The sequence below is a fragment of the Erwinia sp. SLM-02 genome (genome assembly GCF_037450285.1).
GTDB lineage: Bacteria > Pseudomonadota > Gammaproteobacteria > Enterobacterales > Enterobacteriaceae > Erwinia.
In genome coordinates this window covers 115,344-173,014 of sequence record NZ_JAQISN010000003.1, presented here as the reverse complement: position 1 = coordinate 173,014, position 57,671 = coordinate 115,344, and the positions used below count along the sequence as shown (strand labels likewise).

Here is a 57,671-nt window from a genome sequence, read left to right as displayed (position 1 = left end):
AGCACGTACTTTTCCACCAGAAAATTAACGGCATCGGCCAAAGATACACCGGCATCGATATGTTCCTGAATTACCGTTTCATCACTGAATGGCGTGTCGTTGAGTATCAGGCCATAATGTTGTTCCAGCAGGCGTGCAAGCAGCATTTGCCAGACAGCCACGGGCGACAGACATAGCTTCGCCGCCTGCGGATTTGTTGCAGGTAGAGTTTTCATATTTGCTCTTGTGAAAGTAGTTAACGATGGGTGGAGTAAACGGCGATGTATACGTAGCCGCAACTGCCAAGGGTATCGGCTTCGCAGGTGAAACCATTGTGGTACAGGGTGACACAGTGGGCATGGCGAGGATTCATTTCACCAGTAGTCAGCATCGATTCCATCTGGCTGATAAAATGCGGGAATGCCACATCCAGCTTAAGACATTCTGCTTCGCTGAACTTACCGGTGATACTGGCCCGGTCAGCAAGATAGTGCAGCCGGTTTCCCTCCTGTACCAGACGAGCGCCAAAGCAAGGTGTCACATTACGATTCAGACCCCACTTGAGAAATGAATCGTTCTCTGAGTCAGTAGATTTCATTGCAGTACCCTCATATCCAGCCTCGCTCTGCAAAAGACACAATTCCATCTGATCCGATAACCAGATGATCGAGAGTGTTCACATCAACCAGTGCCAGCGCTTCTTTAAGCCTGCCCGTAATGTTGCGGTCACATTGGCTGGGCTCCGGGTCACCGGATGGATGGTTATGCGCCAGCACGACAGCTGCAGCATTGAAGCGAAGCGCTGATTTCACTACCTCTCGAGGATGGACCTGGACATGGTTAATCGAACCGGCAAATAGTGTTTCACTCTCCAGTAAACGGTGCTGGTTATCGAGATAGAGCACCATAAACACTTCCCGCTCCTGTCCGGCCAGCTGTAGCCGAAGCCAGTCACGAGCAGCAGTACTGGAGGTAAAGGATTTGCCGGGCTGACGCAGATATTTATCCAGTAGATTGATAGCGCGGCGAATGGTGCGTTGGGCATAGGGGGTTAATCCGGATGTCGCGGGAAGCAGGCAACCATGCTGGGCCATAACCGTCAGTTGGAAAAGTTCAGGCTGTGATGACATCGGGGATAATGCGGTACTCATGTCGGGTATTCCTCAGTCGATTAGATGCATAATGGCGCTGCATTCCGGATGGTTTAGCGCAAAGTCACGTAAGCGATAATAGTGTTCAGTCGTCGCATCACACTCGGTGCGACAAGCGTGGTGGCTGTATGCCATCAGGCAGACAGCTATACCGGCAGCCTCTCCGCTCATCTCCGCATCGTTGCCATTCATCGGGTTGAACAACGTCCATTTCTCACCGTCAGGCTCCGGAGCCATAAATGCGCCGCTATTGCTGAGTGTGTAAAAGCTCCAGACGCCGCCGCTGTAATCAGCGCACAGGCGATCCATCCAGCCGAAGATTTGGGGCTCAAGGGTTATCCATTGTGGTATGGAGCCAAAGTGCTGCGGCCAGAAGCCGATGCGTAGCTCGTCAGGGACCACTGAGGCCGTGATTGCTGTCTGCTCAGCGAACTGAAGGTTTTGTGTATCCATCAAACTATCTCCTTATGCCGGAACGATTGTTTAACGCCCGAAAAATTCGAGCATGTTTTCTGCCATAACCCACAGGGCGCGATTGAGCTTCACATCGCCATCAATACCGGTAACAGCACGGGTGCGGCTGCTTTTCCCCTGAGCGGTTCGCCCTGACAATCCACCTTTCATCAGGTTCTCCTGCACGCGCTGGTAGACAGTCCACAGATCATCACTGTAGTCCTCCCGACGACGCGGGGTCAGCAACTGCGATACCGTGACCGGCTGGTGGTCCTCACCAAATCGATACTTCAGTGCGGCATTTGCCAGCGCGTGACGGACCGGGGCTGGCAGCGCCAGCGACTGCATTGCATCGCGTTTCTCATCCACACGGTCAAACACGCCGAGTACTTCGTAAGCCCCCTCAATTACCTTCTCGACGACATTGCCTTTATGCGGTACCCGCACTTCGCCGAATGACTGACCGCAGACCAGGCCGTTGGTACAGACGCCTCGAAACAGCCCTGGCAGCATCTGGTAGCTTGATGAGCCGTCATGGCTGTTAAGCAGAATGATTTCCGGTACCTGTTGCCCGGACAGTTGCCCGGCACGACGCAGGCGAAGCATGTGTTTGGTGTGCTCCCGCTTGCTCTGGTCCCGAACCTTTGTCTGGCAGGCAAAGAACGGCTCAAAGCCTTCACGCTGCAGGCTTTCGAGGATGGTGATGGTTGGGATGTAGGTGTAACGGTCTGAACGAGATTCATGCTTGTCACTCCCGAACACGCTGGGGACATGACTCATCAGCTCTTCGTGGGTCAGAGGCCGGTCACGGCGTATCTGGTTTATACGGCCAAAGCGGCTGGCTAATCGCATGGATAACTCCTTATACAGTGGGTAAAAATACAAAAGGCCACACTTCCCGAAGGAGGTGTGGCCTGACTTTGTTTATATCGGTGATGTGCTGGTGGTGGTTATGCAGGAAATTTGCGGATGCCATAACGAGTGATATACCGGTTCAGCCAGTAACCGGCATCCGGCTCAAAGTTCCAGGCTCGCCAGACCATGCAACGCTCATGACGGATAACCAGACGGAAATGTGTCCCCTGGTCGTCCTCTATAGCAACGTTGGAATATTGAGAGGCAACCGCCTCCGCCTGCTGGCGCGTAAACGGTCCATCAGGCAATTCAGTGAGTTCAGTCATACAGGCTCCTTAAAACAAAAAGCCCCTGTGGCATAAGCGACAGGGGCTGAATCAAGCGGGCAATCAAGCAGCTAGGATGCCTTACCACCGACAACCGTGACTTGTACCGGCCGGTAGTACTTCGGGTCGAAAACGGACAGTGGCAGGTCAATCTGATAACCATTACGCTCTTCCGTTGCCTTCATGATTTCGACGGAGCTGACGTTTTCCACGCATTCGTTCTCCAGCGAGGCCTCCTGAGAGCGAGTGGCATCGCTGTCGCCAAATGCAGCCACCGCCATATCCCCCATTGCCAGCGTGTTCCCCCCTTTATCTTTCAGACGCAGGGAAAGTGTCAAAGGCCCGACCCCTACACCACTTCCGCCGTTGTCCAGGCGAAACTGCCAGACGCAGACATTACCCGGCACCCAGACCATGTCGGTGTTGCGGATACTGATGTAACGCTGTTCTTCGGCCTGAGCAGGTGACAGCAGACAGAGGCTCAGAGCGAAAACTGAGATAACGCCTTTCAGCTTCATCATGGATTTTTCTCCTGATTCTCCGGCAGATAGAGTTTCCCCATTTCCTTGCCATCGTGCGAATACACCACTGATTTTTCACCCGTGTAGCTGTCGGTCTCAATCCTGAAGCTCAGAGTGATATTGTCGGCAAGGCACAGGGCTGCTATCAGCGGCTGCACCGTTTTCTGCTGCATGTCAGCAATGTAGTAATAATTACCTGACTCACAGCCTTCCGGCGACTGACGGGTTTTCATCACCGTGTATTGCGGTGTACCAAAGGCATCCTTTTTTACCCATTCCTGGGCAATATCGGATTTATGCGACACAATCTTGCTGAACGGTGGCGGAGCCAGGTCCTTAAACCGGGCTATCGTTTTCACGCCAGCATCTTCCTTGCTGTCGCAGCCAGAGACTCCCATGGCACCGATAACTGTCAGAGCGGCAAGCACAGGTGGATACAATTTCTTCATGGTGCAGATTCCTTTCAGCAGTTGCCGGTGCGTCGGCACAACTCTGCCAGACTCTGTTGGGCTACCCACTGCTGCAGTTTCTGCTCTGAGGCAGAACGCTTCGCCGCCAGGGCAGCCTGCTGCTGTTTGTTAACACAATTTTCCGGGAATGCAGCAAGCACCTGGTTGCTGTGAGGTTCGTCAGCCAGCTCCAGCTGATACTGGGTGTCGATGATAGTGAAGTAACACCCTTTCCCCTGGTCTTCGCCCTGGTAGACCGATGTCAGATCGGAGTAATAACCGCTGGCAGGTTTCAGATTCAGCCTGCGTACGGTATGCGTTTTCTTATCGGCGAGAAAATAAGCTCCACCTCCGCGCTGACGCAGCAGAAATTGTTTAGTCCAGGGGTAATTGCCAATGACACTGGCCTGGTAGAGCGTGTTGTTCAGCGTGTCATTGTCCATGCCATCGGCCGATTTCCAGCCATCCGCCTGCATGTACTGCCAGAATTTGACGGTACCCACGACAGTTTCGGCAGACGCCGGAAAGACAGCGCCAGCGCAGAGACTGACGGCCAGCGCCGTTGTGGTCAGTAATTTCTTCATCATGATTCCTTATGAGGTAAAAGACCGTCGCCGGTTCTGGCGAGCAGTGAGTGAAAAACGTGAAAATGGGGAAGGGCTCTGAGTAATTCCGGTTCGGCGAGAACGTTGCGAATCTGAAGGTCAGGCACGAACAGTTCCGGGTGCAAGGTAACCGCATGGATATCGTTCAGCGGAAACACCGCCACGCGATGATGATGCTCTCCAGTCAGATACCAGTGCCTGCCGCAGAGTACGAGGCGGTATGGTGCAAGCCCTGAACAGCGACAACCTTCAGCCAGCAGCGTCACACGGCGATGCTCTGATATGGCCCTGACAAGGCGTGTAAATATACCTGGCCTGGGTGGCGACAATGACTCTGCCCCTGCCCATATGAGGCAAGGAGACTCACCGGGCCCACTCAGCAGTGAGCTGACCATGTGGTTATCCATGTCAGGAAACAGGGCCTCCACACCTGACTGACGGGCAAAAGTCAGTACAGCCAGTTCACGCTGATGGCTACCTGAGAGCAGACGACAGGTGCCATCGCGATATTCCAGGTCCAGGTACATTAGTCGCTCACGAAAATCCCGGCGCAGGGTACGGATCGATACACCAAACTCAGCAGCAAGAAGGCCCATATCCAGTGTTTCGCCAGCAACAAGGCGGCTGATAATGAGGGACAGCCGAACCGCCAGCCGCTCATGGCGACGCTCAGTCTGGGACATTAGAGTTTCTCCATCCCGTTAACAGGCTGAAAATTAAGTGATTAGTGTAACGAAGGGGTCGGACAGGGTGTGGACATGGGAAGGCGTATTTTTTCAGTGCGAGAATTGCAGCTGTAATGCGCCTTTGCGCGTTGAAGGTGAATTAATCGCTCATTAATTGAGCGAGGAAAGGACAGGAAGTGTCCGTCATAAGTTGTTGTCAGAAGAAGATCCAGTCCCAGACGGCACGTGCAACGGTCACCACAGCTTCTCGCACCGTCCGAATCACAGCCCTTACAGGCGCTGGCAGAAAATATGATGACTCTACAGTGCCAATCATTTCATCCACGGCATGACCAAAGCGCTCGCGTGCCTGCTTTTTTACCGGCTCGGTGCAGAGCCTTCCGTGCAGTTGTGTTGTCAGTGGGCTGGTGGCCCGGTCAGGCAGGCTGCGCATCATCGTCTCTACCATCGCATCCAGCCCCCAACCCGTTCGGGCCGATACAACACAGACTGGATGGTGCGGCAGGAAGAGCTGCTGCACCGCGCTCCGCTTGGCCTCAATTGTCGATTGTTGGCTATGAGATGGTGTATTGCTGGTGGCATTCCACTGATGGCACGGTTCAGCCTTGTCAGCCTGATTAACCACGAACAGCACCCGATGCTGATACGCCAGCATCACCTTGCTATAGAAGTGTTCATCCACTGACAGTGCCCGGTCATCGGCTTTGATTACCCATAACACCAAATCCAGTTCGGGCAAGATCCGACGGTATAACGTGGTGTACTCCTCGTCACGTTCCTTACTTTCCCCCACTCCGGGTAAGTCGACCAATAACAGGCTGTGAGAGCCACTACTGATCCGGAAGCTCAGCACGTCGCGGGTGCAGGCTTCAACATTGCTCACAGGTGTTACCTCTCCCTGGAACAGCGCGTTACAGAGCGACGACTTACCCGCTCCGGTTTTACCCATGATGCCGATTACCGGCTCGTATTGAGTGAGACTGCGAAGACGTTCAAGGATAAGGTTGCGAAACGGGTGTGGCAGTGAAGCCAGAGGTTGCTCAAAGGCCTTAAGGCCGTCCAATTTTTGCATACGAAGATCTCAGCGTGAAAAATAACAAGCCCCGCAATCCGGTAAAGGATGCGGGTGATTCACTGAGATAATATCTGTCTGAAATTATTTGGAGTGTTCTTTAGTATTTTTACTTTTATATAGCCTAAGAATGGCACTCTCTATAATTGCGTTATTTGACATCGTATCTTTCATAGACATATCTCTCAGCATATCATGAGCTTGCTGAGAGATATTTAAACTCATTGTCACAAGCTTTTTCTCTTCTTTATTTTTATTCCTGTTTTTCTGTGTAGACCAGGCGCTCTTAAACTTCCTAATGAACAACTCGACAGAATCCGGAGAGTGCAGGCTGTTTTTTCTCCACATAAAGTAACTGGCATAGCACCACGACATTATTTCTTCAGGAGAATTACCACAAATACGTTTCAGTCCAATTGATGTATTCCCCTTTAAGTAATCCCTTAACCAGGAACAGACATCAACTTTACTGGATCTAACACCCCTAAATAAATCATGTTGATCAAGTAACCCTGCCCACTCAATACTTTTATCCTTCATAAAGTCAGACTGTGTTATATAAAATATAGGCCATTCGTCCATGCAGCGACGTATTGCATCAATTCTTACATCATGACTGGGTTGTAATGACGTAGGGGATAAAAAATCGCTATTGTATTCAGGAGTTTCTGATTTTAATTTTTCATATAATACACAAGCCAACCACAAACTTGCTCGTGGATCATTACGATACCAATCCAGTTCATTTTCTGATGGAAAGCCGCTTGTATAGCTATTATCTACTTCAGCAAGGAAATCACTAATTTTTTGCTCTGGAATATTTAATGAAATAAGATAATTGAAAACCCTCACCTGATATGCCCGGTAATCTTTATCTATTCCACCAGATTGAAAACGATAATTATTCGCAATAAGTTTATTTTCAAGATTGCGTATCTTACTACTCTCATTTCCCACTAGCTTAACCATACCGGCACCTTCCTTGATATCACTAAGTGATTTACAGTGAATCAATGACTTTTAGCATAACCCCGCGCTGTATATCAATAACTTTCATGTGTAAGATCTAGGGGGAAATGACAGTTATGTGATGTGGTTTACATATGCAAATGAGGATGATGATTTTCATTCTCTCTCCAAAGTTATACAGAAATTATTGCAGCCTTTATCAAGCCCACAATCATCTTGCATTTCTTCATTTATATTTTTAACCATTTTCACTATGCGTAACGGTTAATTTTATCTGGAGTGGAAAAATATGGCCCTAGAAATAACATCTCATTATCTTCTATCTTTGAAAAACTCCAGCATTGATACCAAGGCAGGAACAGAGGTAAACATAACTCGCTTTTTTTACGTATCTCCACATGGATATGTCCCGGAGCAGTCGTCGTTATCAAACTTCACTAATCCGGCTTACCTTTCAAAACCGGAGAGACAAATCATGAATACCCCTACCTTGCTTACCGAAGATCAACTCGTTGACATGGTATTTATCACAACGCTTCTTCAGATGACAGATAAGTGGATTTATAAGCTCATTAAAGATGGTTCCTTTCCCAAACCTATCAAACTAGGGCGAAGCTCCCGATGGCTGAAAAGTGGAGTGGAAGCCTGGCTCCAGGAACGCGTCGACCAGTCCCGTAAATAACCTCCACTCCGACTAAACCCTCAGCAGACTAATAATCTCCCGGTATATCCGGCGGTTTCTGCCACCTGTAATTTAAGCCATAAGGAATATAAACCATGAAAGACTACAAGCCACGCTACGAGGAGCTGTATAAATATTATCAAACCTGGTTGACAGATTTTACGAAGCTGGCGATCAGATCGGGTATGTGTCACCAGAATATATGTCACCATCATACCCTGACGGTTGGCAGCCTTAAGTTTCCAGAAGAAAAAGAGGTTATTGCCATCGTCCCACAATGCCTGCACCGGATTATTTATGGCAGAACCGAAGCATCGATAACCGTCAATGATGACCTGAGCGTTAGTTTATTAACTCAAGAGCATCTGCTGGCTCACCATCCCATGTTGGAGGGGATTTTGCTGTCTGAGTGCGTGCGTTTGAAACAGCGTCCTCTGGCAAATAAGCTCATCAGTTTGTTTCGGCAGTTTAGTGGTACTGAACTGCGTCTGAAGATGGTCAGGTTGTGCTGGTACGATTTGATGCTGGGAAATAGTCTTGATGACTGGACCGACAATCTGAAGCGCAAGTCCTATGAGGAGCTTTGCAACTGGATCATTGGGCGGCAGGAGGAAATTCTGATGATAACTAGCGTAATGGATGAATACGTTACTTTCGCGTATCGCACAGTTGTCGATCCACTGATTTAACCTTCTGTAGTATTAGTCGGAAACATCGTTGTTCCCTTGTAAATGCCTGTTATATGGGACAACTAACTTCGGAGTGATTATTGACGGTAAACCAATCAGTTAAGACTTATGCCAAAAGGATTCTCTGAATGATGATAATGTCGGATAGGTAATATATTACTTCAATATAATCAGTTACTACCACTTCTGGTGTGAATGATGCTGTGCATCCATGACAGTCGCTGATCTATCAACTAAGAACTTCAGCATCCCCCCTACTCCCCCAACCAAACCATTATGCCGGCCTGTCTTACGGGATAGCAGCACCATGCCTGCTGTCCCTCGGCAGGTGGAGGAAACCACTGTGTTCATATTCGATAATACTAACCCTATGAAGCTCGACCCAAGCCAGGCACCTTTCAATGTGGCTTATCTACAAAGAATCGCTGAAGTGCTCTGCCACGCACTGAAGGAGCATCCACAAACCACAGTTATCAGGGTGGATTTGCACTTACCGGAAAACGGAGATTTGGGAGACAGTATTACCAGCGATGCTGATTTGAGCCCGGGACTGATGTCCCGGTTTATCGACTCACTGAAAGCTCAGATAGTCGCTTATCGGCAGAGAAGAGCCAAGGAAGGGAAACGAAGCCACCGTACTTCAGTACGTTACGTCTGGGTGCTGGAGCAACCGGAACTGGGCGGCAAGAAGCATTATCACCTGGCTCTCCTCGTCAACACCGACACGTTCAATGCTCTGGGAAGCTACGATGAACAGGGGAAAGGTCTGGCATCCCTGATTCAAAACGCCTGGCTGAGTGCGATGAAGAAACGAGACTGGTATGAATATCTGACGTTAGTCCATTTCCCGGGTAACCCCCTGGCTTTTCTGGAAATCAATAAGCCGGATTTCAGAAAGAAAGTGGATGCACTGACTTTCCGTCTGAGCTACATGGCAAAGCATCGCACCAAGCGATACAGCAGTACCGAACGCTCATTCGGCTGCAGTCAGGGCTGATATTCCCTGCATCCTTTTTGCTGATGGCGATTTATTTACGCCACAATGCCACAGTGTGACAACCACACCGCAGGTCCCCTTTCAATCCCTTTAATCCATTCAACCGCATGGCGTCTGTCTACTCTTCAGGGACGGCTTACGCCTGCCTGCAGGAACATGACTATGTTTGCTAAATCCGTTACCGCTCTCGACGGTAACGGTCGCCTAGGCGGGGCTCGTACCGCGCAGACAGCGCCTTACGATCACTATACCAGCCGTCTCTGCAACAGAGTGCTGCAATACCACCCTGAGTTCGACACCGAATGTCCGTGGTTTGAGCACACCGAAACGGGTCTCACCAACAATGGTCGACAGCATTGTCCCTATGCCAATCCGGATGCTAGTGAACAGCAACTGGTCAGACGGTTACAGCGCCTCCTCCCCGATGCTACTCCCAGGGTCAGTAAAGCCGACTGGCAGTGCAGACAATGCAAGACCAGTTACTATGGTGAACGTTACTGCCTAACCTGTCGTACCGGAGACTTTAGCCAGTCAAAATGGGTGACATCATGATAATGTTGAAGTGTTTCTCGCCACCAACGCACTGGGTAATTATATCACCGCTGATAGGCTGTCAGTAAAGGAGCCAGGACCTGGAGCTGCATATCATACGGCTCTGGACTCATCCTTCATGTGGGCTCACAGTATGAAGCGCCGTGGTTTGAACTCGACCGGCGTAATACGACAAGCAAGCGGCTGTTGAACTGCGCACACTTGGAACCAGAGGTAAAAGTAAATTCGAAGGACAATAAACTGAGGACCATGTTGTTGTCACCAGCGGTAGTAGATTTGGCGAAATCGGCCACTGGCGCATCACAGGGAAAAAGAACTTTGCCGATGTGGAAATCTCGGGTGCCCCGAAACCGTAACGGTGCTGTGAGCACTGGGGGAAACGCACTGAAGTGAACACCTCAGCGTTAATAGCGACGAGTTGCAGGTCGCTATCCACTATCTGTCGTATTTTTTTCCTAAAAGACTCTTCGGCTTTGGGGCTTTGCCGCTAACCCTGCAGTTTAGGCAAACTTTTACGGCGGGTTTATTCAGCAGAACGCCTTCGTCAACATACCACTGCCAAAACTTATAATCGGGCATCACAGCCACTAATTTGAAATTTATAGCGCAGCAAGAAGCCAGCTGGAATCAGCTCTTATCAATTTTGTACATGGCTCGTAGCCTGTTGAAAGTAGGCTCCTTTTGACATAAGCAATCCTGTATGCGGGTCCTTTCCCCTTCCTGTTTAGTTCTGTTATGACTTTCAGGTAACGAACTTAGACCATGACAATGACCTGCCCCATTGATTTATTCGTCGGGCTGACAGCTATATCTAAACTTGATAGCGGTTCAAGAAGCCTGAATACTGATATAAATAGCGTTAAACAAATATCAAAGAATGACCTTATCTGGCGTGAATTTAGATTAAACATACGCAAGGAACAGTGGGAAGATGGCTACTATTCATTTAATAGCAGGTACTGAAGGGGCAAAACGCAATGTTGTTCTGATACATGGTCTCGGTGGCCATTACCGTAAAACCTGGACTGCCGGAAAGGATAAACGTCAGTTCTGGCCTGAATGGTTACAGCAGGATGATCCGGATCTGCGAATCTGGGCTGTCGAATATGAAACCAGTCTCCTGACCTGGTTGCAACCCGACATGGGCCTGAAGGATCGGGCTCAGAACATATTTAAATTGCTACTTCTGCAGAATGACATCACTCGCGGAGAAGTTATTTTCATCGGTCACAGTCAGGGCGGATTGCTGATTAAACAAATAATCCGGCTTGCTTGTGACCGAAAGGATGAGCCTGAGGTCAGCGTACTGCTGAATAGTATCACCGCCGTTGCCTTTCTTGGTACCCCCCATCAGGGTTCTGATGTCTCGAGTTTAGGTAATTCCTTACCCGCAAGATTGCTGGCATTTGCCTGCCTCGGAGGACGACCGTCAGCCATGACGGCCTATCTTTACCGCAACAACCCCGATTTGCGCGAACTCAATGTCTGGTATCGCAACTGGGACCGCACCTTTACCGGTAAGCGTCTGGTCCTCGGCGAAAGCCGAAAATTATACGGGCTTGCTAAGATTGTCAAACCAGACAGTGCAGACCCGGGAATCCAAGCAGAGATGGTTATGGTCGATGCTGATCATAACGGGATCTGCAAACCTGATTCGAGGCAGAATGAGGTGTATCAGCATGTGCTGAACTTTGTTAAGTCGGCGAAAATCACCCCACAGCACCTCTGGCTAATGAAGCATTTTGGCAGTCAGGTCAGTGGCTGGCGCGGATACCAGAACTGGTCAGGCGCTACGCAAGACGTTGACGGACGTTATATTATTGATGATAAGGTCAAGTTCAGCGATGCGACTATCGATGCTGGCAGGAAAATCACGGCTGAAGAGATGCTGGACGCGATCAGACAAAAGCTCGCTGTGCCCGGTGCGGTACTCCGCTTGGTCGGACTGTCTGGGGTCGGGAAGACCCGCTTTGTACAGGCCCTCTTTGAAACAAACATCGGTCGGGCAGCTCTCTCCCCCGACACTGTTTTTTATACCGATGCCGGAGGCCAAGCGTTTCCAGCTCCAGATGCTCTGCTGGAAAAACTCAAATCCACGGCCCAGGAGGCGGTGGTTGTCGTCGACAACTGTGCCCCGGCCTTGCATAACTCACTGAACAGTGTGTTAAACGCCGATCCTGGGCCTGCGCGTTCCCGTCTTCTGACCGTGGAGTATGATGTTCGGGATGATATTCCTGATAACACCGATGTTATCTCGATGGAGGCCAGCTCCGGAGAACTGATTGAGGCCTTAATATCTGGCTATTTCCCTGACATCAGCCAGGCTAGTCGAAGTACCATTGCAGAATTCTCGGGAGGGAATGCCCGTGTTGCACTGGCGCTAGCTGCCACCATCGGCCGGGGAGAGAATATTTCCAGACTGAGGAGCAGCGAGCTGTTCAGCAGGCTCTTTAATCAGCGGCACGATACTAGCCCGGAGTTGATGCAAGCTGGTTCACTTCTCTCGATAGTGTATTCATTCCGCTTTGCTAACGGGGACGGATACAGTGAAGAACTGACCGATCTGGCCTGCATTGCCCACCTTCATCATGACAGACTTTATGCCTGCGCGCGTGAAATTCAACGGCGGGGACTGGCTCAAGTTAGGGGAGACTGGATGGCCATTCTTCCGCACCCCATTGCAAACGGACTCGCACAGCGAGCACTGGAAGACATTCCAGCCACACAGATCCTATCGGTTCTGGCCCCTGATAAAAATGAACGTCTGTTCAGATCGTTTACACGTCGGCTGGGTTATCTTTCGGATTCCCAGGAAGCGGCAGCCATGGCTGGTAAAATGCTGGCTTCTGACGGCATATTTGACAGGATGCTCGCCCAAGGAAAGGACCACTACACTGAAACCTTTTCCCTGATTGCCAATGTCGCCCCGGTAGCCCAAGAGCAAACACTGGGGTTTATTACACGAACAGGTGACCTGGAGCCAGACGGCTGGTTCTTTACGAGTGACAACCTGGCATTTACCGTGATTACTCGTCTGTTACGCTCCCTGGCTTATGAGGCTCGCTATTTTGAGCAGTGTGTCTGGCTGCTGTGCCGCTTTGCCGAAAATGAGAAGACAAACGAAAACAATGCCTCCAGTACCGACCTTCTGTGCACCCTGTTTCATATCCATCTGTCCGGCACCCATGCACCGTTAGCAATGCGTCTTAACATCATCAAAACACTGCTTCTCGAGCAACGCACGGGTCTGGCATTGCGTCTGTTAAATAGTCTGCTGAAAACATCGCATTTTACCTCATTTCAGGGCTTCGACTTTGGGGCTCAGGTTCGTGACTTTGGATATCTTCCTCAGACGAGGAACGACTACGAGGGCTGGTTCTGCAGGGTACTGGACTTTCTCATCGCTACCTTCACCAGGCATCCGGAGCTATCCCGCGATACATGCGGGATAGTGCATAGCTGGTTCAGATCGTTATGGAAAATCAAACCCGCACAGCCCCTACTTGTCACGTTGATTAAAATGCTCGTCGGCACGCCGGGTGATGAGGCATTGTGGACGACCGTCAAACAGGCCATTCATTTCGACGCCGAGAAACAGACCGAAGCAGAACGGGAGACTCTGCAGCAGCTCGAACAACTGACCCGGCCGGACACACTAGCACAGAAACTCAACATCTTTATTTTTTCACAACAACAGAGTTTTTATGGCCTCGGGGAAAAGGATGTGGACGGGGAAAATCACACTTCCGGATATGACGTTGCCAACAAATTGGCTGCTGCCCTCGGCAGAGACGTAGCATCCTGCTTGCCAGACCTCAGGGACAGCATTATTTACCGTGCCTTGCTTGAGGACAGCGACTATGGACGGATGATGGAATTTTCGACCGTGTTGGGCAAAGAGATTTCAGATCCTCAGGATTTCTGCCAGAAACTTAATACCCAGATAACCCGACTAGGCGCAGAGAACATTAAAAATGTCTTTCTTTGTGGTTCGTTACGGGGAATTTATCACCAGGATTCCGCGCTCTGTCATGCCGTTCTGGATGCCTGGCTGCACATGCCTAAGATGGAGAAGCACTTTGCAATAATACAGGCGCACATTCCGATGGATGCAAACAGCATTGAGCGAGTTATGCACCATCTTGAGGACCCGGAAAAAGATGTGAATGGCTACCGAATATTAGCCAGTGGCAGGCGGCATGCCATTATCCCCGACAGTTCGCTCATCGAACTCCTGCAACTGATGTGGCGCCATCAAAATGGCCCCTCCACTGCATTCGATATCCTTTCGATGCGGGTTCATGATGACGGTCGCGACGGCTATGTCTGCAGTGAGCCTCTGCTGGAGCTCGCACGTGGGTGGATCTGCGCCATCATCTATGGGCATCCGGTACCGACCAGAGATATTCCCAAATATAACATCTCTGCGATCGCGAAACGTGCATTTCAGGCGTGTTCTGCTGAGCAGGCTCGCGACCTGCTGGCAGCCATTGTCCGGTCATCAGAACGCTATACTCTGCATGATTATGACTTCACCGAGGTGCTCGGCCTCATCTGTCACTACCAGCCGCAAGTTATTCTTGACCGCTTATGTCCTGCACCCGGCGTCGTTGATGAAGCCTTCCGTGACGTTGTTTCACAGCGGTCTTACAGCAAAGACCAGCCTCTAACGGTACTGCCAATGGCAGTCACAATGGCCTGGTGTCAGCAGGATCCTCGGACCCGCTATCCATGCCTGGCAACACTGATTTCTCCGTATGAAAAATCCGGGGAACATCTCGTGTGGACCGCCCTGGCCAGCGCCCTGATTGCAGGAGCTCCTTCACCCGAACCGGTGCTATCGGGCTTGGTGCATAATGCCTCTGCAGATGACGACTTAGGCTCCAGAGCAGCCTGTGCAGAGGATAAATTGACATTGCTCGCTGAGCTTCGCAATAGCGGAAGTCCGGAGCTTGCGCTTGCAGCCTCGCGGATGATGGACGAAGTGCAAGAACGGTTCGACAGAGACCAGCAGAGGAGCGCGAGACTAAACAGAAGGGATAGTGAACAGTTCGAATATTAATGCAGAATAGCTCCCCTCACTATGAAGTATGCTTTACATCATAAAGCCCGCAATGCGGGCTGTTTTGGTGAAAGTAATTTTCGGCTAATTGGACGCCACTACATGTAGTACAGCCCTTTCCGAATAGCCCTTTACCATAATTTCCCTACTTCACGCCTAAGTGAAACTTACCTTTTTATCTACAGCAATATCTGAATTTGATGTACAGACGTCCATGGTCGAAGCCCCACCAACTTGATAAACTCTCTGGTAAATTCTTACGCGACAGAAACTATTTGGACGATTGTGTCGTCACCTCTTTGCCGCGTTACATGCATTGTTTTCACCGGACACCATATGGCTATCAAGAAGAACGAACTTTACTCCTCCCTTTGGGCGAGCTGCGACGAGTTGCGTGGCGGAATGGATGCTTCACAGTACAAAGACTATGTGTTGACCCTACTGTTTATGAAGTACGTCTCTGACAAAGCTAAGGGCAACCCTTACGCGATGATTGAAGTGCCGGAAGGTGCAAGTTTCGACGATATGGTTGCTCTCAAGGGCAACAAAGAAATTGGCGAAAAAATTAACAAAACCATCAGATTACTGGCTGAAGCTAATGACCTGAAAGGTGTTATCGACATTGCCGACTTCAATGATGAAGACAAGCTGGGCAAAGGCAAGGAGATGATCGACCGTCTTTCCAAGCTGGTGGCAATCTTCGAAGGGTTGGATCTCTCAGCCAACCGCGTTGACGGAGACGATCTGCTGGGTGATGCCTATGAATATTTGATGCGTCACTTTGCTACAGAGTCAGGTAAATCCAAAGGGCAGTTTTACACTCCTGCAGAAGTGTCACGCATTCTGGCGAAAGTTATTGGCATCAGCAAGGAGACACCACAGGATGCTACCGTTTATGACCCTACCTGTGGTTCAGGCTCACTGCTGTTGAAAGCCAGTGACGAAGCCGGTCCGAAAGGGCTAACCATTTATGGCCAAGAGATGGATTATGCGACCAGCGCACTGGCACGCATGAACATGATCCTGCATGACAACACCACCGCTAAAATCTGGAAAGGTAACACCTTAGCCGATCCACATTGGAAAGATGGCAACGATAACCTTAAAACCTTCGACTTTGCTGTAGCTAACCCCCCTTTCTCCAACAAAAACTGGACCAGCGGGCTGGATGCTGCGAACGATCCTTTTGACCGTTTTGTCTGGGGGACTCCGCCTGAAAAGAACGGCGACTATGCTTTCCTGCTGCACATCATCAAGAGTCTCAAGAGCACAGGTAAAGGCGCAGTGATCCTACCTCACGGTGTACTGTTCCGGGGCAATGCTGAAGCACATATTCGTGAAAACCTGCTAAAACAAGGTTATATCAAAGGTATTATTGGCCTACCTGCTAACTTGTTCTATGGCACAGGTATCCCAGCCTGCATCATCGTCATCGATAAAGAAGATGCTTCACTCCGAGCGTTCAACCCTAATGGTGAGAGTCAGCAAGGCATCTTTATGATCGATGCCAGTAAGGGCTTTATTAAGGACGGCAATAAAAATCGCCTACGCGCCCAGGACATCCATAAAATTGTCGATGCATTTAATCGTGAGCAGGTAATTGCTCGCTTCAGCCGTCTGGTTCCACTGTCAGAAATTGCTGGCAATGACTACAACCTCAATATCCCTCGCTATATCGACAGCAGCGATCCAGAAGATCTACACGACCTTTCTGGTCATCTGGCTGGTGGCATCCCTAATCGCGATATTGATGCTCTTAGCGCTTACTGGAACATTTTCCCGACTTTACGACAGGATCTGTTTGAACCCGCTCGCCCTGGTTACAGCAATGCTCGAGTTGAAGCAGGTAGGGTGAAAAGTACTATTCTGGCACACCCGGAATTTGCTGCTTTTAGGGTTGGGGCGCTGATACCTTTTGAAAAGTGGTTTGCAGGTTGTCAGCTTGAAGAAATTGCTCGCGGTGACTCCCCAAAACAGCTTATTGAAGAAATTGGCGAGCGACTTCTCGCAGCATATGCGTCTGAAGCCAATGCTGACACTCCGTTGCTCGAGAACTATGCCATCTATCAGTTACTAATGGATTACTGGATGGAGGTGATGCTGGACGATGTTTATGTCCTGAGTCAGGATGGCTGGCAGGCGGGAAAAGTACTTCGTGAACTTATTGTCGAAAAAGGCGAAAAACTCAAAGAAACGCCGGATCTAGTGATAGGTAAGAAAAAGTATAAGGCTGAACTATTGCCGCCAGCCCTTTTAGTAGCTCGCTATTTTGCTTCTGAACAGCAGAAGCTTGATCAACTTCAAGTCGCTTATGATGAAGCTGCACAAGCACTTGAAAGTTTCCTTGAGGAAAACAGCGGTGATGATGGGCTACTTTCTGATGCAATGAACGACAAAGAGAAAGTAACTGCTGCCAGCATTAAAGCACGATTCAAAGTGGCCACGGATAAAGAAGAAAAAGCAGTACTGAAAACTGCTCAGGCGTGGTTTGATGCTGAAACCAAAGCCAAAAAAGCGCATAAAGAAGCACAGGAAAAACTGGATCTTGCTGTATTTTCCCATTATCCAAAGCTCGCTGATAACGAGATAAAAATTCTGCTAGTACAGGATAAATGGAAGGCCAGCTTGGCTGATGCTTTGGAAGCGGAGATTGAGCGTGTTATACAGCGGCTTTCGAATCGAGTGAAAGAACTTGAGGAGCGATATAGCATTACTCTACCCAATCTTACTCAAAGTGTGGCTGAGTTAGATGACAAAGTTTCAGCTCATCTGAAGATGATGGGTTTGGAGTGAGCATGATGAAGAATCAAAACAAACTACATGGCGAAAATGTGATTCCAGCTGGCTATAAGCGGACGGAAGTAGGGGTAATTCCCAATGATTGGGATGAAATAAACCTGAATTCAATCGTTTCTGAACTAGAAGCTGGAGTAAGCGTTAACTCTATCGATCAGGTTGATGCCTACTCGCATGGAAAGCACATACTTAAAACATCATGTGTATCCAATGGACATTTTGATGGATATGAAAAAAAATCTATCCTGCCAACTGATGTAAAGCGGGCTAAATGCTCCCCAGTTAAAGGAGGGATAGTTGTTAGTCGGATGAATACACCTGCCTTGGTTGGGGAGGTTGGGTATGTTGCGGAAAGCAATCTAGATAGTTTTTTGCCTGACCGATTGTGGCAAATGAAATTCAAAAAGGATGTTGCTCACAACCCTAAGTGGCTGGCTACATTGCTTAGCTTCCCTCCTTTTTCAAAAAAAATAAAAGACACTGCCACTGGCACAAGTGGAAGCATGAAAAACATCTCGAAGAGTGCTTTTTTATCTTTGAAACTTCCTTGGCCAACATTAAAAGAACAGAATATTATCGGTACAGCTCTCTCCGATGCCGATGCTCTAATTACCGCACTTGAGCAGTTGATTGCCAAAAAGCAGGCGATCAAAACTGCCACTATGCAGCAACTATTGACGGGACGAACTCGCCTACCACAATTTTATAAATATTCCAATGAGACTCTAAAAGGATATGCAACCGGTGAACTAGGTCATATCCCGGTAGATTGGGAAGTTGTCACCTGTGGAGAAATTGGAAAATTCCGTGGAGGGAATGGATTCCCAACTGGCGTACAAGGACAAACAAGCGGAAAGTATCCATTTTATAAAGTCTCAGACATGAATAACGATGGGAATGGTATTTTCATGTCTGACAGTAACAACTGGATTTCATCCAATATTAAGAAGCAATTAGGAAGTACAATTTTTCCTGCTGGCAGCATAATCTTTGCTAAAGTTGGAGCAGCTATATTTTTAGAACGAAAAAAGATTCTTACCATTCCTAGTTGCATTGATAATAACTTAGCCGCATTTGAGCTAGATCTAACTCGATGTGAGATAAGATTTATACATTACATATTGTTAAATCTAAACTTTGGAGATTATGTTAGCACAACAGCCTTGCCATCATTAAGTGGTGCCGTGCTTTCAAAAATAAAGATTGTTTTACCTTCGATTAAGGAACAAATGGCTATCGCCTCGATTCTCTCAGACATGGATGCTGAGATAGAAATGCTGGAGAAAAAACTCGCCAAGTTCCACGATATAAAACAGGGCATGATGCAACAGCTGCTGACCGGGCGTATCCGTTTACCATTGGATCACCAACCATGAAACATACCCTTGATAAGACAGTCCTGTCCGTCAAGGGTCTTCTTAACCTGACTGACGTAGCAATCCCAGCCTATCAGCGTCCTTATAGATGGACAGTGAAAAATATAAGCGAACTGTTTGCGGATATTGATAGCCATCTTGATAAATCGGCTTACCGCTTGGGCTCTGTGGTGTTTCATCACACTGAGAATGATGAAAAAAACAAGCTCGATATCGTCGATGGCCAGCAACGAACGTTGACATTAATGCTGGCCGTATGGGCCATTATCGAAACCCGGCTTACGGGGCTAGAACGTCAGGATTTGCAGGAAACGCTAATCCAGCTTAGACCTTGCGTTAAAGGTTTTATGGGGCGACAACGCTTTGCTAGCCAAGTGTCGGAATACAATCTGTACCAGAATTATCAGGAGCTAAAACACAGGATTAGCCACCGAGAATTCAGCGAAGAGCATATCGATTTTCTTCTCAATCGCTGCCAGATAGTAGTCTTTGTGCTATCTGACCTTTCTGAAGCCTTTCAGTTCTTCGACTCACAAAATGCCCGTGGGCGAGATCTGGATCCTCACGATCTGCTTAAAGCCTTCCATCTACGTGAATTCGCCAGCCATGAGGTAGAACTAAAAGCTGTATCCGTTGCTCATTGGGAAGGATTGCCCAGTGATGACCTGGCTAATCTTTTCGCATCCTATCTCTACAGAGTACGTCAGTGGTCACAGGGGAATTCAGCTCGTTTCTTTGGTAAGGATGAGGTCAGCCTATTCAAAGGGATCAATCTTGACCAGATTGGTCAGTACCCTTACGTGGAATCTTTGCGTATGGCTCACCATTTTGTGGATGACTATAACAATCAGTACCAGCGCAAGATTGAAGGCCAGAAAATGCGTTTCCCTTTTCATCTCGATCAGATGATTATCAATGGAAGACGCTTTTTCGAAATGGCGGAACACTACCAGCAACAGGTATCGGCAATTATCGCCAGTGAGCATGCCAGCACTCATACTCAAAAGCCGTTAATGATTCAGGGCGTGGTCCTTGATGAAATGGCAACTCAGATACTAAGAACGTTAAATAGCTATCGAAATCGCTATCGAACAGGGGATCAATATATACGCACTATGTTTGATTGTGCTCTGATCTTTTATATCGACAAATTTGGTGGGCAGTCGTTATCTGCAGCGATTGAAAAAAGCTTTATCTGGGCCTATAGATGCCGAATCCGACAGCAGGTGGTACAGCTAGCAACTATGGATAAGTACGTGCTGGAAAATAATCTGTTCCGGGTAATCAAAGAAGCCAGAGTGCCTAGTGATGTGCTATCTATACCATTACTCACAATTCGGACTTCAGAAAATAATAATAACCGCCGTACCGGTAACCATGAGCAAGACGAGCTGGTGAGGCTGTTCAAGGAGATGAACTACTATGAGTGATGCAAAGGTAACATCCTTTACGGTCAGATCATTACTGGGCGATGCATCTCGTTATCTTATCCCCATGTACCAGCGTAACTATGCCTGGGGAGAGGGGGAGATCACTCAACTTGTGCAGGACATACTCGACTACCAACAAAAATGTCTGCATAGACTATACCCTCAAACTTACTACATCGGTACGTTAGTCGTGTTCACTCGTCCTGATGGGGACGCAGAAATAATCGACGGGCAGCAACGTTTCACTACCTTATCCCTTCTTGCTAACTGGTTAAAAAAACATGCGGGACCCACGCTGGATATGAGCTGGTACCAAGGGATTAACTTAGGGTTTGAGAGCAGACCTAAGTCTGGCGAAACCTTTGCTCGGCTCTGGCAAGGCGTCGAACCACATAAACTGCGGAGCAAGGAATTTAATGAAGGGCTGATCAAAGGCTACGAACTTATTGGCAAGGTTCTACGCGACTTGAAATTAGTTGGTGACTCATTAACTCATTTTTGTACCTATCTGTTCGACCATGTACAAATTGCCCGAATAGAAGTGCCTGCTGATACCGACCTCAATCATTTTTTTGAGGTGATGAACAACCGAGGCGAGCAACTCGAAAAGCATGAGGTGGTGAAAGCACGGCTCATGGCGGTACTCAACCAAATAACAGATCCGCAGGAAAAACAAAGCAACCTTAACACCCTTTCTCGAGTCTGGGATGCCTGTGCAAACATGGAACGTTATGTCCAATACGGTTTCACACCAGCTGAGCGTCATCGTTTGTTTGGTCAGGAAAATTGGGGGCAGTTTGTGCCTGCTGATTTTAATTCGTTAGCTGACATGCTTATCTCATCGGTTTCGGAGCTTAGCACAACAGAGAACCAAACAACCCGCACACTGGCTGACATCCTAAAGTCATCTTCAACCATAAGTGGTGATAGAGGTGAAGAAAATGAAGGTAGTTCAGAGCGTTTTAATAGTGTTATCAACTTCTCCAACTTCCTGCTCCATGTGTTGCGTGTCTGTAGCCAAACAAGAAAGGTCAGAGTAGATGTTCCGCTTGATGACAAACAATTAATAGAACAGTTCGAACTTCGGTTATTAAAGCAGAATGACCCGGTTAAAGCGGTACAGAATTTCATCTTTGCACTTATCAAATGCAAATATCTTTTTGATCAGTTCGTGATAAAACGAGAATTCGCTAAAGGTAGTGATGGGTGGAGCCTTAAGCGCCTGCGTTGGTATTCGGAAAAGAGCACCAGCTATACCAATACGTTTAATGAAGATGATGGTAGCTATGTAGACATCAACCGACAGATCTTAATGTTGCTTTCCGCGTTCCACGTTTCAACCCCTACTCTGGTTTACAAGCACTGGTTGAATGGGGCTTTGTACTATCTGTTTAATGCCCATTCCGCTGAAAACCAGATAGATGCAAGGAAGTACCTCGAGTATCTGGAGCATCTTGCCTCCGCGTTTGTCTTTCAAAACTTTCTGGCAGAACAAGAACCAAAATCATATTTTGAGATTATCTACGGTAAAGAGGTACATCTCCAACCTGCGGTACTGCCGGATAAGATTCAGAAGAAGATGCGCTTTGGGGTGATAGCAAACAACTTGGTATTCAATTACTTGGACTACTTACTCTGGTGTCGTGACAGAAATAAAGCAGAGATAGTCAAACGTTTTGAATTTACCTTCCGAAGTTCGGTAGAGCATTTCTACCCTCAACATCCCATGGATAGCTACAGGACATTACCAGATACATCGTTGCACGCCTTCGGCAACCTCTGCCTTATTAGCCACAGCAAGAATTCGCGACTGAGTAATTTCCAGCCAAAACAAAAGCAAGAGCACTTCGAAGCGAGTCTTGAACGGAATGAAATAGATAGCCTGAAACTGCTCACCATGATCGAGTTGATGAAAAAGAACAATCAGTGGGGGGAAGAAGAAATCGCCACTCACGAAGCGGAAATGCTGGCAGTGTTAACCAGTGCTGGTGGTAGTGATAGCGTATTTAAGGAGGTGTTATGAACAGTGTTGGTCAACGTGAACGCATGACACAAAAACGTGTTATCCAGTTATTCACCGATCATCTCGGTTATCACTATCTTGGTAACTGGCATAAACGAGAAGACAATCGGAACATTGAACCCGGTTTAGTCTCTGCCTGGTTAACAAAACGCGGCGTTTCAGAAGTCCTAATCGCCCGAGCATTACGGCAGCTGGATCGAGCCGCAAGCCTTGGTGAAGGTCGTATCCTCTATGATGCAAACAAAGAGGTGTATCGCCTGCTACGCTACGGCGTAAAGGATAAAGAAGGTGCAGGTGAGCAGAATCAAACAGTGTGGTTGGTCGACTGGAAAAATCCAGAAAACAATGATTTTGCTATAGCTGAAGAAGTGACCTACAACGGCGAAAATAAAAAGCGCCCGGATTTGGTGCTATATGTTAACGGTATTGCGCTTGGTGTCATTGAGCTTAAACGTTCTACAGTGTCAGTCTCAGAGGGTATCCGCCAAAACCTCGATAATCAGCAAAAAGCCTTCATCCGCAACTTCTTCACTACCATCCAATTGGTGATGGCCGGTAATGATTTAGAAGGGCTTCGCTATGGCGTAATCGAAACGCCGGAGAAATATTACCTTCAATGGAAAGAAGCCGCTGAATCACCTCACGCCAACATGCTTGATCGTCACCTGGCTCAGATATGCAATAAACAGCGCCTGCTGGAATTAATCCACGACTTTATCGTTTTCGATGCTGGAGTGAAGAAAACCTGCCGTCATAACCAATATTTTGGCGTCACAGCAACGAAACCGTTCATTCAACGCAATGAAGGCGGGATTATCTGGCATACCCAGGGCAGCGGTAAAAGCCTGACAATGGTTTGGCTGGCAAAGTGGATCAGAGAAAATATTACCGATAGCCGAGTTTTAATCATTACCGACCGTACAGAACTTGATGAACAGATCGAGAAAGTGTTTAACGGTGTGGAAGAACAGATCCTTCGTACCAGAAGTGGCGCAGATCTGGTGACTCGCCTGAATCAAACCAAACCCTGGCTTGTATGCTCACTCGTACATAAATTTGGTCGTCAGGAGGAGGATGACAAAGACGCTGACACTGACGATTTTATCGAACAAATGAAACGAAATATCCCTGCCGATTTTAGTCCGAAGGGAAAATTATTCGTCTTTGTGGATGAGTGCCACCGAACCCAATCCGGCAAATTACATTCGGCAATGACAAGTATTTTGCCAGATGCACAATTTATCGGTTTCACCGGTACCCCGCTGATGAAGAAAGATAAGAAGAAGTCAGTGGAGGTCTTCGGGCCTTATATCCACACTTATAAATTTGATGAAGCAGTGAATGATGGGGTTGTACTGGACCTACGCTACGAAGCTCGTGACATCGATCAGCGGGTCAAATCTCAGAAAAAAGTCGACCAGTGGTTTGATGCTAAGACATCTAAACTTTCTCGCCTTGGCCAACAGCAACTCAAGCAGAAATGGGCTTCAATGCAGAAGCTGTTATCGAGCCGCTCTCGGCTGGAACAGATTGTGGCTGACATCCTTCTAGATTATGAACAAAAACCACGACTCGCCGACGGCCGCGGTAACGCCATGCTGGTTTGTTCCAGTGTCTATCAAGCCTGCAAATGCTATGAGATGTTTAGTGACGCTGGTTTTGCCGGTAAATGTGCGATTGTGACGAGCTACCAGCCAAATGCCAGCGAGATTAAAGGCGAGGAAAGCGGTGAAGGACTGACTGAGAAACTGGCCAAGTACAACATCTATCGCAAAATGCTTGCGGAGTATTTTGAACAGCCTGAGGCTGAAGCAGCCAAACGAGTGAGTGATTTCGAAAAAGAGGTCAAACAACGCTTCATCAAAGAACCAGGCCAGATGCGCCTTCTGATAGTCGTTGATAAGTTATTGACTGGCTTTGATGCTCCATCAGCCACATACCTCTATATCGACAAGAAAATGGCCGATCACAACCTTTTCCAGGCGATATGTCGCGTTAACCGGTTGGATGGTGAAGATAAAGAATACGGCTATATTGTCGACTATAAAGACCTTTTCCGCTCATTGGAAAAAACAGTTCAGGACTACACCGCAGAAGCCTTTGATGGCTACGACAAAGAAGATGTAGCCGGTTTATTGAAGGATCGATTGCAACAGGCGAAAATCGATCTGGATGGTGCTCTGGATGCCGTTCGCACTCTCTGCGAACCAGTAAAAATGCCACGCAATCAACTTGATTATCAGCATTATTTTTGTGGAGAATCAGGGGCGTCGATAGAGCAGTTATCTGAGAAAGAAGCTTTACGTCTGACGTTGTATCAATCCGTGGCGAAGCTTATCCGTGCTTTTACCAATCTGGCAGGTGAGCTAACAGATGCTGGTTATAGCGAGCAGCAGGCAAATCAAATCCGCATCGATGTTGAGTTTTATACAAAAGTCCGCGACGAAATAAAAATAGCCAGTGGCGATTTCGTGGACATGAAGCAGTTCGAGCCAGGTATGCGGCAGATGCTGGATCTTTGGGTGGATGCCGATCCAAGTGAAACCCTCATGGATTTTGAGGAACTAGGACTGCTTGAGTTGATTATTGAACGCGGAGAAGAAGCACTGGATGGACTTCCAGCCGACATGCGTGGCAATCAGGAAGCCATGGCTGAAGCGATTGAAAATAACGTTCGCAGAACCATTGTTGATGAAAACCCAGTCAACCCGAAATACTACGAAAAAATGTCGGTGTTGCTTGATGAACTGATCGCACTTCGTCGTCAACAGGCTATCTCCTATCAAGAGTATCTTGAGCACGTACGTGAACTGGCGAAGCAGGTTAAACATCCGCAATCCGGAAGTAAAAGTACTTATCCAGCAAGCATTGATACCCTCGCCAAGAAAGCGTTGTATGACAACCTCGGGCAGGATGAAGTCTTGGTGACAAAGATAGATGCCGCAGTCCGTCATACCAAAAAGGCCGACTGGTATGGGGATCGTTTTAAAGAACGCGAGATTAGTTTCGCTATCGCGGAAGAGATCAAAGGTTATTCAGTGACGGTCGCGGATGTTATGGCTCTGGTGAAGGCACAGAAGGAGTACCGCTGATGCCATTGGTTACCTTTGGTGAGCTCACTCTCGATTTGCAGCGTAAGCCAATCAAAAACTTGCATATCAGCGTACTGCCTCCGGATGGCCGAGTGAGAGTATCGGCCCCCGTCTCACTGTCAGACACAGCTATCAGGATGGCTGTTGTCAGAAGGCTGGTATGGATCCGACAGCAGCAAGCACAATTTCAGGCTCAGCCGCGCCAGAGTGAACGAGAAATGTGTAGTGGCGAAACACACTACCTTTGGGGAAGAGGATATCGGCTGGATGTAGTTTTAGTAGATAAGCCCGCTGAAGTGAAACTTCAGGGTGGTTGGATACGTATGAAAGTACCTTCACATTATGATACGGCCCAGCGGGAAGCGGTTCTCAACCAGTGGTATCGTGGTATTTTAAAACAAAGACTGCCTAAGTTAATGGCAAAATGGCAGCAAGAGGTAAAGGCTGAAGCCAGTTTTGTTGGCATCAAGCGAATGAAGACCAAATGGGGTAGCTGTAATCCACAGACAGCACGTATCTGGATCAATCTCGAACTGGTAAAAAAACCACCTGAATGCCTTGAATTCATTGTGGTTCACGAGCTAGTTCATCTACACGAACGCAAGCATAATGAGCGTTTTATCGGCCTGATGAGTATTCATTTGCCAAACTGGCGTGAACACAGAGCTAAGTTGAATAAAATGCCCTTGGCTTATAATCATTGGGGATATTGAAATTTAATCAGAAAATGGTTGATACTATTGCATCAACCATTTCCATCAATTATCAATAAAATCTTTCATTTCTCTTTCTAATTCGTGCAATGTTGATAGTAGTTCTTCACGCTGTTGACGTAATCTCTCAAGATCAACAAAAACCTGCTCCTCATGCTTCTTAACATACCGAGATATATTTAAATTAAAATCATTTAATTGTATTTCATCATAAGAAGCCACATGTGAAAAATCATCGATACTACTCCTTTCAAAGTAGCATTTTGATACTTTTTCAATGATTTCATTTGTTATCAAATTGCGCCCTTTTACGGGTTTAGCCAAATCAGATGCGTCAATAAACACGACATTAGAATTGTTTCTATCTCTCCTGAATATCAAAATGGCGGTTGGTATCGCTGTCCCAGGAAGCAACCTATCTGGTAGACCTATTACCGCATCTAACAACCCTTCACTGATTAAATTTTTCCTTATACTCTCCTCTTGACCTCCACGAAACAATACCCCGTGAGATACCAGCATGGCCATTCTACCAGTTGCACTTTTAAGTGTTGAAACCATGTGCAAAATAAAGGCATAATCACCCTTAGACTGAGGTGGGAAACCTAAATTAAAGCGACCATAATCATTACGTACTAAATCATCATGATTCCAACCCAAAATATTTAACGGAGGGTTAGAAGCAACTACATCAAACTGCATCAATCTATTATCTGTATCCAGAAGCTGAGGATTAGATATTACATCCCCCCATTCTATCCGACTATTAATTTCGTTATGCATAATCATATTTATTTTAGCCAAGGCCCAAATGGATCTATTAACTTCTTGACCAAATAAAGTATAATTATTGCTTCTAAAGGATTTTTTTATTTTTTCCCCTAGGGTAATTAAAAGAGAACCAGACCCACAAGCAGGATCACAAATACTATCTCCATCCTTAGGCTGCAATAACTCTGCAAATAGTAGTGAAACACCTTCTGGAGTATAAAATTCTGCCCCCCTCATAGCCGAGTCAGATGCAATTTTTTCAAAAAGATATCTACATGCTACTTTTATCTTTTTATTACCATCCTGGGTATAATCGAATTTCATTTCAGGACTTGCAAAAATATCGAGTAATTCATTAAGCATCCGGTCTCTTTCTGATTTTGCACCAAAATTAACTGTCGCAAATTTTATCGACTCGAATAAATAACCACCTCTACTTTGGCAGACCGAATCAATGGCCTGATCAATTAATCTCAGCGAATCATCAATCCTCTCTCCGATATAATCACCATGATCCTTAGCATCATGATATATTTTATAAAAACTAGCATCCTCTGGCACTCGAGAAACAATCTCTAACAACTCAGAATATTCTTCATTGATTAAATCGTATTCATAATCAGCCTTAACATCAGAAATATATTTCAGCAATAACATTGAAAATATATAATCTTTATAAGAAGATGAGTCAATTTTTCCTCTAAACAAATTACAAGCAAGTAAAAGTGATTTATGAAGCACCTTCATTTCACTCATTTTCTAACTCCTCGCTATTAATGATACTTTCACATATACCATCAAAGAGCATATCGCCATTTTGTATTAGTGAATTATAGACTATTTTTTGTTTATTCCAGTTTCTATTAATAGAACCAATATTTTCTTGAACCCCCAAATTTGGGAGTTTAACAGTCATTTTAGAAACCGTTTTTGAATTAATTTTACTAATACTAGTACCTTCACTCAAACTGCGAATATATTTACTTCCAGAAGTAGAGTTTATATACCAATGTAAATAATGTGGTAATATTAGATTTTCATTACATCTAATTACTGCTAACTGATTGGACGTAATGATTGGTTTGCCTAGATTCCCTTCGATAATCCCAGCTGAAAACACAGGTCCCCGCAGACGTAATAAAATATCATTAGGGAAAAGATAATGCTTCTCAGGATTACCCTCTGGGATAACAGAGGTTAAAGCACCTAGATCTAAGCTGCCGTCCAGCCCAATATCTTTCGTCTGGATGAGATAACAGGAGCCTTGCTCACCAGCATCTTGTATTGCCGATTTAAAGGGCATCCCTAAGCGGATCTCAGCAACACTCTCTAATGTAACAATTTTATGCATAAGTAAGTTAGGGAGATTACTCTCCCTTTCCTCCAGTAGTTTTAAGCACAATCGAGTGTTTCCAATTCACATCCCCCACACGTACATCTAAATCCATCTGCAATGAGGAAAAGGAGAGCGCGTGTACCAGCATAACAATACAAGCCATATTTCCCCCCTTACTTATTGACTTTTTAGGCAGGGATTGATATTTTTTCTCGTTCATTTTGTTAGAGCCTCTCATAGCGGTTTTGGCCAGAATGCTTCGGGTAAATAGCAGTTGCAGCTGCTATTTACTCCCTCTCTTACCTAGGTAGTAGCGTCGTACTAGGTCAGTGAGAAGACTATAACAGGTTACAGAGAATTTATGCAACAGTAGCGTCGTACTACTTTTTCGCGATGTCATTTTCGCTATGCATCATGGGCTCACTAACCTCATGATTATTCTCATTTATCTTGCGAATTCATGATAGAAAAATATTTTGGTGTTACTTTCCAAAATCAAACGGACTTACCCCTATCTCCCGATTCGCATCCAGATAATCCGCCCACCACTGCAGCATCAACCTGCGCTCCCCCAGATGTTCCGCTTTATGGATGTAGGCAGCCCTAACAGAGCTACGCTCCTGATGGCTCATCTGCCGCTCTACGGCATCCCTCGACCATAGACCCGATTCAATCAATGAGCTACAGGCCATTGTCCTGAAACCATGCCCACAGACTTCCGTTTTCGTGTCATAGCCCATCACTCGTAGAGCCTTGTTCACCGTGTTCTCACTCATGGGTTTACGCGGATCGTGATCTCCTACGAAGATCAGGTCACGGTTCCCATTCATGCTTTTGATCTTTTCCAAAATAGCCAGAGCCTGCCGCGACAAGGGAACAAGATGTGGAGTGCGCATCTTCGAACCACGCTGAGAATGCTTGACTCCTTCCAGTGGCTCACGCTCGCCCGGAATCGTCCACATAGCAGTTTGGAAATCCACTTCTGACCAACGGGCAAAACGCAGCTCACTTGAACGGATGAAGACCAACAAAGTGAGTTCAACAGCCAATCGAGTTAAGGGTCTGCCAGAATAGTGATCTATGCGGTGAAGTAATTCGGGAATACGTTCAAGATCCAGAGCCGCACGGTGCTTTCTTTTAGCCGTAGCAACCGCACCAGCAATCTCTTGCGCGGGGTTGTAGTCGATTAAACCACTCTGCACAGCAAACCGCATAATCGCGGTAGTCCGCTGTTGCAAACGAGCCGCAACTTCGAATCGTCCGGATGATTCCACCGCTTTGATGGGTACAAGAAGATCCCGCGTCTTCAGTTCCGCAATGTTCCGCTTACCGATGGCAGCAAAGAGATTATCTTCGAGGCTTTTCAATACACGAGCGCTATGCGATGCAGACCACTTCTGATTGCTGGCGTGCCACTCTCTGGCTACTACTTCAAACGTTATCGCCTCTTGCTCCTGCTCTACCTTAACGGCTTTCTTGTTCTCACTTAGATCGACGCCATTAGCTAACAGCTTACGGGCCTCATCCCTGCGTGCCCGAGCATCCGCCAGCGACACTTCAGGATATTTCCCCAGCGCCAGCATCTTCTCCTTACCGCCAAAGCGATAACGCAGTCGCCAGTATTTGGAGCCGTTAGGGTGAACCAGCAAAACCATGCCATCACCGTCAGTCAGTTTGTAGGCTTTTGCTTCAGGCTTTGCCGAACGAACCTTCACATCACTCAGAGCCATGATGAGTATCCTTTCAAGGGTCCTGTGTGGGTACAAACATAATCGAACCGGGATATACCCGCAGTTGTACCCGCATCAGTAAGTTGATGTAGATTGAATCAGGTTGACTTAGGTTGAGTGGAAAAGCGAGGGAAGCCTTGTGGATACTGGATTTCAGGCACAAAAAAAGACGTCCGTTGACGTCTATTGATGTTCCGATGGTGCCGAAGGCCGGAATCGAACCGGCACGCCTCGCGGCGGTTGATTTTGAATCAACTGCGTCTACCGATTTCGCCACTTCGGCACTGAAGGGTATGCGGAAAACGTTGGCGATTATACCGTTACCCCCTGTTTACGCAACTCAAATCCTTCCCCATCGTTATCAAGTGCTGAAAAATACAGCGAAGCCCGATGCGAATTCCCGCCCCGCCCCAGATTACTCTCAATCCTTAGCCATTAACTGCGGCGGCTGTTGCGTTCACGGAACTCGGCTGTATTTTGGCAGTCGGAACAGTCAATTGCCGCGTTCCAGTTTGCATGCGGCCGGTATGATGACAGAACGTTAACAGGGCATAATCATGATTAAAGTTACCCATCTGGTAATGGCGCTTTCCCTTTCCGGCGCCCTTTTCTCCGCAGCAGCCAATGCCACCAGCTGGCAGGATCAGTTAAGCTCCGCCGCCAATGCGCTGGGGCAAAGTTCAGAGAGCGGCAGCGGCACCGCCAAAGATACCACCGCGCAGAACGGCACCTCGCTGGGTGCGCTGGCCGGGCTGCTGAACGGCGGCAGTCAGTCGCTGAGCGCCGGAACCATGACCAACGCCGCCGGCGTGTTGCAATACTGCATGAAGAACAACCTGGTGGATAACAATGTGTCCTCCATGAAGGACCAGCTGCTCGGCAAGCTGGGCCTGCAGGATGCGCAGAAGCAGCAGCAGTCCACCGACTATCAGCAGGGTCTGTTGGGGCTGCTGAACACCGGCAACAACCAGCAAGTGAACCTCAAATCGCTTGGTGAAACGCAGCTCGGTAAGCAGGTCAAAACCAAAGCCTGCGATTTAGTTTTAAAGCAGGGGTGGAAGTTTATCTCTTAATGAACCACGCTTGTCAGGCGGTGAGGCTGTCCCCTCCCCGTACTTTTCAGGGCTGCGCTATGCGGCCCTTTTTTATTGCCGCCGATCGCATCCGGCATCAATAGTCAAAGACAGCCGCATCTTCAGCCGTCAGGATGATTGTCCCTACATAAAATAATAAGGTAACAGTTATGTCTGATTATCGTTTGAGTGAGTTCACCGGCCATCTGGGTACCATTGCGCTGCATCACTGGCCGGTGCCGCAGCCGCGTTTTCTGGTGCTGCTGGTTCACGGCTACGGTGAGCATCTGGGCCGCTATCATTACGTTGCCGAACGGCTGAATCATCTTGGCGGCTATGTGTTTGGCCCCGACCATCTCGGCCACGGGCTGTCGCAGGGCGAGCGCGTGCTGATTGAGGACTACGACGCGGTGGTGGACGATGTGCACCTGGCGGTGGCCTCGGTGCGTCAGCAGTTCCCTGACCTGCCGCTGGTGATTATCGGCCACTCGATGGGCGGGATGATCGCCACCCGTTACGTGCAGCGCTTCGCCGATGAGGTGCGCGCGCTGGTGCTCTCCGGCCCGCTGCTGGGCGAACATACGCAGATTAGCGACATGTTCGGGCTGGCAGACATTCCCGACACGCCACTGGATATCCGCACCCTGTCGCGCGATCCCGAGGTCGGCGCGAAATATCAGGCCGATCCGCTGGTGTGGCACGGGCCGTTTAAGCGCGCCACGCTGGGCGCAATGTGCGACATGCTGAGCACCATTCATAACGGGCCGGGCTTCGGCAGTCTGCCGACGCTGTGGCTGCACGGTGAGGGGGATAAGCTGGTGCTGCCGAATGAGAGCCAGCAGACCCTGAACAAGCTGCGCGGCAGTGATTTTGACCGCGAGCTGTACAGCGGTGCGCAGCATGAGATTTTTAATGAGACCAACCGGGATGAAGTGCTGCGCCGCGTCAGTACATTTATCGTGCGCGCGCTGGGCTGAATCACAGCGGGGAGGATCGCTCCCCGCCATCCATCACTTCACAATCAGTCGGATACCGAGCAGCGCCATCACGCCGCCGCCCAGGCGGTCGAGCGGGGCTTTAAAGCGCAGGTAGGTATTACGCGGGCCGCGGGAAGACAGCGCAAAGGCCACGAACAGATACCACAGCCCGTCGATCATCATCGCCACCAGCGGGATCGCCAGATACATGCTGAGGGGGATCTGCTGCGGCAGCAGCGCGGCAAACACGCCGCTGAATACCACGGCGGTTTTGGGATTGCTCAGCTGGGTGGTCAGCGCGGTCAGAAAGGCCCGGCGGGCGGTTTTACCATTGCTGCCCGGCAGCTCCAGCGCTAAGGGCTGGCGCGCACCGCGAAACATTTTATATGCCATCCACAGCAGGTAGAGGCCACCGGCGGTTTTCAGCACCAGCCACAGGGTCGGCACGGCGCTCAGCAGCGTGTGCAGCCCGGCGAGGGCGATAATGGCAAACAGGAAGCTTCCCGCTCCCATTCCTAACGCGGCACCGATCCCCGCCCGGCGCGATGACGCCACGGCGGTACGCGCCACCAGAATAAAGCTCGGGCCGGGGCTCATTGCACCCAGCCCCAGCGCTGCACCAATTGAGACTACCGATAATACCGCTGCATCCATCATCCACCTCCCTCATTGTTAGCCTTCTAACTTACTGAGAGAGGCGGACGGCTGGCAACCCCATCGCAAAGATAAAGTTACCGGCCGCAGGGACGAGGGATTAACGGCACACCGGACCGCCGTCGGGCAGCGGTGCCTGGCCCTGCCTGCTATGCTTGAAGCATAATCACCCGCCTTTCAACCAGATGGATACCTGACTATGACCGAGCCGCTGCTGATTGCCCGAACCCCTGAACACCTGCTGCATCTGCTGCCCGCCTTTGCCAACCGCCACGGGCTGATCACCGGCGCAACCGGCACCGGCAAAACCGTCACGCTGCAAAAAATTGCCGAAAGCTTCTCCGCCATTGGCGTGCCGGTGTTTTTAGCGGACGTGAAGGGCGACCTGACCGGGATAGCAAAAGACGGCGTCAGCTCTGAAAAGCTCAGCGCGCGGCTGGCCAAAATCGGCGTCACCGACTGGGAGCCGCAGAGCAATCCGGCGGTGCTGTGGGATATCTTCGGCGAGCGCGGCCATCCGGTGCGGGCCACGGTGAGCGATCTTGGCCCGCTGCTGCTGGCGCGCCTGCTGAACCTCAACGAGGTGCAGAGCGGCGTGCTGCAAATCATCTTCCGCGTGGCCGATGACCAGGGGCTGCTGCTGCTCGATTTTAAAGATCTGCGGGCGATGACCCAGTACATCGGCGAGAACGCCAAAGCCTTCCAGAGCCAGTATGGCAATATCAACAGCGCCTCGGTCGGGGCCATCCAGCGCGGGCTGCTGGCGCTGGAGCAGCAGGGAGCGGAATACTTCTTCGGCGAGCCGATGCTGGATATCCGCGACTGGATGCGCACCGACGATGCCGGGCGCGGCATCATCAATATTTTAGCCGCTGAAAAGCTCTATCAGATGCCGAAGCTGTACGCCACCACCCTGCTGTGGCTGCTTTCTGAACTTTACGAGCAGCTGCCGGAAGCGGGCGATCTCGATAAGCCGAAGCTGGTGTTCTTCTTCGATGAGGCGCACCTGCTGTTCAGCGACGCGCCCCAGGTGCTGCTGGATAAAATCGAGCAGGTGATCCGCCTGATCCGCTCGAAGGGCGTGGGCGTCTGGTTTGTGTCGCAGAACCCGGCGGACATTCCCGATATGGTGCTCGGCCAGCTCGGTAACCGCGTGCAGCACGCCCTGCGCGCCTTTACGCCGAAGGATCAGAAAGCGGTTAAGGCCGCGGCGGACACCATGCGCGCCAATCCCGCCTTCGATACCGTTACCGCTATTCAGGAGCTGGGCACCGGCGAAGCGCTGATCTCGTTCCTTGATGAGAAAGGCAGCCCGTCGGTGGTGCAGCGCGCGATGGTGATCGCCCCCGGATCGCGGATGGGCCCGGTCACCGAGGACGAACGCAACGGTCTGATCAATCACTCGCCGCTCTCCGGCAAGTATGATGAGGTGCTGGACCGCGAATCCGCGTGGGAAAAACTGCAGCAGGGCACGCAGGAGGCCAGCGACCGGGCCAGCGCGCCGCCGGCCAAAGGCAACAGCGTGGCGGTGGATGACGGCATTCTCGGCGGGCTGAAAGATATTCTGTTCGGCAGCACCGGGCCGCGCGGCGGCAAGCGCGACGGGGTGATGCAGAGCGTGGCAAAAACCGCCGCACGTCAGATCACCAACCAGATTATTCGCGGCGTGCTGGGCAGTATTATGGGTGGCAGGAAGAAGTAAGGAGCTTATGGATAAAGAACGTGAACTGAGGCAGGCAAAGCGCCTGCCGCTGCTGTTACTGGGGGGCGCGGCGCTGCTGTTTATCGCCACGCTGATCTGGCCGCTGTACTACCCGCCGAGCCTGTGGGTGAGCGGGCTGAAGGCGGTGGCCGAGGCGTCGATGGTGGGCGCGCTGGCGGACTGGTTCGCGGTCAGCGCGCTGTTTCGCCGGGTGCCGATCCCGCTGGTCGGTCGCCACACGGCGATCATTCCGCGCAACAAGGATCGTATTGCCGATAACCTCGCGCTGTTCGTGCAGGATAAATTCCTCAACACCGGATCGCTGCTGGAACTGATCCGCCGCCACGATCCGGCGCGGATCGTGGCCGAATGGCTGAGCAAAGCGGAGAACGCCGCGCGGCTCAGCGGCTATCTGCTGAAGCTGGTGCGCGGCTTTCTCGACCTGGCCGACGACCGGCGCATCCAGCAGTTTATGCGCCAGGCGATCCACAAGGCGATCGACAAGGTGGATCTCAGCCAGTCGTCGGCGCTGATCCTGGAAAGCCTGACCAAAAATAACCGCCACCAGCAGCTGCTGGATGACGCCCTCGCCCAGGTGCTGCAGCTAATTAACCGCCCCGGCACCCACGAGTTTATCGCCCTGCAGGTGGTGCGCTGGCTGAAGCGCGAGCACCCGCTGAAGGAAAAAATGCTGCCCAGCGAATGGCTGGGGGAAAAGAGTGCCGATCTGGCGGCCAGCGCGGTGCAGTCGATTCTCAGCGAGATAGAAAACGATCCCACCCACGCCCTGCGACAGGGCTTTAACCGCGCGGTACAGCGGCTGATCGTGCGGCTGAAAACCGATCCGGAAATGGCGCAGAAGGCCGAAGAGGTGAAGCGCTATCTGAAAGAGGACGAGGCGCTGAACGGCTATATCGCCCAGCTGTGGGGCGACCTGCGCGGCTGGCTGAAGGAGGATCTCAGCCGCGAGGACTCCCGCCTGCACGAGAAGGTCAGCGCCGCCGGGCAGTGGTTCGGCGACACGCTTATGCAGGATGCCACTCTGCGCAGCTCGCTGAACCAGCATCTGGAAGAGGCGGCAGCGGGCGTGGCACCGGAGTTCTCCGACTTCCTCAGCCGCCATATCAGCGACACGGTCAAAAGCTGGGACGCGGCGGATATGTCGCACCAGGTGGAGCTGAATATCGGCCGCGATTTACAGCGCATCCGCATCAACGGCACGCTGGTCGGCGGCGCGATCGGCCTGCTGCTCTATCTGCTGTCGCTGATCCCGATGCTGATTTAGACCGTGCCATTTAGCTGTGCCGGGCGATCTGCTGCTGGCTGTACTCGGCGCTGTAGAGGAACGGGGTGTGCAGCCCACCGTCCAGGTGGGTAAACGGCACCAGCGCCCCGTTATCGTCAAACAGGTGGATCTGCGCGGGGTCGATGGACAGCTCGACGAAATCCCCCGGCTGGCTGACGCGCCCCGGCGTCAGGCGCGCGGTCAGCTCCTGCTCCTCCACGCGGCACAGCGCCAGCGTATCGGAACCCAGCGGCTCAATCACATCGGCCAGCGCCGGCAGCGGAATGCGCTCGCTGCGCACGCCAAAGCGCGGCGGCTCCAGGTGTTCCGGGCGAATGCCCATCAGCAGCCGGGTGCCGTGCTCCGCCTCAACCGAGCGCAGCGGGATCTCGCAGCGGCCAAACTTCAGCACCGGCCCGCCGGTCAGCTGCTGCACTTCCACTTCCAGCATGTTCATCTGCGGCGATCCGATAAACTCGGCGACAAACTTGTTCACCGGGTGGTTATACACCTCCATCGGCGTGCCCACCTGTTCGATGCGCCCCTCGCGCAGGATCACCACCCGGTCCGCCAGCGTCATCGCCTCCACCTGATCGTGGGTCACGTAGATGGTGGTGGTTTTCAGCAGCGCGTGCAGGCGCTTGATCTGAATGCGCATATCCACACGCAGCTTGGCGTCCAGGTTGGAAAGCGGTTCATCGAACAGGAAGGCGCGCGGGCGGCGGATAATCGCCCTGCCCATCGCCACACGCTGACGCTGACCGCCGGAGAGCTGGCCGGGTTTACGCGCCAGCAGATGGCTCAGCTGCAGCATTTTGGCGATCTCTTCCACCCGCTGGCGGGTATCTTCGCGATCGTTATTTTTCATTTTCAGGCCAAAAGCGATGTTCTCCGCGATGGTCATATGCGGATAGAGCGCGTAGTCCTGGAACACCATCGCAATCTCCCTTTCGCTCGGCTCCAGGTGGTTCACCACCTCATCGCCGATGCGCAGCAGGCCGCCGGAGATCTCCTCCAGCCCGGCGATCATCCGCAGCAGGGTGCTTTTGCCGCAGCCGGACGGGCCAACAAAGGCGACGAACTCACCGTCTTCGATATGCAGATCGATACCGTGAATGGCCTGAATATGCTCGTAACGCTTGGTAATTTTTTCCAGTGAAATCACTGCCATGGTTGTTGCCTCATCGTTCCAGGTCATGGCCGGGATACCGCAGACTTCCAGACGACCATGCAGAGTGAAGGTAAGTCATCTCCCGATTTTTATTTTTCCGGGTCGATCACATTTTCAGAACCGTACATTGCATGTTTTTTGCTCGTAAGTATAAATATCGTTATCGATAACGTTAAACAAGTGTTAATAAAAAATGGCGATTGAAACTTTTAACCTGAGCACACTTCCTGGAAAAATCAGCGATATCGGCCGCCGCAGCAGCGCGCTGTTCGAGCTGTTGCAGCAGCAGATCGTGCTCGGCATCCTGCCGCCGATGTCGGTGGTGCTGGAGCTGGATCTGGCGCAGCGCTTTGGCTACAGCCAGAGCACGGTGCGCGAGGCGCTGCTGGCGCTCCAGCAGGAAGGTCTGGTTCATCGTCAGCCACACCGGGGAACCCAAATCTCGCCCTGCACCGAACAGGAAGCGATAGAAATGATCCACATCCGCCACGATATTGAGTGCCGCGCCGTATCGCGCGTGCTGGAACTGACGGCGGACGCCCGCGCTCAGCTGCGCACCCTGCTACTGAAGGATATCGAGGCGATGATCGCCGCCGCCCGCGCCGGGGATGAGTACCTGCTCTCCTGCTACGACCGCGCATTCCACCTGCGGCTTTACAGCTGCGCGCAGCTGCCCAACGTGGAGCCGATCCTCAAGCGCTGCCTGGTGCACAACCACCGGTATAAAATTTTGCACTGCGGCGGCGGCGATACCTCGCGGCTGCTGGACAGCGCCGAGCGCCACCACCTGCTGATCGACGCCATCGACGGCGGAGACAGCGCGGCGCTGGTCGCCTGCCTGTCGCACCATATCCGCACCGCCGTAGATTTCGGGCCGGACCTGACCCAGCCGGACGCGGGGAAACTGCTGTGAGCCTGAACGGAGTGCCTTCGGCGGAAATGGCCGCGCTGCTGCGTGAACTCCAGCAGGAAGATGCCGGGCTGCCGGACCCGACCACGCTCTCCCCCGCTGAGGGGCGGGCGCAGGCGGAGCGCGGCAACCGGCGCTGGAACCAGCAGCTGCCGCCGATGGCGCAGGTGACGCCGTTTACGCTGGCAGAAACCGGGCAGCCGACAATAACCGGTACGCTGTACACCCCGGAGAACGCCGGGCCGGGGGCGATCGTCTACGTTCACGGCGGCGGCTGGGCGTTTTGCAGCGCCGCCAGCCACCAGCGCAGTGCACGGGTACTGGCCGCCGAAAGCGGCGTGCCGGTCATTCTGTTTGATTACCGCCTGGCCCCGGAACATCCCTATCCCGCCGGGCTGGAGGACACGCAGCGCCTGTGGCAGCAGCTCAGCAGCGGCGCGCTGTTTCCGCATCTGGACCGCCAGCGCCTGGGGCTGGCCGGTGACAGCGCCGGGGCCAATCTGGCCGTGGCGCTGATGCTCTCCCTGCCGGAAGACGCCGTTCGCCCCTGCTGCGGCCTGCTGTTTTACGGCGTGTACGGCGCGGATTTTACTACCGCCTCCTATCAACAGTTCGCCGGCGGCCCGGGGCTGACCCGCGAAAAAATGCAGCGCTACTGGCACTGGTATCAGCCGGATACGGTGGCGCGCCAGCAGCCGCTGATTGCCCCGCTGCACGCCAGCGATGCGGCGCTGAAGGCGCTGCCGCCGCTGTGGCTGAATGCGGCAGAAATCGATCCGCTGTGCAGCGACAGCGAGCTGTTCGCCGCCCGCCTGCACGCGCTGGGGCGCGACGATCGCCTGAGCATCGTCCCCGGCGTGGTCCACGGTTTTATGCAGATGACCCTGCGCCTGCCCGCGGCAGTGACGGCACACAAGGAGGCGGCCCATGCCTGGCATCACCTGACGCGCTGAATCGCGACTGAACCCTACAGCTATCCTGCAAACTTATAAAATAATCAGGAGCACAAGAAATGAAACGAGTAATGTCATCGCTGACGTTAGCGGCCACCCTTTGCCTGTCGGCTACCGCCGGCCAGGCCGCCACCGTCCACTACTGGTATCACCTGGATAATGCCGACAACACCATGTCGGATTTAATTACCAAATTCGAAAAAGCCAACCCGGGAATTAAGATCGACGCGGAGAATATTCCGTGGAACAGCTATTACGATAATCTCTATACGTCGCTGGTGGGCGGCAACGCGCCGGATGCCGCGATGGTGAAAAGCTTCGCCCTGCCGCGCCTGCAGGAGATGGAAGTGCTGGAGCCGCTGGATGATTACATCAGTAAGTGGTCCGGCAAAAGCGACCTGCTGGAAAATACGGTGGATATTGCCCGCGGCGGCATGGATAAACAGTATTACCTGCCGGTGCAATATATCGTTTCCTACCTCTATTACCGCACCGACTATTTCGAAAAGGCCGGACTGACGCCGCCAAAGACCTGCGATGAGTTTTATGCCGATATTAAGAAATTAACTCAGGACACCAACGGCGACGGCAAAACCGATATTTACGGCTTCGGATTCCGCGGCGGCGTCGGCGGCCAGGATATGTGGGCACCGCTGGTGATGCCGGCAGGCGGCGAATTCAGCAAGGGCGGGCTGACCAAACCGGCCGTGCTGCAGGCCAGCCAGCGCATCGTCGATGCCTACAAAGCCGGTGAGTTCCCCCCTTCCGCCACCACCGACGGCTTCAAGGACGTGATCGGCGCGTTTAAAGCGGGTAAAACCGCGATGACCATCCACCATATCGGCTCGGCTAACGATCTGGTGGCGGTGCTGGGCGATAAGGTTTCCGCCGTGCCGCTACCGGCGTGCAATGAAAAGCGCTGGGCGCCGATCGCCGTGGAATCGAACGCCATCTTCACCACCGCCGCCGATAAAGAGGCCACGTGGAAGTGGATCGCCTTCCTCTCCAGCCACGAGAACAACGCGCAGTTTAACCGCGCTACCGGGCAGCTGCCGGTGACCAAAAGCGACACCAAAACGTGGAAAACCCATCCGCAGCGCTTTATCGACGCCACCGTCAACTCGCTGCCGGACGCCCACGACTACCCCAATACGCCGCAGCTCTCTGACTTCATCAACACCGTCTGGCCGGTCAACATGCAGCAGGCGCTGCTGGGGCAGATCACCGTTGAGCAGATGAACAGCAAAATCGAATCCCTGTTCAGCCAGCAATAGCGCCGGCCGAACCGCCACTTTGAGGTGTGATTATGGTGATGGAAAATTCTCTCGCCCCGCCCCGGCTGCGTCGTACCGGGCTGGCCAGGCGCGTGCTGCCCTATGCGCTGCTCTCTCCGGCGGTGCTGGTGACGCTGGCGATTGTCTTCCTGCCGATGGTGCAGGCCACGTGGATGAGCTTTCATGACTACGTGCTGTGGAAGCCGAAAGCCTTTACCTTCAGCGGGCTGAATAACTGGTATAAGATGTTTGCCGACGAGGTGTTCTGGACCTCGCTGAAACACACGGCGATCTGGATCGGCGTGACCATTCCCGCCCAGCTGCTGCTGGGGCTGGTCACCGCGCTGCTGCTTAACCAGCAGTTTTTCTGGCGGCCGCTGGCCCGCGCGCTGATCATCATTCCGTGGGCGCTGCCCAGCGTGGTGATCGCGCTGATGTGGGCGTGGATCTACGATCCGAACTACGGCGTGCTGAACGACTTCCTGCTGCGCATGAAGCTGATCACCACCTCGATCGGCTGGCTGTCAAACCCGGATACCGCGCTGTATGCGGTGATCCTGACGCTGACCTGGCAGGGCTTCCCGTTCTTTACGGTGATGATCCTCGCCGCGCTGCAGTCGATCCCGCAAAGCTATTATGAAGCCGCCTCCCTGGACGGGGCCGGGCGCTGGAAGCAGTTCTGGCACATTACGCTGCCGGGGATCTCCGGCGTGCTGCTGACCGCCGTGCTGCTGCGCATTATCTGGGTCGCCAACTCGATCGATGTGATCTTCGTGATGACCGGCGGCGGCCCCGGCTATGCCACCTATACCCTGCCGCTCTACTCGTTTATCAAAGCGCGCACCAACCTGGACTTCGGCTACGGCTCCGCGCTGGCGGTGAGCTTCACCCTGATGCTGCTGGTTCTGGTGGTGATCTACCTGCGCCGCACCATGCGGAGGGTTGCATAATGGTGATTAACAAATCCCTGCCGAAGCGCCTGCTGACGATACATCTGCCGATGCTGGCGATCCTCGCGTTCACGCTTGGCCCCTACATCTGGATGTTTTTCACCGCCATCACGCCGAAAGAGCGGCTGTTCACCACCGGGCCGGGCATCAGCCATCCGACGTTCGAAAACTTCACCAACCTGTTTGCCCGCGTTGGTTTTCTGGAAAACATGATGCACAGCGCCATCGTGGCGGGCGGCACCGTGGTGCTCGGCCTGCTGCTGAGTATCCCGGCGGCGTATGCCTTCTCGCGCTTTAACTTTCGCGGCAAGCGGGTGCTGCTGATGCAGTTCCTGGTGATCAATATGTTCCCGGTGGTGCTGCTGATCCTGCCGCTGTTCGTGCTGATGAAGCAGCTCGGCCTGCTGGACTCGCATCTGGGGCTGATTATCGCCAACTCCACCGTCGCCATTCCGTTCTCTATCTGGATGATGACCAGCTACATCAACGGCATTCCCAAATCGGTGGATGAAGCGGCGATGACCGACGGCTGCAGCCGCCTGCAGGCGATGTGGAAAGTGGTGCTGCCGCTCTGCACGCCGGGCGTGATCGCCACCGGCATCTACATCTTTATCACCGCCTGGAACGAGTATCTCTACGCCCTGACCCTCGGCGGGCGCAACGTCAAAACCATTACCGTCGCCATTCAGAAGCTGATCGGCGAATACCAGATCGAATGGGGACTGCTCAGCGCGGGCGGCATTATCGGCGCCCTGCCCGCGACCGTCCTGTTCCTTATCGTACAAAAACGTTTAATCAGTGGCATGACACAAGGCGCCGTCAAAGGCTGACGGTGCAGGAGGATGTAATGAATAACCCGGTTGGCATTATTTCAATGCAGTTTGTTCGTCCGTTTTTAAGCAAGGATCTGTCGCTGTTCAGCCATATCCGCGAGCTGGGCTTCGATTTTATTGAGCTGCTGGTTCCCGAACCGGAAGACCAGCTCAATCTGCACGAAGTGCGCCAGGCGCTGGCCGACAGCGGGCTGGGCGTGGTACTGGCGGCCAGGGTCAATATGCAGCGCAGCATCGCCAGTGAAAACCCCGCCGCGCGCCAGGGCGGTATCGACTACCTGCGCTACTGCATCGACAGCGCCGCGCAGCTGGGAGCCACTATCGTTGGCGGCCCGCTGTACGGTGAACCGCTGGTGTTTGCCGGGCGCGCGCCCACGCCGGCGGACGATGCGCAGATTGCCCGCCGTCTTGAGGCCACCGTCAGCGCCCTGCGTCAGGTTTCCCCGCAGGCCGCCGACGGCGGCGTGGCGCTGGCGCTGGAGCCGCTGAACCGCTTTGAAACCGATATCGTCTGCTCCGTGGCGCAGGGGATTGAGGTGGTGGATGCCGTTGACCATCCGGCGCTGGGGCTGCTGCTGGATACCTTCCATATGAATATGGAAGAGAGCAGCCTGCCGGGCGCCATTCGCGCCGCCGGTTCACGCATCGTTCACTTCCAGGCCAATGAAAACCATCGCGGTTTCCCCGGCACCGGCCACGTCAACTGGGCCGAGGTGATGCGCGCCCTGCACGACGTCGACTATCGCGGCCCGGTGTCGCTGGAGCCGTTCCGCCGCGACGACTGGCGGGTGGGTCTGCCGATCGCCCACTGGCGCGCACCGCATGAAGATGAATCAGAAAAATTACGCGCCGGGCTGGCGCTGGTAAAATCCTCTTTAACCTTTGCAGGAGTGGCCGGATGAGTTTAACCATTGGCTGGGTCGGCTGCGGCCGACACGCAACGCAGATGCTGCTGCCGCAGCTGGCACCCAACAACGTGACCCTCGGCGCGGTCTGCGACCTGAATCCGCAGGCCGCGCAGGACGTGGCCCGGCACTACGGCGTCTCGGCGGTGTACAGCGATTTTCAACAGCTGCTGGCGCACCCGGGGCTGGATGCCATCGGCATGGCGGTGGGGCCGCAGCAGCACGAGGAGTTTGCCATTGCGGCGCTGAAGCGCGGGCTGCCGGTGTTTATTGAGAAGCCGCCGGGCGGCAGCACCGAGGGGGCGCAGGCGATTGCCGCCGCCTCGCGCAGCACCGGCGTGGCGGCTTACGTCGGCTTTATGAAACGCTACTCCACCGGCAACAAGATCGCCGGAAACGTGCTGCGCAGCGGCGACTTCGGCGATGTGCTCGGCTTCCAGGGTAACTATATGACCGCGCCGGGCTACTTCAGCGGGGCGGTGGACTACACCAGCTTCTACCTGCATCACTGCGTGCATTATATGGATCTGATGCCGTGGCTGGTCGGTGCGGAAATCGTCGACCTGCAGGCCAGGGCGCTGGAGCATCGCCCCGGCCACCTGCTGGCGCATCTGAATATGGCCTTTGCCAACGGCGCGATCGGTACGCTGGTAATGGGCACCGTGCAGTCGCGCGGCACGCCGATGGAAAGCATCACCGTGATGGGCAACCACCAGCGCATTGAGGTGAATAATGTAATTAACGTGGCCTGGCATCGCGACCCGCCGTTCAAGGCCGAGGATGAGCTGGCGCGGCTGGATAACGCCAGCGATACCCTGTGCTGGACGCCGAACTTTACCGCCGCCGCGAATGAGGATCATAAGGGCTACCACGCGCTGCTGCGCGATGTGTTCCGCGGGATGAAGGGCGAAAGCAGCCAGGCGCCGACCATTGAAGACGGCGTGCGGGCAATGCACAACCTGGAGCGGATGATTGCGGCGATTAATCAGCAGATTCGGCAGAAATAGCAGGGCTGAGACTGGATCCAGCGCGGACGTTCGCCGCCATAATCAGCCGTTGCGGCAGAGTTAGCCGGGGCAGGAGCTGAGGCCGGAAGCTGGAACTAGAGCAGTCAATAAACGAAAAGGGCCGGATATACCGGCCCTTCTTTATCACGCAATATCTACGCCAGCGCTACCGCCGCTTCAGCAGCAGGAACACGCTGAGGGCGAAGAACGCCGCACTCGGCAGCAGCGCGCCCAGCAGCGGCGGAATATGGTAAACCAGGCTTAACGGGCCAAAAATCTGGTCCAGCACGTAGAACAGGAAGCCGAAGCTGATCCCCACCACCACGCGGAAGCCCATCGACACGCTGCGCAGCGGGCCAAAGATAAACGACAGCGCCATCAGCATCATCACCGCCACCGACAGCGGCTGGAAGATTTTGCTCCACATATTCAGCTGGTAGCGGCCGGGCGTCTGCCCGCTCTGCTCAAGATATTTGGTGTAATTATACAGCCCGCGAATCGACAGCGCCTCCGGATCCAGCGCCACCACGCCCAGCTTGTCCGGCGTCAGCGAGGTTTTCCACTCGCCGCCCAGCGTCTGGCTGCCCTTCACCTGTTCAGGATCGGTCAGGTCAGACTGGTCAACCTGCGCCAGTTCCCACACCTTTTTCTCGGCGTTGTATTTGGCCGAAGCCGCATAGCGCACCGACTGCAGGCGGCGATCGTGGTTAAAGCTGTAAATACTGATCCCGGCCAGCTGGTTGTCATCGCGAATACGTTCGATAAAGATAAAGTTATCGCCGTCTTTCGCCCACAGCCCGCCCTGCGTGGAGAGCAGCGAGCCGCCCACCAGCTGCTGAGCGCGGTAGTTACGCGCCATCTGCTCACCCTGCGGAGCGACAAACTCGCCGATCGCCATGGTCAGCAGCACCAGCGGGATCGCCGTTTTCATCACCGAAGCGGCAATCTGCAGGCGGGTAAAGCCGGAGGCCTGCATCACCACCAGCTCGCTGCGCTGTGCCAGCGTACCAAGGCCCAGCAGCGCGCCGAGCAGCGCCGCCATCGGGAAGAAGATCTCGATATCTTTTGGCACGCTCAGCACGGTATACAGCCAGGCGCCGGCGGCGGTGTATTCGCCCTGCCCGGTTTTGCGCAGCTGATCGACAAATTTGATGATGCCGGAGAGCGACACCAGCATAAACAGCGTCGCCATGATGGTGTTGAATATCGTTTTACCGATATAGCGGTCAAGAACGCCAAACATCAGACTGTGCCTCTTTTGTTAAACCGCGCGCGCAGACGACGCATCGGCACCGTATCCCACATATTCAGCAGCACCGCTAACCCCAGATAGCCAAGGTTAACCGCCCACATCCAGACGGCCGGATCGATGCGGCCCTTGCCGCCGCTGGAGCGCAGGGAGCTTTGCAGCAGGAAGAACACCAGATACAGCAGCATCGCAGGCAGCATCGACAGCACGCGCCCCTGACGCGGGTTGACCACGCTGAGCGGCACCACCATCAGCGCCATCACCAGCACCGAGAAGATCAACGTCAGACGCCAGTGCAGCTCGCTGCGGAAATCAGCTTTATCCGACTGCCAGAGGGCTAAAAGCGACGCCTGTTCAGAATCGTTCGGATCCAGCGTGACGGTCTGATGCCCGACGATGGCCTGATAGTTTTTGAAATCGGTGATGCGGAAATCACGCAGCATCGCGGTGCCCTCAAAGCGGGTACCGTTATCCAGCGTCACTACCTGGGAGCCGTCGGCGCGCTGATTCATATGGCCGTGGTCGGCCACCACCACGGACGGGCGGGCGTTGCCTTTCGGCCGCAGCTGCGCGAGGAAAACGCTGTCAAAGCGGTTGCCCTTCACGTTTTCAATAAACAGCACCGACTGGCCGTCCGAGGACTGCTGGAACTGGCCCGCGGCCAGCGCTGCCGCGCCGGGGTTAGCCTTGGCGTTCTGCATCACTTCGCTCTGATGGCGCGATGACCAGGGGCCAAGCCAGCCGACGTTCACCGCCGCCAGCAGCGCAGTAAACAGCATCAGCACCATCGCCGCTTTAACCAGCACGTTTTTGCCCAAACCGCAGGCGTGCATCACGGTGATTTCACTCTCGGTGTATAACCGACCAAGCGTCATCAAAATGGCTAAAAACAGGCTCAGTGGCAGGATAAGTTGTGCCATTTCCGGCACGCCAAGGCCCAATAATGTCAGTACTAAGTTTGTTGGAATTTCGCCATCAACCGCGGCTCCTAAAATCCTGACTAACTTCTGGCAAAAGAAGATCAGCAGCAGGATGAACAGGATAGCCAGCTGGCTTTTAAGCATTTCCCGAACCAGATATCTAATGATGATCACGCTGAATACGCCTGTGAAAACTTGTCTTTTTGCAGGAAAATCGCTAGTTTCATCGCTTATACGCCATTTTTTCTCATCAATGGCCATGTCATAGCTAAAATAGTATGGCAATAAATCGCGTTCTGGTGATGAAAAAACATAAAATTATCACCGAAACTCAATCTGACGTTCGTGACTAAACGACGTTTACGCAACGGCACTTTTCGTTACGGAAGCGACATATACTAGCCGCAGCAAGCGCCGTTGTCTTTAAGATTCAGGAGAGTGCATGGAGTTCAGTGTAAAAAGCGGTAGCCCGGAAAAACAGCGCAGTGCCTGTATTGTGGTGGGCGTATTCGAACCGCGCCGGCTGTCACCGATTGCTGAACAGCTGGATAAAATCAGCGATGGCTACATCAGCGCCCTGTTGCGCCGTGGTGAACTGGAAGGGAAAGTGGGGCAGACGTTGCTGCTGCACCATGTGCCAAACATTCTCTCTGAGCGTATTTTGCTGATTGGCTGCGGCAAAGAGCGAGAGCTGGACGAGCGCCAGTACAAGCAGGTCATTCAGAAAACCATCAATACCCTGAACGACACCGGTTCGATGGAAGCCGTTTGCTTCCTCACCGAGCTGCACGTTAAAGGACGTAACACCTACTGGAAAGTACGCCAGGCGGTTGAAACCTCGAAAGAGACGCTTTACAGCTTCGATCAGCTGAAAAGCAACAAGGTTGAGCCACGCCGCCCGCTGCGCAAGCTGGTGTTCAATGTGCCAACCCGCCGCGAGCTGACCAGCGGTGAACGCGCTATCCAGCACGGTCTGGCGGTTGCCGCCGGCGTGAAGGCAGCGAAAGACCTCGGCAATATGCCACCGAATATCTGTAATGCCGCCTACCTGGCTTCACAGGCGCGTCAGCTGGCCGACGCCTACAGCAAAAACATCACCACCCGCGTCATCGGCGAACAGCAGATGAAAGAGCTGGGGATGAACGCCTATCTTGCCGTCGGTGCCGGTTCGCAGAATGAATCCCTGATGTCGGTGATTGAGTACAAAGGCAACCCGGATGCGGAAGCGCGCCCGATTGTGCTGGTCGGTAAAGGCGTCACCTTCGATACCGGCGGCATCTCGCTGAAGCCGGGCGAAGCGATGGACGAAATGAAGTACGATATGTGCGGCGCGGCGTCGGTGTACGGCGTGATGCGCATGGTCGCCGAACTGAATCTGCCGCTGAACGTGGTGGGCGTGCTGGCGGGCTGTGAAAACATGCCCGGTGGCCGCGCCTATCGTCCGGGCGACGTGCTGACCACCATGTCCGGCCAGACGGTAGAAGTGCTGAATACCGATGCCGAAGGCCGCCTGGTGCTGTGCGACGCGCTGACCTACGTTGAGCGCTTTGAGCCGGAAGTGGTGATTGACGTGGCCACGCTGACCGGGGCCTGCGTGATCGCGCTGGGCCACCATATCAGCGGCCTGCTGTCGAACCACAACCCGCTGGCGCACGAGCTGATCGGCGCGTCTGAACAGGCCGGTGACCGCGCGTGGCGTCTGCCGATGGCCGACGAGTATCAGGAGCAGCTGGACTCCAACTTTGCCGATATGGCAAACATTGGTGGCCGTCCCGGCGGAGCGATTACCGCCGCCTGCTTCCTGGCGCGCTTTGCCCGTAAGTACAACTGGGCGCACCTTGACGTTGCCGGTACCGCCTGGCGCTCCGGTAAAGCGAAAGGGGCAACCGGTCGTCCCGTTGCGCTGCTTTCTCAGTTCCTGCTTAACCGCGCCGGTCTGAACGGCGACGATTAACAGCATCGGGCGGGAGGCCAGACCGCTTCCCGCCCGGGCGGATGCACCCTTCGCCCGCTGCTGATAATATAACCCTGCAATGGCGGACTCCGATCCGCCGTTGCTGTTTTTTCTCCAACCAGGCCAGATGCATGAAAAACGCAACGTTCTATCTGCTGGAAACCGATACGCCGGTCGGCGGGCTGAGCGCGCAGGAAGCGCTGGTCTGCGATCTGGCGGAGGCCCGCTGGCGTGACGGCAAACGCGTGCTGATAGCCTGTGAAGACGAAGCGCAGGCCATCCGGCTGGATGAAGCGCTGTGGCAGCGACCTGCCAGCGCCTTTGTGCCGCATAATCTGGCCGGTGAAGGCCCGAAATACGGCGCGCCGGTCGAGCTGGCCTGGCCGCAGCGTCGCGGCAATGCGCCGCGCGATCTGCTGATCAGCCTGCTGCCGCAGTTTGCAGATTTTGCCACCGCTTTCTATGAAGTGATAGACTTCGTACCCTATGAAGAATCTTTGAAACAGCTGGCGCGCGATCGCTACAAAGTGTATCGCAGCGTTGGATTCCACTTGAATACGGCAACGCCGCCCTTGCCACCAACGACATAGCAGAACATGGAAAAGACATATAACCCGCAAGATATCGAGCAGCCGCTTTACGAGCACTGGGAAAAGCAGGGCTACTTCAAACCGAATGGCGACACCAGCCAGGAAAGCTTCTGCATCATGATCCCGCCGCCGAACGTCACCGGTAGCTTGCATATGGGTCACGCCTTCCAGCAGACCATTATGGACACCATGATCCGCTACCAGCGTATGCAGGGGAAAAACACCCTGTGGCAGGCGGGGACCGACCATGCCGGTATCGCCACCCAGATGGTGGTTGAGCGCAAAATCGCAGCCGAAGAAGGCAAAACCCGTCAGGATTACGGCCGCGACGCGTTTATCGAAAAAATCTGGCAGTGGAAGGAAGAGTCCGGCGGCACCATCACCCGCCAGATGCGCCGCCTAGGCAACTCGGTTGACTGGGAGCGCGAGCGCTTCACCATGGATGAAGGCCTGTCCAACGCGGTGAAAGAGGTGTTCGTTCGCCTGCACAAAGAGAACCTGATCTATCGCGGCAAGCGCCTGGTTAACTGGGATCCTAAACTGCGCACCGCCATTTCCGATCTGGAAGTGGAGAACCGCGAATCCAAAGGATCGATGTGGCACCTGCGCTACCCGCTGGCCGACGGCGTGAAAACCGCCGACGGTAAAGACTACCTGGTCGTTGCCACCACCCGTCCGGAAACCGTGCTCGGTGATACCGGCGTGGCCGTAAACCCGGAAGATCCGCGCTATAAAGATCTGATCGGCAAGTTCCTCGTGCTGCCGCTGGTTAACCGCCGTATTCCGATCGTTGGCGACGAGCACGCCGATATGGAAAAAGGCACCGGCTGCGTGAAGATCACCCCGGCGCACGACTTCAACGACTACGAAGTGGGCCGCCGCCACAAGTTGCCGATGATCAACATCCTGACCTTCGACGGTGATATCCGCGAATCCGCTCAGGTGTTTGATACCAACGGTGAAGAGTGCGACGACCACGGGACCGAGATTCCGCTGGCGTTCCAGAAGCTGGAGCGCTTTGCCGCGCGTAAAGCCATTGTGGCCGCGATGGACGAACTGGGCCTGCTGGACGAAATCAAACCGCACGATCTGACCGTCCCTTACGGCGATCGCGGCGGCGTGGTAATTGAACCGATGCTGACCGATCAGTGGTACGTGCGTACCGCACCGCTGGCGAAAGTTGCGGTGGAAGCGGTAGAAAACGGCGACATCCAGTTCGTGCCTAAGCAGTATGAAAACATGTACTTCTCATGGATGCGTGATATCCAGGACTGGTGCATCTCGCGTCAGCTGTGGTGGGGCCACCGCATCCCGGCCTGGTACGATGCAGAAGGCAACGTCTACGTGGCGCGTACCGAAGCCGAAGTGCGTGCGGAAAACAATATCGCCGACGACGTGGTGCTGACCCAGGACGAAGACGTGCTGGATACCTGGTTCTCTTCCGGGCTGTGGACCTTCTCCACCCTCGGCTGGCCGGAGAATACCGAAGCGCTGCGCACTTTCCACCCAACCAGCGTGCTGGTCAGCGGCTTCGACATTATCTTCTTCTGGATTGCGCGCATGATCATGCTGACCATGCACTTCATCAAGGACGAAGACGGCAAGCCGCAGGTTCCGTTCAAGACCGTGTATATGACCGGCCTGATCCGCGACGATGAAGGGCAGAAGATGTCCAAGTCGAAGGGTAACGTTATCGATCCGCTGGATATGGTTGACGGTATTTCGCTGGAAGATCTGCTGGAAAAACGCACCGGCAATATGATGCAGCCGCAGCTGGCGGAGAAAATCCGCAAGCGTACCGAGAAGCAGTTCCCGAACGGTATTGAACCGCACGGCACCGACGCCCTGCGCTTTACCCTGGCGGCGCTGGCCTCAACCGGTCGCGACATCAACTGGGATATGAAGCGCCTGGAAGGCTACCGCAACTTCTGTAACAAGCTGTGGAACGCCAGCCGCTTTGTGCTGATGAACACCGAAGAGCACGACTGCGGCTTTAACGGCGGCGAGCTGGAGCTGTCGCTGGCGGACCGCTGGATCCTGGCTGAATTTAACCAGACGGTGAAAGCCTACCGCGATGCGCTGGACAGCTATCGCTTTGATATCGCTGCCGGCATTCTGTACGAGTTCACCTGGAACCAGTTCTGCGACTGGTATCTGGAGCTGGCCAAGCCGGTGATGAACGGCGGCACCGAAGCCCAGCTGCGCGGCACGCGTAATACGCTGGTGACGGTGCTGGAATCGCTGCTGCGCCTGGCGCATCCGATTATTCCATTTATCACCGAAACCATCTGGCAGCGCGTGAAGGTGCTGAAGAACATCAGCGACGACACTATCATGCTGCAGCCGATGCCGGAGTTCGATGCGGCGCGCGTGGATGCCGTGGCAATGGCGGATACCGAGTGGCTGAAGCAGGCGATTGTCGCGGTGCGTAATATTCGCAACGAGATGAACATCTCCCCGGCCAAGCCGCTGGATGTGCTGCTGCGCGGAGCCAGCGATGAGGCGGCCCGCCGCGTGACTGAAAACCACAACTTCCTGAAGACGCTGGCGCGTCTGGATAAGCTGGAGCTGCTGCCTGCCGGAGATAAAGGCCCGGTGTCGGTAACCAAGCTGGTTGAGGGTGCCGAGCTGCTGATCCCGATGGCCGAGCTGGTGGATAAAACCGCCGAGCTGGAGCGTCTGGCGAAGGAAGTGGGCAAGATTGACGTGGAGATGGAGAAGATTACCGCCAAGCTGGGGAACGAAGGTTTTGTTGCCCGTGCGCCGGAAGCGGTTGTCGCCAAGGAGCGTGAGCGCCTGGCGGACTTCGAGCAGGCCAAGATCAAGCTGATTGAGCAGCAGGGCGTGATTGCCGCGCTGTAAGTTTTCTCAGCGAGTCTGAAGATTAAAAACCGCCGTCTGTTGATGGCGGTTTTTTTTGGCGTTTTACGGCTGCGGGGGGCCGTTCCAAGGCTGAATGTGACTCTAGCTATAAGGCGTGAGCATAGACCCCGGACGTAGCTGTAATTTTAGGGGAGCGGCTGTAAGTATGGGGAGTGTGGGCTCATCCCGGCGGCCTGCGGGCGGTCCTCGCGCCGTGCGTTGCACAGTGCCTTCGGCTTCGGCATCCGGCCTTTCGGACCGGCCAGGAGCGGGCGTCCTGCCCGCGCCTGGCCTGGCGCCCGCATCCATGCTGTCGCCTCCGGGCCCGCTGCCTGCACCTCAGCGCTGCGGATTACCCACCGGCCGCCGGGACGGACCCACTTCATCCATCCTGCTGGCTTTTAAAACACCGTTTAAGGGCGAAAAGGCATCACTTCAGTTGGCATCAGAAGCAACCGACGAGCGGCTCTGAAGTCACTAAGCGGGTGGGCTGTGCTCACGGTCGGGCAATCCGCAGCGCTGAGTGCAGAGAGGAAGCCAGGATTCGCCTGCAAGGATGCTGGAGAAAGCCAGAGCAGCAATAATCGTTCCTGAAGTCCGCACCTGAACGACTAAGCGGGCGGGCTGTGCTCCCGGTCGGGCAATCCGCAGCGCTGAGTGCAGAGAGGAAGCCAGGATTCGCCTGCAAGGACGCAGGCGAAAGGCACAGCCGCGCAGGACGCGCGTCTGTGCCGGTCCGTCAGGCTGACGAACGAAGCGAGGGGACCGCAAAGCGGCGCGAGGACCGGCCCGACCGGGAGCACAGCCCGCCAGCCAGACACCGGTATCCCAGACGGCAAGCCTGTACCCTATTCCGCCGCCCGAATCCCCTTAATCCGCTCCGGCATATCCGGGTGAGTGCTCATCCATTCAGGTAAACTCAGCCCCCCGCTCTCCTTCTCGCCCGACTGCTGAAGCTGGCTATAAATCTCCGCCATCGCCGCCAGAGAACGCCCCTGCGCCTTCATCTGCGTAATGGCATACGCATCCGCTTCCCGTTCCATGCCGCGCGAAAACTGCATCTGATGCACAAACGCCGCCGACTGCAACAGCGTGTCACCAATGCCGCTGACGTCGCCGGTCAGCCACATGTAGCTCAGCGATATCAGCGACGAACGTACCAGCATCCGCATCGGGTGGCGATAACGATGATGGCCAATCTCATGCAGCATCACCGCCGCCAGCGCATCGTCACTTTTCGCCATCCGAACCAGCTCGTCACTCACCACCAGCGTACCGTCCGCCAGCATAAAAGCATTCGCTCCGCCGTCGAAATGCATAACCTTCAGCCGCAGCGGTACCGCGTCCTGCTTCATCTCGCCGGGAATAACAGCCAGAAACAGGCGTTCCATACGCTGCTGCTGCTCCGGCGTCAGTTTGCCGTCGCTAAAGCCGCTGCTACGTAACAGCAGCAGGGTTTGCTGCCCCACCTGTCGCTCAACGTAAGCCGGCATATTTGAAGCCAGCGCGGTGCTGGCAGCAGGCAGGATCACCCAGATATAGAGGGCGATAGCGGCCAGCGTGGCCAACAGGGTCAGCCCGACGCCGCGACGGTGCCGCTCCAGACGATGCACCAGCCCCGGACGGTGGCGCTGCTGCCACCACTGGCGAAAGGCCGCATCGTCCTCCGGCACAAAGCGCCCGCCGTCGGCGAAGGTCAGCGTCAGCGGGATAGTCCCCAGCGCATCGGATACGGTGATGGCATTGAGCAATTCAGTTTGCCGCTGCTCGTGGCAATCCAGCACCAGATGACGCTCGTGCAATGTGAGACGGGCAGCCTCGCGAGCTGCCCGTCCGGGAGACTGATAATAGCCGTTAAGCTGCAAAATCAGATTCCCGCGTTAATATCGAAAGCGGAAACGACCTCTTCTGCCACCGCCGTACGGGCCGAGTCATGGTGGGCCATGACTTCATCCAGCGAGATATCCCCTTCCAGCTCGGTGCTTTTAGCCAGATAGCGCGCCAGACGGATTTCAGCAATTGGCGTCCCCAGTCCGAGGGTGAAAATAACGATCAGCGTATTGGTCAGCGTCAGCGCCAGGAAGGCACCCGTGGATAACGTTGACTTAAGACGAAGCTTATCGCCCAGTCGGGTCTGACCGAACACATAATTACGCTGCGCCACCACTAAATAAGCGGAAGAGACTAAGCCCCCGAACAGAATGACCAGGAAGGTCAGGAAAATATTCAGCACGTTGCCGGCCATCATATTACCCAGCATCTCCGGATCGCTGACGCCCATTGCAGAAGCATAAATGATTGAGGCAAATAACGAACCTATCAGCAGACCCGCCACAATCAAAAACGGCAGCATAATCAGGAAGCCGATCAGCACCATTTTAATAAATGTCTTTTTGCTCAGCTCGGCCTTAAACGGCAGCTGACCAAACGCCATATTATTGATATACAGATCGTGGTTCAGTGCAGCCACGGTCCCCTGTATTGCCGCCAGCCCCACCAGATACAGCACGAAGCAAATCACACCGACGGTCATCGTGGTGCTGATGTTACCGCTGGTTGCACCCGCTGCGCCGATCATGCCGACCACCAGTAGCAGCGCCAGAATCATCAGCACCGGTGCCATGTACATCGTCCAGTATGCGCGGCCAATACGGCAGTGGTAGTTAAAACGCACGCCGCGGAAGCTGCTCATCAGCGCGTTGTAGCGCCAGCTGCGGATCACTATCCACGGGATGAGGGCAAAGAAGGCCAGCATGGCTATCAGGGTCAGGGCCGGGGAAATCGAGGAGATAATAAAGAACAGCACCAGACCAATAAAAACAATAATGCGACCAATAAGGAGATTGATCGGCCGGGCATGATAATCAAAGCGATCGCCGGCGATTTCAGTATTGCCATAGAAATAGCGACGACGGCGCACGGTAGCCCAGGCGGAATATATCCCCAGCGTAATCATGGTCAATAATGCGTTAACTAACCAGATTGAGAAATATTCGCCAGAGCGACCGTGAAACAGCACCGGATGGCGCTGAGGTTGCGAGGTATTGTTTTCCATTAGATTTTCTTCCTGAAAATAAGAGAGCGTAATAATAATTCAGAATGTGAAAGCGGTATTACTGCCTGCTATTTAAGCATGGCACTAATAGTCAAACAATGGAATAGTTATCATTCAGATTTAGCCTGGCACAGTGGGGATATCACTCTGCCGTGCATTGCATCATTGCGTCAGCAATGTTATTACACTACCTGCTGCCGAACTGCTATGAGCCTGATTTATGACAACCGCGACCCAATCGACCCTGACTGTGCAAGTACGCCCAATTACACTTGCTGATAATCCCCATATTGCTGCGGTGATCCGCACGGTTTCTGCTGAATTTGGTTTAACGGCGGATAAAGGCTACACGGTATCCGACCCGAATCTGGATCGTTTGTATGAGCTTTACAGCGAAACGAACAGCGCCTACTGGGTGGTGGAGGTTGAAGGGAAAGTGGTTGGCGGTGGTGGTTTGGCTCCGCTGCAGGGTGGCGATCCTGACGTCTGCGAATTGCAGAAGATGTATTTCCTGGCGGAGGCGCGCGGTCTTGGCGTGGCGCGTAACCTGGCGCTTCAGGCGCTGGAATATGGACGTGAGCGCGGGTTTAAGCGCTGCTATCTGGAAACCACCGCATCACTGACCCGCGCCATCCGCCTGTATGAGCATCTGGGGTTCCAGCATATTGATGGCCCGATGGGTTATACCGGGCATGTGGATTGCGAAGTCACGATGCTGAAGGCGCTTTGATTTTGCCTGAGTTGCCTGAGTTGCCTGAGTTGCCTGAGTTGCCTGAGTTGCCTGAGTTGCCTGAGTTGCCTGAGTTGCCTGAGTTGCCTGAACGCCGGCGCGCCCGCTGACTGGCGGTGGCTTCGGTCGGGCGGGTCCTCGCGCCGCGCCGCGGTTCCTTCTCTTCGCTCGTCAGCCTGTCGGACCGCCACAGACTGGGCTTCCTGCCCAGGCCGTGCCTTTCGCCCACGTCCGTGTGGGCGAATCCTGGCTTCCTCTCTCCGTTCAGCGCTGCGGATGCTCCGACCGAAGCCACCGCCAGTCCGCTGATAAACTTCTGCGTTGCCTGGAAAAACGGACACACCGACCAACAGCCCGTCGGCAAATAAAGTCTGTGTTACCCGGAAAAACGTGCACCTTATGTGAAGGGAGAGCGGCCTCTGCGGCTGACGGACAATTCGCAGCGCTGAGGAGCAGGCTGTGGGACCGGAGAGACCAGCAGGGATGCTGGGCTCAGGCGCAGCGCGGGCAGGACGCCCGCTCTGTGCCGATCCGACAGGCCCGCAGCCGAAGCCGAAGGCACCGCGAAGCGGCGCGAGGACCGTCCGGCAGCCGCAGAGGCCGCTCTCCGTACTCCCAGGCTAACCAGCTAACCAGCTAACCAGCTAACCAGCTAACCAGCTAACCAGCGATAAATTAAAAATCCGGCACCCCGCTATGGAAACGCAGTACGCTATCCGGCTCGCTAATTAAACGCGCTTCGGTTTCACCAATCTTCCGTACCCGCGCACTGATATCCTGCCCTGAGATCAACTCCGCCAGCGCCAGATAATCCTGATAGTGCCGCGCTTCCGAACGCAGCAGCGAGACGTAGAAAGCCGACAGCTCGTCGTCAAGATACGGGGCCAGGCTGGCAAAGCGCTCGCAGGAACGCGCCTCGATGTAGGCGCTGCAGATCAGCTTATCCACCAGCGTCTGCGGCTCATAGGTGGCCACTTCACGCAGTAGCCCTCTGGCATAGCGGCTGGCGGTAATTTTCGCATAGGGAATGCCCCGCGCCTGCATAATCTCCAGCACCTGATAAAAATGATGCAGCTCTTCTTTTATCAGCAGCACCATTTTATCCACCAGCTCGTCGCCGTAGGGGGCTTCTTCACGGGTAATGATAGTTTTAGACAGCGCCCGGTGCTGCTCAAGAAACGTCAGGTCGCTGTGCGAATTGTGGACGAAGTTTTCCCATGGCTTCAGCCACGCCAGCAGCGCATCGCCGCTGGCTTTATCCGCCACGTATTTACGGATCAGCCACATCGCCGTCTGCGCCGCTTTCAGCTCGCAGACCAGGTGATCGGTTAACAGCAGGGCCAGATTTTGCGGTTTACGCGCTTCGTCGATCCACGCCTGCGGGGTGCGGCAAAGCAGAAAGCCGTGAATGGGGGCAAGGAGATGTTCGATATTCATCATTCGGACCAGAGAGGAAAGAACCATCACGCCGCAGAGAGCCTGCGGCGTGCACTATGCGGGATTAGTGACGTACGCCGTTATCTTCCTCGTCGTCAGCCTCATCTTCACCGTCTTCATCTTCGTCCTGAGCATCAGGATCTTCGAAGTAGGTGCCCCAGCCGTCGTAGTCAACGTTGAATTTCGCCACCAGATCCACCAGCTGTTCAACCTGCTTGTCGATCAGATCCGCATTCAGCGCGCCTTCGCTCAGAATATCGCAGCACATCACGGTAGTGCCGTCTTCCAGCTCCAGCTCTTCCGGCTCGGTGACTTCATAGCCCAGTTTGAACGCTTCCACCGCCGCCTTCTCCAGCGCGTCGAAGCTGTCACAGGAAAAATGATGCTCAATCGTATACAGCGCATCAGGATCGCTGCCGTCTTCCAGCAGCTCTTCAATAATCAGTCGCGTTTCTTCACGCTGCTCTGCCAAAAATGCTTCATTAGCCATGATCCGTTCCTTAATTTATGGGTCTTGTTTGATTATTTTCCCACAGCGCCCTCTGCGCCACTACCTTTAAACAAAAGTTTCTGCACGCCGGGGTTGAAAATGAATATTCATACGGTTAGATTGAATATAAATTCATTAAAGATTACCTGGAGTGCTTTATGAGTCATCTGTATCAACGTCATTTCCTCAGGCTGCTGGATTTTACCCCCGCCGAAATCAACGGCTTACTCGCTCTGGCCTCAACGCTCAAGACCGATAAAAAAAACGGTGAAGAAATTCAGCACCTGAAAGGCAAGAATATCGCGCTCATCTTCGAAAAAGACTCGACCCGTACCCGATGCTCTTTCGAAGTTGCCGCTTACGATCAGGGCGCTA

At 53.1% G+C, this 57,671-nt stretch carries 51 protein-coding genes, 1 tRNA gene and 1 pseudogene (2 of these 53 cut by a window edge); 28 read left to right on the top strand and 25 right to left on the bottom strand.

Features of this window, described 5'->3' with window-relative positions:
- From PGH32_RS17660 to PGH32_RS17605, 12 genes are all read right to left on the bottom strand, one after another.
- On the bottom strand, nt 1-215 hold the 5' portion of the coding sequence (locus PGH32_RS17660; protein WP_337894703.1) for a TA system toxin CbtA family protein. 127 nt of this gene lie to the left of the window's left edge; the window shows 215 of its 342 coding nt (coding positions 1-215); it begins with the start codon at nt 213-215; its stop codon lies off the left edge, out of view.
- Between the two features lie 20 nt (nt 216-235).
- Entirely contained in the window at nt 236-577 is a 342-nt protein-coding gene (locus PGH32_RS17655; RefSeq protein WP_021530984.1) for a type IV toxin-antitoxin system YeeU family antitoxin, read from the bottom strand.
- A gap of 10 nt (nt 578-587) precedes the next feature.
- Nucleotides 588-1,130, bottom strand: coding sequence for a RadC family protein (gene radC / locus PGH32_RS17650; RefSeq protein ID WP_025123634.1), 543 nt, complete (start codon nt 1,128-1,130; stop codon nt 588-590).
- Nucleotides 1,131-1,142: 12 nt separating this feature from the next.
- Nucleotides 1,143-1,583, bottom strand: a complete 441-nt coding sequence (locus PGH32_RS17645; protein WP_337894702.1) for an antirestriction protein — start codon at nt 1,581-1,583, stop codon at nt 1,143-1,145.
- Between the two features lie 30 nt (nt 1,584-1,613).
- Entirely contained in the window at nt 1,614-2,435 is an 822-nt protein-coding gene (locus PGH32_RS17640) for a DUF932 domain-containing protein (protein WP_337894701.1), read from the bottom strand.
- Nucleotides 2,436-2,533: 98 nt separating this feature from the next.
- On the bottom strand, nt 2,534-2,764 hold the full coding sequence (locus PGH32_RS17635; RefSeq protein WP_025122555.1) for a DUF905 domain-containing protein: 231 nt from the start codon (nt 2,762-2,764) through the stop codon (nt 2,534-2,536).
- Nucleotides 2,765-2,835: 71 nt separating this feature from the next.
- Nucleotides 2,836-3,285: an IrmA family protein gene (locus PGH32_RS17630; RefSeq protein ID WP_025122556.1), complete on the bottom strand. Its 450-nt coding sequence runs from the start codon at nt 3,283-3,285 to the stop codon at nt 2,836-2,838.
- Complete coding sequence (locus PGH32_RS17625; RefSeq protein ID WP_337894700.1) at nt 3,282-3,734, bottom strand: YfjS/YafY family lipoprotein; 453 nt, start codon at nt 3,732-3,734, stop codon at nt 3,282-3,284. The genes PGH32_RS17630 and PGH32_RS17625 overlap by 4 nt, the downstream gene beginning before the upstream one ends.
- Before the next feature lie 14 nt (nt 3,735-3,748).
- Nucleotides 3,749-4,318 (bottom strand): hypothetical protein, encoded by a 570-nt coding sequence (locus PGH32_RS17620; RefSeq protein ID WP_025122558.1) that lies wholly within the window; start codon nt 4,316-4,318, stop codon nt 3,749-3,751.
- Complete coding sequence (locus PGH32_RS17615; protein WP_025122559.1) at nt 4,318-5,022, bottom strand: WYL domain-containing protein; 705 nt, start codon at nt 5,020-5,022, stop codon at nt 4,318-4,320. The genes PGH32_RS17620 and PGH32_RS17615 overlap by 1 nt, the downstream gene beginning before the upstream one ends.
- A gap of 199 nt (nt 5,023-5,221) precedes the next feature.
- On the bottom strand, nt 5,222-6,097 hold the full coding sequence (locus PGH32_RS17610) for a GTPase family protein (protein WP_337894699.1): 876 nt from the start codon (nt 6,095-6,097) through the stop codon (nt 5,222-5,224).
- Between the two features lie 84 nt (nt 6,098-6,181).
- Nucleotides 6,182-7,066: a hypothetical protein gene (locus PGH32_RS17605; RefSeq protein WP_337894698.1), complete on the bottom strand. Its 885-nt coding sequence runs from the start codon at nt 7,064-7,066 to the stop codon at nt 6,182-6,184.
- A 475-nt stretch (nt 7,067-7,541) separates the two neighbouring features.
- On the opposite strand from PGH32_RS17605, the gene PGH32_RS17600 reads away from it, so the two are divergent.
- The 12 genes and pseudogenes from PGH32_RS17600 to PGH32_RS17550 all read left to right on the top strand — a co-directional run bounded on the left by PGH32_RS17600 (nt 7,542) and on the right by PGH32_RS17550 (nt 26,478).
- Entirely contained in the window at nt 7,542-7,748 is a 207-nt protein-coding gene (locus PGH32_RS17600; protein WP_025122562.1) for a helix-turn-helix transcriptional regulator, read from the top strand.
- A gap of 95 nt (nt 7,749-7,843) precedes the next feature.
- Nucleotides 7,844-8,437 carry a hypothetical protein gene (locus tag PGH32_RS17595; protein WP_337894697.1) on the top strand — a complete coding sequence of 198 codons (594 nt, stop codon included), beginning with the start codon at nt 7,844-7,846 and terminating at the stop codon, nt 8,435-8,437.
- Between the two features lie 370 nt (nt 8,438-8,807).
- Complete coding sequence (locus PGH32_RS17590; RefSeq protein ID WP_337894870.1) at nt 8,808-9,434, top strand: inovirus Gp2 family protein; 627 nt, start codon at nt 8,808-8,810, stop codon at nt 9,432-9,434.
- Between the two features lie 162 nt (nt 9,435-9,596).
- Nucleotides 9,597-9,986 carry a putative zinc ribbon protein gene (locus tag PGH32_RS17585; protein WP_337894696.1) on the top strand — a complete coding sequence of 130 codons (390 nt, stop codon included), beginning with the start codon at nt 9,597-9,599 and terminating at the stop codon, nt 9,984-9,986.
- 81 nt (nt 9,987-10,067) lie between these two features.
- A pseudogene (locus PGH32_RS24730) lies at nt 10,068-10,379 on the top strand (DUF7828 domain-containing protein); the annotation flags it as partial.
- A 538-nt stretch (nt 10,380-10,917) separates the two neighbouring features.
- The gene (locus PGH32_RS17580) at nt 10,918-15,048 is read left to right on the top strand and encodes an esterase/lipase family protein (protein WP_337894695.1); all 4,131 of its coding nucleotides are present in this window, start codon (nt 10,918-10,920) and stop codon (nt 15,046-15,048) included.
- Nucleotides 15,049-15,384: 336 nt separating this feature from the next.
- On the top strand, nt 15,385-17,841 hold the full coding sequence (locus PGH32_RS17575; RefSeq protein ID WP_337894694.1) for a type I restriction-modification system subunit M: 2,457 nt from the start codon (nt 15,385-15,387) through the stop codon (nt 17,839-17,841).
- 2 nt (nt 17,842-17,843) lie between these two features.
- Nucleotides 17,844-19,220, top strand: a complete 1,377-nt coding sequence (locus PGH32_RS17570; protein WP_337894693.1) for a restriction endonuclease subunit S — start codon at nt 17,844-17,846, stop codon at nt 19,218-19,220.
- Nucleotides 19,217-20,650, top strand: coding sequence for a DUF262 domain-containing protein (locus PGH32_RS17565; protein ID WP_337894692.1), 1,434 nt, complete (start codon nt 19,217-19,219; stop codon nt 20,648-20,650). Before PGH32_RS17570 ends, PGH32_RS17565 begins: the two co-directional genes overlap by 4 nt.
- Entirely contained in the window at nt 20,643-22,673 is a 2,031-nt protein-coding gene (locus PGH32_RS17560; RefSeq protein ID WP_337894691.1) for a DUF262 domain-containing protein, read from the top strand. The genes PGH32_RS17565 and PGH32_RS17560 overlap by 8 nt, the downstream gene beginning before the upstream one ends.
- Complete coding sequence (locus PGH32_RS17555) at nt 22,670-25,765, top strand: type I restriction endonuclease subunit R (protein ID WP_337894690.1); 3,096 nt, start codon at nt 22,670-22,672, stop codon at nt 25,763-25,765. Before PGH32_RS17560 ends, PGH32_RS17555 begins: the two co-directional genes overlap by 4 nt.
- Nucleotides 25,765-26,478, top strand: coding sequence for a M48 family metallopeptidase (locus PGH32_RS17550; RefSeq protein ID WP_337894689.1), 714 nt, complete (start codon nt 25,765-25,767; stop codon nt 26,476-26,478). The genes PGH32_RS17555 and PGH32_RS17550 overlap by 1 nt, the downstream gene beginning before the upstream one ends.
- Nucleotides 26,479-26,523: 45 nt before the next feature.
- On the opposite strand, the gene PGH32_RS17545 is transcribed toward PGH32_RS17550, so the two are convergent.
- The 5 genes from PGH32_RS17545 to PGH32_RS17525 form a co-directional block, all read right to left on the bottom strand.
- Nucleotides 26,524-28,005 (bottom strand): N-6 DNA methylase, encoded by a 1,482-nt coding sequence (locus PGH32_RS17545; RefSeq protein WP_337894688.1) that lies wholly within the window; start codon nt 28,003-28,005, stop codon nt 26,524-26,526.
- Nucleotides 27,998-28,600, bottom strand: coding sequence for a restriction endonuclease subunit S (locus PGH32_RS17540; protein WP_337894687.1), 603 nt, complete (start codon nt 28,598-28,600; stop codon nt 27,998-28,000). The genes PGH32_RS17545 and PGH32_RS17540 overlap by 8 nt, the downstream gene beginning before the upstream one ends.
- A gap of 16 nt (nt 28,601-28,616) precedes the next feature.
- Complete coding sequence (locus PGH32_RS17535; RefSeq protein ID WP_337894686.1) at nt 28,617-28,805, bottom strand: hypothetical protein; 189 nt, start codon at nt 28,803-28,805, stop codon at nt 28,617-28,619.
- A 262-nt stretch (nt 28,806-29,067) separates the two neighbouring features.
- Nucleotides 29,068-30,315 (bottom strand): tyrosine-type recombinase/integrase, encoded by a 1,248-nt coding sequence (locus PGH32_RS17530; RefSeq protein WP_337894685.1) that lies wholly within the window; start codon nt 30,313-30,315, stop codon nt 29,068-29,070.
- 198 nt (nt 30,316-30,513) lie between these two features.
- Nucleotides 30,514-30,598 (bottom strand) — tRNA-Leu (locus tag PGH32_RS17525).
- A 274-nt stretch (nt 30,599-30,872) separates the two neighbouring features.
- Here PGH32_RS17525 and PGH32_RS17520 point away from each other — a divergent pair.
- Together PGH32_RS17520 and PGH32_RS17515 are read left to right on the top strand one after the other, a co-directional pair.
- Complete coding sequence (locus PGH32_RS17520) at nt 30,873-31,388, top strand: DUF2501 domain-containing protein (protein WP_337894684.1); 516 nt, start codon at nt 30,873-30,875, stop codon at nt 31,386-31,388.
- Nucleotides 31,389-31,558: 170 nt separating this feature from the next.
- On the top strand, nt 31,559-32,365 hold the full coding sequence (locus PGH32_RS17515; protein ID WP_337894683.1) for an alpha/beta hydrolase: 807 nt from the start codon (nt 31,559-31,561) through the stop codon (nt 32,363-32,365).
- A 33-nt stretch (nt 32,366-32,398) separates the two neighbouring features.
- On the opposite strand, the gene PGH32_RS17510 is transcribed toward PGH32_RS17515, so the two are convergent.
- Nucleotides 32,399-33,019 carry a LysE family translocator gene (locus PGH32_RS17510; RefSeq protein ID WP_337894869.1) on the bottom strand — a complete coding sequence of 207 codons (621 nt, stop codon included), beginning with the start codon at nt 33,017-33,019 and terminating at the stop codon, nt 32,399-32,401.
- Nucleotides 33,020-33,218: 199 nt separating this feature from the next.
- Here PGH32_RS17510 and PGH32_RS17505 point away from each other — a divergent pair, with 199 nt between their 5' ends.
- Together PGH32_RS17505 and PGH32_RS17500 are read left to right on the top strand one after the other, a co-directional pair.
- The gene (locus tag PGH32_RS17505) at nt 33,219-34,721 is read left to right on the top strand and encodes a helicase HerA-like C-terminal domain-containing protein (RefSeq protein ID WP_337894682.1); all 1,503 of its coding nucleotides are present in this window, start codon (nt 33,219-33,221) and stop codon (nt 34,719-34,721) included.
- A gap of 7 nt (nt 34,722-34,728) precedes the next feature.
- Entirely contained in the window at nt 34,729-36,006 is a 1,278-nt protein-coding gene (locus PGH32_RS17500; RefSeq protein ID WP_337894681.1) for a DUF445 domain-containing protein, read from the top strand.
- 10 nt (nt 36,007-36,016) lie between these two features.
- Here PGH32_RS17500 and PGH32_RS17495 read toward each other — a convergent pair whose 3' ends face one another.
- The gene (locus tag PGH32_RS17495) at nt 36,017-37,177 is read right to left on the bottom strand and encodes an ABC transporter ATP-binding protein (RefSeq protein ID WP_105593113.1); all 1,161 of its coding nucleotides are present in this window, start codon (nt 37,175-37,177) and stop codon (nt 36,017-36,019) included.
- Between the two features lie 193 nt (nt 37,178-37,370).
- Here PGH32_RS17495 and PGH32_RS17490 point away from each other — a divergent pair, with 193 nt between their 5' ends.
- Genes PGH32_RS17490 through PGH32_RS17460 form a run of 7 tightly spaced genes read left to right on the top strand, consistent with a single transcriptional unit; the run spans nt 37,371 to nt 44,009 of the window.
- Nucleotides 37,371-38,090, top strand: coding sequence for a GntR family transcriptional regulator (locus PGH32_RS17490; protein ID WP_123336215.1), 720 nt, complete (start codon nt 37,371-37,373; stop codon nt 38,088-38,090).
- A complete protein-coding gene (locus PGH32_RS17485; protein ID WP_337894680.1) occupies nt 38,087-39,040 on the top strand; it encodes an alpha/beta hydrolase in 954 nt (317 codons plus the stop codon). Before PGH32_RS17490 ends, PGH32_RS17485 begins: the two co-directional genes overlap by 4 nt.
- Nucleotides 39,041-39,099: 59 nt before the next feature.
- The gene (locus PGH32_RS17480) at nt 39,100-40,314 is read left to right on the top strand and encodes an ABC transporter substrate-binding protein (protein ID WP_337894679.1); all 1,215 of its coding nucleotides are present in this window, start codon (nt 39,100-39,102) and stop codon (nt 40,312-40,314) included.
- 32 nt (nt 40,315-40,346) lie between these two features.
- Complete coding sequence (locus PGH32_RS17475) at nt 40,347-41,264, top strand: carbohydrate ABC transporter permease (protein ID WP_199735243.1); 918 nt, start codon at nt 40,347-40,349, stop codon at nt 41,262-41,264.
- Entirely contained in the window at nt 41,264-42,094 is an 831-nt protein-coding gene (locus tag PGH32_RS17470; RefSeq protein WP_314424349.1) for a carbohydrate ABC transporter permease, read from the top strand. Before PGH32_RS17475 ends, PGH32_RS17470 begins: the two co-directional genes overlap by 1 nt.
- Nucleotides 42,095-42,111: 17 nt before the next feature.
- Nucleotides 42,112-42,999: a sugar phosphate isomerase/epimerase family protein gene (locus PGH32_RS17465; RefSeq protein ID WP_337894678.1), complete on the top strand. Its 888-nt coding sequence runs from the start codon at nt 42,112-42,114 to the stop codon at nt 42,997-42,999.
- Nucleotides 42,996-44,009, top strand: coding sequence for a Gfo/Idh/MocA family protein (locus PGH32_RS17460; RefSeq protein WP_337894677.1), 1,014 nt, complete (start codon nt 42,996-42,998; stop codon nt 44,007-44,009). The genes PGH32_RS17465 and PGH32_RS17460 overlap by 4 nt, the downstream gene beginning before the upstream one ends.
- A gap of 166 nt (nt 44,010-44,175) precedes the next feature.
- Here PGH32_RS17460 and lptG read toward each other — a convergent pair whose 3' ends face one another.
- Together lptG and lptF are read right to left on the bottom strand one after the other, a co-directional pair.
- A complete protein-coding gene (gene lptG, locus PGH32_RS17455; protein ID WP_314424357.1) occupies nt 44,176-45,252 on the bottom strand; it encodes an LPS export ABC transporter permease LptG in 1,077 nt (358 codons plus the stop codon).
- Nucleotides 45,252-46,352 (bottom strand): LPS export ABC transporter permease LptF, encoded by a 1,101-nt coding sequence (gene lptF, locus PGH32_RS17450; RefSeq protein ID WP_314424359.1) that lies wholly within the window; start codon nt 46,350-46,352, stop codon nt 45,252-45,254. Before lptF ends, lptG begins: the two co-directional genes overlap by 1 nt.
- 268 nt (nt 46,353-46,620) lie before the next feature.
- Here lptF and pepA point away from each other — a divergent pair, with 268 nt between their 5' ends.
- The 3 genes from pepA (at nt 46,621) to PGH32_RS17435 (ending at nt 51,584) form a co-directional block, all read left to right on the top strand.
- Complete coding sequence (gene pepA, locus PGH32_RS17445) at nt 46,621-48,132, top strand: leucyl aminopeptidase (RefSeq protein ID WP_123336198.1); 1,512 nt, start codon at nt 46,621-46,623, stop codon at nt 48,130-48,132.
- A gap of 131 nt (nt 48,133-48,263) precedes the next feature.
- The gene (locus tag PGH32_RS17440) at nt 48,264-48,722 is read left to right on the top strand and encodes a DNA polymerase III subunit chi (RefSeq protein ID WP_105592979.1); all 459 of its coding nucleotides are present in this window, start codon (nt 48,264-48,266) and stop codon (nt 48,720-48,722) included.
- A gap of 6 nt (nt 48,723-48,728) precedes the next feature.
- Nucleotides 48,729-51,584, top strand: coding sequence for a valine--tRNA ligase (locus PGH32_RS17435; RefSeq protein WP_337894676.1), 2,856 nt, complete (start codon nt 48,729-48,731; stop codon nt 51,582-51,584).
- Between the two features lie 848 nt (nt 51,585-52,432).
- Here the strand turns inward: PGH32_RS17435 and PGH32_RS17430 are convergent.
- The gene (locus PGH32_RS17430; protein WP_337894675.1) at nt 52,433-53,449 is read right to left on the bottom strand and encodes a M48 family metallopeptidase; all 1,017 of its coding nucleotides are present in this window, start codon (nt 53,447-53,449) and stop codon (nt 52,433-52,435) included.
- Between the two features lie 2 nt (nt 53,450-53,451).
- Complete coding sequence (locus tag PGH32_RS17425) at nt 53,452-54,639, bottom strand: YjgN family protein (RefSeq protein WP_337894674.1); 1,188 nt, start codon at nt 54,637-54,639, stop codon at nt 53,452-53,454.
- Nucleotides 54,640-54,859: 220 nt separating this feature from the next.
- On the opposite strand from PGH32_RS17425, the gene PGH32_RS17420 reads away from it, so the two are divergent.
- Nucleotides 54,860-55,369 carry a GNAT family N-acetyltransferase gene (locus tag PGH32_RS17420; RefSeq protein WP_337894673.1) on the top strand — a complete coding sequence of 170 codons (510 nt, stop codon included), beginning with the start codon at nt 54,860-54,862 and terminating at the stop codon, nt 55,367-55,369.
- Between the two features lie 675 nt (nt 55,370-56,044).
- Here PGH32_RS17420 and miaE read toward each other — a convergent pair.
- Together miaE and rraB are read right to left on the bottom strand one after the other, a co-directional pair.
- Nucleotides 56,045-56,806 carry a tRNA isopentenyl-2-thiomethyl-A-37 hydroxylase MiaE gene (gene miaE, locus PGH32_RS17415; RefSeq protein WP_314424378.1) on the bottom strand — a complete coding sequence of 254 codons (762 nt, stop codon included), beginning with the start codon at nt 56,804-56,806 and terminating at the stop codon, nt 56,045-56,047.
- A 64-nt stretch (nt 56,807-56,870) separates the two neighbouring features.
- On the bottom strand, nt 56,871-57,296 hold the full coding sequence (gene rraB / locus PGH32_RS17410) for a ribonuclease E inhibitor RraB (protein WP_105592974.1): 426 nt from the start codon (nt 57,294-57,296) through the stop codon (nt 56,871-56,873).
- 158 nt (nt 57,297-57,454) lie between these two features.
- On the opposite strand from rraB, the gene argF reads away from it, so the two are divergent.
- A protein-coding gene (gene argF, locus PGH32_RS17405) for an ornithine carbamoyltransferase (protein WP_337894672.1) crosses the window boundary here: on the top strand, nt 57,455-57,671 show its start. 791 nt of this gene lie beyond the right edge of the window; only the first 217 of its 1,008 coding nucleotides appear in the window; it begins with the start codon at nt 57,455-57,457; the stop codon falls past the right edge of the window.

Bases quoted from the DNA above. Each gene is read 5' to 3' on its own strand.
- PGH32_RS17655 (WP_021530984.1), bottom strand. From the start codon at position 577: ATGAAATCTACTGACTCAGAGAACGATTCATTTCTCAAGTGGGGTCTG.
- radC (WP_025123634.1), bottom strand. From the start codon at position 1,130: ATGAGTACCGCATTATCCCCGATGTCATCACAGCCTGAACTTTTCCAA.
- PGH32_RS17645 (WP_337894702.1), bottom strand. From the start codon at position 1,583: ATGGATACACAAAACCTTCAGTTCGCTGAGCAGACAGCAATCACGGCC.
- PGH32_RS17640 (WP_337894701.1), bottom strand. From the start codon at position 2,435: ATGCGATTAGCCAGCCGCTTTGGCCGTATAAACCAGATACGCCGTGAC.
- PGH32_RS17635 (WP_025122555.1), bottom strand. From the start codon at position 2,764: ATGACTGAACTCACTGAATTGCCTGATGGACCGTTTACGCGCCAGCAG.
- PGH32_RS17630 (WP_025122556.1), bottom strand. From the start codon at position 3,285: ATGATGAAGCTGAAAGGCGTTATCTCAGTTTTCGCTCTGAGCCTCTGT.
- PGH32_RS17625 (WP_337894700.1), bottom strand. From the start codon at position 3,734: ATGAAGAAATTGTATCCACCTGTGCTTGCCGCTCTGACAGTTATCGGT.
- PGH32_RS17620 (WP_025122558.1), bottom strand. From the start codon at position 4,318: ATGAAGAAATTACTGACCACAACGGCGCTGGCCGTCAGTCTCTGCGCT.
- PGH32_RS17615 (WP_025122559.1), bottom strand. From the start codon at position 5,022: ATGTCCCAGACTGAGCGTCGCCATGAGCGGCTGGCGGTTCGGCTGTCC.
- PGH32_RS17610 (WP_337894699.1), bottom strand. From the start codon at position 6,097: ATGCAAAAATTGGACGGCCTTAAGGCCTTTGAGCAACCTCTGGCTTCA.
- PGH32_RS17605 (WP_337894698.1), bottom strand. From the start codon at position 7,066: ATGGTTAAGCTAGTGGGAAATGAGAGTAGTAAGATACGCAATCTTGAA.
- PGH32_RS17600 (WP_025122562.1), top strand. From the start codon at position 7,542: ATGAATACCCCTACCTTGCTTACCGAAGATCAACTCGTTGACATGGTA.
- PGH32_RS17595 (WP_337894697.1), top strand. From the start codon at position 7,844: ATGAAAGACTACAAGCCACGCTACGAGGAGCTGTATAAATATTATCAA.
- PGH32_RS17590 (WP_337894870.1), top strand. From the start codon at position 8,808: ATGAAGCTCGACCCAAGCCAGGCACCTTTCAATGTGGCTTATCTACAA.
- PGH32_RS17585 (WP_337894696.1), top strand. From the start codon at position 9,597: ATGTTTGCTAAATCCGTTACCGCTCTCGACGGTAACGGTCGCCTAGGC.
- PGH32_RS17580 (WP_337894695.1), top strand. From the start codon at position 10,918: ATGGCTACTATTCATTTAATAGCAGGTACTGAAGGGGCAAAACGCAAT.
- PGH32_RS17575 (WP_337894694.1), top strand. From the start codon at position 15,385: ATGGCTATCAAGAAGAACGAACTTTACTCCTCCCTTTGGGCGAGCTGC.
- PGH32_RS17570 (WP_337894693.1), top strand. From the start codon at position 17,844: ATGATGAAGAATCAAAACAAACTACATGGCGAAAATGTGATTCCAGCT.
- PGH32_RS17565 (WP_337894692.1), top strand. From the start codon at position 19,217: ATGAAACATACCCTTGATAAGACAGTCCTGTCCGTCAAGGGTCTTCTT.
- PGH32_RS17560 (WP_337894691.1), top strand. From the start codon at position 20,643: ATGAGTGATGCAAAGGTAACATCCTTTACGGTCAGATCATTACTGGGC.
- PGH32_RS17555 (WP_337894690.1), top strand. From the start codon at position 22,670: ATGAACAGTGTTGGTCAACGTGAACGCATGACACAAAAACGTGTTATC.
- PGH32_RS17550 (WP_337894689.1), top strand. From the start codon at position 25,765: ATGCCATTGGTTACCTTTGGTGAGCTCACTCTCGATTTGCAGCGTAAG.
- PGH32_RS17545 (WP_337894688.1), bottom strand. From the start codon at position 28,005: ATGAGTGAAATGAAGGTGCTTCATAAATCACTTTTACTTGCTTGTAAT.
- PGH32_RS17540 (WP_337894687.1), bottom strand. From the start codon at position 28,600: ATGCATAAAATTGTTACATTAGAGAGTGTTGCTGAGATCCGCTTAGGG.
- PGH32_RS17535 (WP_337894686.1), bottom strand. From the start codon at position 28,805: ATGAACGAGAAAAAATATCAATCCCTGCCTAAAAAGTCAATAAGTAAG.
- PGH32_RS17530 (WP_337894685.1), bottom strand. From the start codon at position 30,315: ATGGCTCTGAGTGATGTGAAGGTTCGTTCGGCAAAGCCTGAAGCAAAA.
- PGH32_RS17520 (WP_337894684.1), top strand. From the start codon at position 30,873: ATGATTAAAGTTACCCATCTGGTAATGGCGCTTTCCCTTTCCGGCGCC.
- PGH32_RS17515 (WP_337894683.1), top strand. From the start codon at position 31,559: ATGTCTGATTATCGTTTGAGTGAGTTCACCGGCCATCTGGGTACCATT.
- PGH32_RS17510 (WP_337894869.1), bottom strand. From the start codon at position 33,019: ATGGATGCAGCGGTATTATCGGTAGTCTCAATTGGTGCAGCGCTGGGG.
- PGH32_RS17505 (WP_337894682.1), top strand. From the start codon at position 33,219: ATGACCGAGCCGCTGCTGATTGCCCGAACCCCTGAACACCTGCTGCAT.
- PGH32_RS17500 (WP_337894681.1), top strand. From the start codon at position 34,729: ATGGATAAAGAACGTGAACTGAGGCAGGCAAAGCGCCTGCCGCTGCTG.
- PGH32_RS17495 (WP_105593113.1), bottom strand. From the start codon at position 37,177: ATGGCAGTGATTTCACTGGAAAAAATTACCAAGCGTTACGAGCATATT.
- PGH32_RS17490 (WP_123336215.1), top strand. From the start codon at position 37,371: ATGGCGATTGAAACTTTTAACCTGAGCACACTTCCTGGAAAAATCAGC.
- PGH32_RS17480 (WP_337894679.1), top strand. From the start codon at position 39,100: ATGAAACGAGTAATGTCATCGCTGACGTTAGCGGCCACCCTTTGCCTG.
- PGH32_RS17475 (WP_199735243.1), top strand. From the start codon at position 40,347: ATGGTGATGGAAAATTCTCTCGCCCCGCCCCGGCTGCGTCGTACCGGG.
- PGH32_RS17470 (WP_314424349.1), top strand. From the start codon at position 41,264: ATGGTGATTAACAAATCCCTGCCGAAGCGCCTGCTGACGATACATCTG.
- PGH32_RS17465 (WP_337894678.1), top strand. From the start codon at position 42,112: ATGAATAACCCGGTTGGCATTATTTCAATGCAGTTTGTTCGTCCGTTT.
- PGH32_RS17460 (WP_337894677.1), top strand. From the start codon at position 42,996: ATGAGTTTAACCATTGGCTGGGTCGGCTGCGGCCGACACGCAACGCAG.
- lptG (WP_314424357.1), bottom strand. From the start codon at position 45,252: ATGTTTGGCGTTCTTGACCGCTATATCGGTAAAACGATATTCAACACC.
- pepA (WP_123336198.1), top strand. From the start codon at position 46,621: ATGGAGTTCAGTGTAAAAAGCGGTAGCCCGGAAAAACAGCGCAGTGCC.
- PGH32_RS17440 (WP_105592979.1), top strand. From the start codon at position 48,264: ATGAAAAACGCAACGTTCTATCTGCTGGAAACCGATACGCCGGTCGGC.
- PGH32_RS17435 (WP_337894676.1), top strand. From the start codon at position 48,729: ATGGAAAAGACATATAACCCGCAAGATATCGAGCAGCCGCTTTACGAG.
- PGH32_RS17425 (WP_337894674.1), bottom strand. From the start codon at position 54,639: ATGGAAAACAATACCTCGCAACCTCAGCGCCATCCGGTGCTGTTTCAC.
- PGH32_RS17420 (WP_337894673.1), top strand. From the start codon at position 54,860: ATGACAACCGCGACCCAATCGACCCTGACTGTGCAAGTACGCCCAATT.
- miaE (WP_314424378.1), bottom strand. From the start codon at position 56,806: ATGAATATCGAACATCTCCTTGCCCCCATTCACGGCTTTCTGCTTTGC.
- rraB (WP_105592974.1), bottom strand. From the start codon at position 57,296: ATGGCTAATGAAGCATTTTTGGCAGAGCAGCGTGAAGAAACGCGACTG.